Consider the following 42,605-nt stretch of genomic DNA (forward strand, 5'->3'; position numbering starts at 1 on the left):
TAAATAAGTATATAGAAAAGATAGTCGAAGCATTTAATACTAATGATAGGGAGCTGTTAGCAAGCCTGTTTCCCAAACATGCGAGGAGTAAGATAGATCATTTTGATGAAAAGATAGACAGAATTATTAGGGAAAATGAAACATGGCCGTCTTCCATAATAAGGTATAAGCTTAATGAAGATAACAATTATCAATCAAGAGCTGATATGGGTAAAATCTATAGAGAGGTATATGCTAATACCACCATAGAGTTCGCAGACCCTAAGGAGGGAGAAGTACATAGACCAAGCTTAAAGATTGCTATGGTAATAGTACCTGTAGATGATTTTCACGAAAATAATGTTGGAATTTCTATATTTGCTATAGATTATGGGGATTTCAGTACAGACGGTGTAGATAAAGAAAAAGATGGATATGATATCTATGCATTTGGGCACTAATGATTATAATCATTCAATAAGGAAAAGATAGAGTCCTTTTAATACACAAACAATATGGTAAAACTGTAATGAAGTTTAACGGAAAGGAGATGTGGAATGTATTATACAGAATCATTTTACTTAGGAATATTTGTGATAATATGTATGATTGTAGTAAGCAGAATAGCCTTTTTTAAGGATGCGGAGTTTCTTAGAGCTGTAAGAGATACTATGGGGAAAAATCGTATGTCTTTGGCACATAAAAGAGAAAAGCCTGTCAAGGGCATCATTTGGAAAAAGGACTTAAAGAAAATGAATTTTTTGTCAATCAATTTTAAGGACTATCATGTTAAGGATATAAGTGACCTTGAATATTTCAAGAATGTTGAGACAATTATCTTGACATATATGGGTGATAATGAAGAAGATATCGGCATGTATAATGAGGAACATATCCTTGACAATCTAAATAAGGTAAGGGATTTTAATAAGCTGAGAAGAGTACAGCTATATCATCTAAATGCAGATGATAGTGTGAAGAAGGAATGTCCGAAAGCAATGGTATTTATAGATTAGCTTTTACCGGGGAAGGGGATAGATGAATTTAGAGTACAAAAAACGGATATATTGGTTACTGAGATTTATACTGATTGTATGCGTAGTCAATATATTGACCGGTGTGTATGAAATATATACTTCCAATTATAATGCAACTGCAAAACAAATCATATGGAAAGGAAAGAGATATAATAAGGATGAAACAGGTTATCACAGTATAGATGAGCTTAAGTATTTGGTGGATATACCGACAGATTGTGACGTAAAAGATATCTGGGCGGTGGCAAGTTATTATGCAAAGGATGACAGTGAGTGTGATACAAGACTGAAGGAACTTAAGAGTATATATAATGAAGGGGGAGCAAAGGCTATAGTAGATGATATCATGTCCAAAGATGTAGTGGATGATAAAAAGACTATGATGGAGTACCTGATAGTGGACGGTTGCCTAATAGAAAGCCTTGATAACGATATGGAATTGCTTAATAATGTCCTTGAACACTGCTATGACAGAGACTATGGATTCCTTGGATATAAAAGATATATTGACATAGGAAATAAGCTCTATAAAAAGAACTGGAAGCTTGAAAGAATTATTGAAGCATTTGAAACTTTAAGCAAATATACAATTGATCGTGCAATTGTGATGCCCAAAGCAAAAGATGGGGATGAAAGCGCCGTCGAAACAGTATACTATCATCGTATGATACAACTCTTTCAGGCATTCTCAAGTTTATCATATTTTGATGAGGATCTTTTATCGGCAAAATCATATCCGGGGAAAGATAATAAGAAATATATTGTCAGGGCAACTATAAAAGAAAATTATGATATTGTATTATCCTACAAGAAATACAGATCATTTATAGATTTTGGACATATAAGTATATATGGAAGATATAAGAATCTGAATATGATAATAAAGAATGTATCAATTAGAGATTTGGATTATTTTGATACTATAAATTATATATCATTAAAAAGTCCTGCAACTTACATGGGAAAGGATAAGTTAGTTAGTTTAAAAATTATATCTGAAATTTTCAGGCTTTGTGGCACCTATGTGCTTGTATATGATTCAGATATACATACACTTGAGGGGTTAAGCTATGGATTGTATCCTGTACTTCCGGTGTATAGTTACTTTGATATATACAATACGGTTGCATCTCCTGACAGTCACTATATAGATACAATAGAAGCTATAAAAAATTTTAATACAAATTTTTCAAAGGGCGGTTATTTTGAAGAATTTGCAAATGATGTAGGATATGATGAAAATAAGCAACTGACATTGGAAAATTTCGGTGAGAGGATAGATGAACTTTGTAATATGGAAGAAAAAATTTATGAAGTGTTGGAGGTAGGATATTATCTTGGTATAGGTAGTATTGTAAAAGATTTTAGTGGAAGAGAACCGTTGCATAAGAAAGATTAAAGATAAAAAAATAATTAAGAAGGGAGACATTTATGTCAAAATATATTATGGCTTTTGATGCAGGCACTACAAGCAGCAGATGTATCATATTCAATTATGCCGGTGGGATATGTGAGGTGGCACAAAAGGAATTTACACAGCATTATCCAAAGCCCGGTTGGGTAGAACACAATGCTGATGCGATATGGTCTACACAGCTGAGTGTGGCGGTGGAAGCTATGGCAAAGCTTGGTATAAATGCCTCCGATATTGCGGCTATAGGTATTACAAACCAGAGAGAAACTACTATAGTTTGGGACAAGGAAACAGGCAATCCGGTATATAGGGCTATAGTCTGGCAATGCAGGCGAACGGCAGACTATTGTAATGAGCTGAAAAATCAGGGATATACTGATATGATTAGGCAAAAGACAGGCCTTTTATTGGATGCATACTTTTCGGGAACAAAGATAAAGTGGATACTTGACAATGTGGACGGAGCAAGACAAAAGGCTAAAGAGGGTAAACTTCTTTTTGGTACAGTGGATACTTGGCTTATTTGGAAGCTTACAGGTGGAAGAGTACATGTGACTGATTATTCCAATGCTTCAAGAACAATGCTTTTTAATATACATACGCTTACATGGGATGATGATATATTAAAGCTTCTTGATATACCTAAGTCTATGTTGCCGAAGGTCAATGAATCATCATATGTCTGTGGTGAGTCGGATCCTGCATTTTTTGGACAAAGTATCCCTATTGCAGGTGTGGCGGGAGATCAACAGGCGGCACTTTTCGGACAGACATGCTTTGAAAGAGGTGAGGCTAAAAGTACATATGGCACAGGTTGCTTTTTGCTTATGAATACAGGAGAAACACCTGTGAAGTCAGACAACGGACTGGTGACTACTATTGCATGGGGACTTAAAGGAAGGATAAACTATGCACTTGAGGGTTCGGTTTTTGTAGCGGGTGCTTCAATACAGTGGTTAAGAGATGAGATGCGTATGATTGATTCTTCTGCCGACTCCGAATATATGGCTATGAAGGTAAATGACACTCATGGTTGTTATGTGGTACCTGCATTTACAGGACTTGGTGCGCCATACTGGGATCAATATGCCAGAGGTACTATTGTAGGCATCACCAGAGGGGTGAACAAGTATCATATTATCAGGGCGACACTGGAATCAATGGCTTATCAAGTTAGAGATGTACTTGATGTAATGGAGAAGGATTCCAATATTGTACTGAAGGTTTTAAATGTGGATGGAGGTGCCAGTGTAAATAATTTCCTTATGCAGACACAGGCAGATCTTTGCAATGTTCCTGTAGAAAGACCGAAATGTGTGGAAACCACTGCAATCGGAGTGGCTTATCTTGCAGGGCTTGCTGTAGGATTTTGGAACGGTATTGATGATATAAAGAAAAGCAGGAGTATTGACAGAACATTTACACCTAATCTGTCGGATGAGATTAGAGAAGAGAAGATAAGAATGTGGAAAAAAGCGGTAAAGTATGCCTTTGGCTGGGCAAAGGAAGAGTAGAATGAGAGATATCATTATTATAGGGGCAGGTGTATCCGGAACGGCCTGTGCAAGAGAACTTAGCAGATATAAATTGGATATACTTGTTGTTGAAAGCAGGGAGGACGTATGCTGTGGCACTTCTAAAGCAAACAGTGCCATAGTTCATGCAGGGTTTGATGCTAAGACAGATTCTTTGATGGCGAAGCTCAATGTTATTGGTAATGCGATGATGGATAAGCTTTGTAAGGAACTTGATATAAAGTTTCAAAGAAACGGTTCTTTAGTAGCTTGTTATAGTGAAAATGATATTGAAAAATTGGAAGAACTTAAAAATCGCGGAATTGCCAATGGTGTTAACGGTCTTAGGATTGTATACAAAGATGAACTTAATAAAATGGAGCAAAATATCAGTGAGAAGGCAGTGGCTGCACTGTATGCACCAAGTGGAGGTATCATATGTCCTTTTGATTTGAATATAGGGATGGCGGAAAATGCGGCATCTAACGGAGTAGAATTTATCTTTGATTGTGAAGTGAAAAAGATAAATAAAGGTGACAGCTTTTATGAGCTTGAAACTTCTATGGGTATTTTAAAGTCAAAGTTGGTGATAAATGCTGCCGGAGTGTATGCGGATGTTTTCCACAATATGGTAAGTTCTAAAAAGATACATATTACACCAAGAAGAGGTGTTTACTGTCTTTTGGATAAATCAGTGGGAAATCATGTAAAGTCTACATGTTTTTCATTGCCGGATGAGGTCTATGGAAAGGGAGTTTTGGTAACTCCTACTGTAGACGGCAATTTGCTTGTAGGGCCTACCGCTACTGATATAGCAGATAAGGAAGATACGGCTACCACTGCCAAAGAGATTAAAGAACTTATAAAAAAAGCAAATATAAATGTGAAAAATATACCTATAAAGCAGGTAATTACTTCTTTTGCAGGACTTAGGGCACATGAGGATGCCGGTGACTTTATTGTGGAAGAGGTAGAGGATGCTCCCGGATTTATAGACTGTGCAGGAATAGAGTCACCGGGTCTTACAAGCTCACCTGCTATAGGAGTTCGGGTGGCAAATATTGTAAAAGGTATTTTAAAGCCGAAAGAAAATGAAAACTTTATCGGTATCAGAAAGGGTGTTTTAAACCCTGATAATCTTAGTATTGAGGAAAGAAATAAGCTGATAAAGGAATATCCTGCATATGGAAATATAGTATGTCGCTGTGAGACGGTAAGCGAGGGTGAGATAATAGATGCTATAAGACGACCTCTCGGAGCAAAGACTTTGGACGGAATAAAGAGGAGGACAAGGGCGGGAGCAGGCAGATGTCAGGCAGGCTTTTGCACACCGAGAAGCATTGAAATACTTTCAAGAGAGTTAAATTTGCCACAATCTAAGATAAGCAAATGCGGTGGGAAGTCTACATTGATTGTGGAAGCAATTAAGGACAGTTTATAGGAGACAATATGAGGGAATATGATGTGGTAGTAATCGGAGGAGGACCGGCAGGTTTGGCGGCATGCATCTGTGTAAAAGAAAAAGGTATTGACTCTGTACTGATACTTGAGAGAGAAAATCAACTTGGAGGTATTTTGAATCAGTGTATACACAATGGATTCGGCTTGCACACATTCAAAGAGGAATTGACAGGTCCTGAGTATGCAAAGAGATTTATAGACAGAGCGGAAGAACTTAGTATAGAATATAAGTTAAATACTACGGTAACGGATATATCTACAGATAAGATTGTCAGTTATATGAACAGCACTGAAGGTTTTGTGCAGATAAAGGCAGGAGCAATTATCTTGGCTATGGGATGTAGAGAAAGACCGAGAGGAGCCTTAAATATACCGGGATTACGACCGGCAGGTATATATTCGGCAGGAACGGCACAAAGACTTGTGAACATGGACGGCTTTATGCCTGGTAGAGAGGTGGTAATACTTGGCTCAGGAGATATCGGACTGATAATGGCAAGAAGAATGACTCTTGAAGGTGCCAAAGTGAATGTTGTTGCGGAGATTATGCCATATTCAGGGGGACTTAAGAGAAATATAGTGCAGTGTCTTGATGATTTTAACATACCGCTAAAACTTAGTCATACTGTAGTAAAGATAGAGGGCAAGGAAAGAGTTGAGGGTGTTGTACTTGCAAAAGTGGATGAAAATCTGTTGCCCATTGCAGGAAGTGAAGAACATTACAGTTGTGATACTCTTTTGCTCTCGGTAGGCCTTATTCCGGAGAACGAAATCAGTAAGTCAACCGGTATAACTCTAAGTAATATTACAAACGGTCCTGTGGTAAATGATTCATTTGAGACTTCCATTCCCGGTATCTTTGCATGTGGAAATGTTTTACATGTACATGATTTGGTGGACTTTGTATGTGAGGAAGCAAAGGCGGCAGGAAAGCATGCTGTAAAGTATTTAAAGACATCAAAGAATGTCGGTGCATTTGATATCAAAATAAAAACTTCAAATGGAGTGCGCTACACTGTACCACAGTTTATAAATCCGGAGGATATGGATGATAAAGTGGTGATACGCTTTAGAGTTGCGAATATCTATAAAGATATGTATGAAAGTATATATGTTGATGATAGAAGAGTAATACATAAGAAGCGTCAGATTCTGGCTCCCGGAGAGATGGAGACATTGAATATAAAAAAATCCGATGTGGCTGGTGCAAGTTCCGTTTTGGTTACATTGGAGGAAAATTGATATGGAAGTAAAGACATTGACATGCATAAGATGTCCAATGGGTTGTCTGATGAGTGTTCATGTAGAAAATAATAAGGTAGTAAGTGTAAGCGGGAATACTTGCAAAAGAGGGGATACTTATGCAAAAAAGGAAGTGACAGATCCTGTAAGAACTGTGACAAGTACAATTAAAGTAAGCGGTGGAGATATTGCACAGGTGTCTTGTAAAACCTCTACCGATGTGAAAAAGGATAGAGTTATGGATGTGATGAGAGCATTAAAGGGTGTGAAGACAACAGCACCTGTAAGCATTGGAGATGTTTTGATAAAAGATGTAGCCGGTACAGGTGTAGACATCATTGCCACAAAGGATATTAGAAAGATAAATAGAAAATAACGGGACATTTTTTACTTTATAAATTTCAAAAGAAGGGTCATGGCATTTTAAACCTATGACCCTTTAATTCTATAATTATTTTTGTTCCAAGATGAGTTTCTCCTGATATTTTTTGCTGATTTTCATAATGTCTTTTATAAAGTCTATGGCACTGTCGGTATATTCTTTATTTTTTATCGACTCACTTACCTTTGATATTATAGCGTCCTCTCTGCCCTGATTTAATATAGGAAGATTATTTGCTATTTTGTACTTTGCGATATCATGAACTGTAGCCATTCTTTTTTCAAAAACAGCAATCAATTCTTTGTCTATTGCATCAATCCGACATCGAAGATTTTCTAATTCATTCATAAATACTCCTTATTAATAATGATTGTCATCAATGTTATTTTGACTTATTTTAGAATAAAAGTAAATACAATATTTTCATTTGACAAAAGTGGAAAAATAAATATAATTGAACTATGGAATATAAAAAATTAAATTTTAAACAATTAGTAGCGGATGACATACAAAGGTATGCGGGGTTTTATGGACTCAGGCCTAATAAAACCTGTGACAGTGTAGAGCTTGAGAGTTTTATATGGAAAGATTATTATAATGTGCGAGCAGCTATCGCAATTAGAGACGGTAAGGAGGTTGGACTTCTTTGGCTTATGGGAGATGAGGACAGACCGTTTGCAGCTATGCCGCTTTGTAAGGAGGAGGATCTTGAGTACTGTTTCAATTTGATGGTGGAGTATTTTAATAAAGAGCTTGACTTGCCTTTAAAGATACATTTGGCAGACGAGGAAGGAATAAAAGTATTGAATTTACCGGAGGATAAATTCATAGTAAGGCAGGAGGAAAATGCTAAAGACTATCTCTATGAGGGAGACAAGCTGAGGAATCTTTCAGGAAAGAAGCTTCACAAGAAGAAAAATCATTACAATAATTTTCTAAAGACCTATGGTGACAGATATGAGTACAGAGTACTTGGATGCAATCCTACAGATAGAGATGATGTTTTCAAGTTCTTAGATAAGTGGAGAGAAAAAAAGGGGGAAGAGGTGGAAAAGCATCTTGACCCGGAGGTAGAGGGAATACATGATATATTGCTGCACTGCACCAAGTTAAATATCAGAATGGGTGCAATATATATTGACGGTGAGATGGAGGCATTTTCCATAGGAAGTTATAATAAGCTTGAAGATATGGCTATAATACATATTGAGAAAGCAAATCCGGAGATAAACGGTCTGTATCAGGCTATCAACAAGGAGTTTTTAGAGCATGAGTTTCCTAATGTGAGCCTTGTCAATCGTGAGGATGACCTTGGACTTGAGGGACTTCGCCATGCAAAGCAAAGCTATTATCCGGTGGGCTATGCCAGAAAGTATTATGTTGAGCAAAAAAGGTAATATATGATAAGATATTTGGAACAGGAAGAAAAAATACTTACAAAGCCTCTGTATCAGGAGGCTTTTTTTGAAGATTCAGCCGGATTTGTAAAGTATTATTATAGTGAAAAAATAAAGGATAACAGGATTTTAGCTGATATAGAAGAGAGTGTAAGGTCTATGATTATGCTGAATCCTTACACTATATCCGTTTTTAACAAGAAATATTGTTTGGATTATATAGTGGCGGTTGCTACAAAGAAGGAATATAAGAGACAGGGGTATATGAGAAGACTTCTTAATAAGACTCTTATTGATATGAATGAGATTAAGGTTCCGTTTACCTATCTGATACCGGCAAATAAAGATTATTATCTGCCGTTTGATTTTTCATTTGTTGCAAGAAAAAATGAGTACAATGTGGATTTATCCGATTACAAAAAGTCTGTAATAAGCGGTGTGAAATTGGATATCGGAGCGGCCGAAAAGATTTTAGACTTTATAAATACTGAGGTTTCAAAGAGCAATGATGTGTATACTTATAGAGATATTCGATACTTTGAGAGAGAACTAAAGGAGATTGCTTCTGAGAACGGATTTATAAATATCTATCTTGACGGTGATGATATAGTTGCTTATGAGTCTTTTTGGGGAATTGAAAAGGTGGAACTTAAGGAGAGAATAGTTTCATCCGATATTGCAACAAGAGAATATGGCAAAGAGAATATAATGGTAAGAATCACAGATGTTGCCGAGCTTTTGTCAAACTTTAGAGCCGGTAAGAATATAGACATCATTGTAAAGATAAATGATAATATTATTGAGTCACAGAATGCCTTTTTTAGAATAGAAATGGGCAAGGATTTTGCTAAGATCGGTAAAATAGTGAATACAGAAGGCAGTGCTTTTGTTGAGTTTGCTATAGCGGATTTTACAGCTTGGATTTTTGGCTATGCCGGGGATGTAAAATATAATATTGTTAATTTTGCCGATAAAAGCATTGCAAAGGATTCTCTGGATTCCATTAAAAAAATCGGTGGAATATTTATAAATGAACTTGTATAATAGGCGTTAATGCATAAAAGCTTGTAAGAGGAAAATATTGATTTGCTTGTAATATTGAGAAGCTTTATTTTATTATGCAGATAGAAAGAAGGATGTAGAATGAAAAATCCATTACATTATCAAATATCTGAATATGACTGCGGTCCTACATCAATGTTGAATGCACTGAGCTTTCTATTTGAGAGAGAGGATATTCCGCCGGAGGTTATTAGAAATATTATGCTTTATACATTAGACTGTTATAGCAATGAAGGACATCCGGGCATGAGCGGAACTTCTCCGATGGCAATGATGTTTTTAAGTAATTGGCTCAACAGATTCAGACAGATAAAACAACTCAATGTTATAAGTGAATATATTACAGGTGAGCAAGTCTTTATAGGTGAAACCGGCCATATAAATGATGCACTCAAAAGAGGCGGTGCAGTGGTGGTAAGGCTTTTTTATGATGTGCCGCATTATGCGTTGCTGACAGGTGTAGATGAAAAGAATATATATATGTTTGATCCATATTATGAGGATGAGTTCACTGATGAACATTGGTCACAGTTTATCCCTGAGGGTGATATAGAACTGGTACTTGATAAACCTCTAAATTATAACAGAATAGTACCTTTCGGGTATTTTAACAGAGAAGATAATGTATTGTATGCTCTTGGAAGATTTGAGGACAGGGAAGCGGTGATACTATATAATGAGAAAACAGAAAAGACACCTGAAAAGACTATAGAATATTTTATATAAAGATAAATTGAGTAAAAACGGGTAAACAAGTATATAGTGATGTAAAGTATAGTAAACGGCAATTTTCTATGTCGTTTGCTATACTTTATATAAATATATTATTGAAGAAACAGCAGGTTAAAGAGTATGCAATGTTCTATATACCTGATGCTGTTTTAGAAATTTTATCTAAAAATTCTCTTCGCTTTTCATCGGATATCTTTTCAACCGGTGTCAATCCGGTTAATTTAACAGGTGAGATACCACAGGGTTTTAAAATCTGATTTTTCAAAACTTTACCATAATCCTCGGCAAATGGTACTACAAAGGAAGGAGTATTGTGAGTCGTGATAATCCATGCGGATTTTCCAAGCAGATGTCCTTTAAGACCGGTCTTTTTGTAAGAGTATGCAAAGCCTGCTGTAAATACACGGTCTATAAATCCTTTTAATATAGCCGGCATACCGCTCCACCATATAGGAAAGATAAAGATAATGTGATCGGCTTTTGAAATTAAATCACGATATTTTTCCGTTTCAGGATTTTTTGCAAGATCACTTCTTTTATGCTGTTCATCAAATCTTAATATAGGATCAAATCCCTGTTCATATAAGTCTAAAGTTGTAACACTGTGTGCCTTTGAAACAGCATTTTGAACCTGCCTAAGTATTGCGTAATTAAAACTTTCATGGTTGGGATGAGCATAAATAATCAATACATTCATAGTTTTTCTCCTTTAATATATATATCAAGCATATGCCTGATAGTAGTTAATACAGTTTCATTATCAAGATCCGTTCCTATAGGAGAGTTGGATATTATAGCAAGACCTGAGATAAAACTCCAAAAATGAAGCAGGGATTCAGCTTCACTGTTATTGAAGTTTTCTTCCTTACGCAGTTTCAATACAATATACTTAAATGTATTAAATCCGGGTAAGTCTGAGTCAGGTGAGATAGTTTCTTCAGTAACTTCCATATACTTGAAGGGAAATTTAATAAAAAGTGCTTCAAAATAGTAGGGGTAATTTTTAGCAAATTCTATCAGATTAAATCCTATTTGAATCAACTGTTCTGCGGCTGATGTTTCCAACTCAATTCCTTTGTTTATTTCGTCACTAAGAAAAACGGAAAGACGACTTAAAACAACTTTAAGATAGCTTTCTTTACTTTCAAAATGACGATAAGGAGTTCCATGTGTGACTCCACAGGATTTAGCTATAGTTCTAAGTGAGAGCATATCAATCCCATGTTGTCTGATCTCATCAATTCCTGCTTGAATCAGGTTCTCTTTTAACTGTATGGTATTGCGTTTCATTTGATCTCCTAACAAAAGTATACACTGTCTACATACATTAGTATACACCGTCTACTTTTGTTGTCAAGCGTAAATTATCAAAAAACTATAAATTGTAGAAATTGTTATATAGAAAAAAGTTGTTTAAACGATTATAATGAATAAGAGAAAGGGGTAAGGATTATGAAAAAAAATATTGCGAAAGCTGTTTGGGTCATGATAGTAATTATTTCTATTATATTGATTGTATTTGCCGTTTTTATGAATATATTTAAGATGTCCGCTTATTACTCTTATCCGAGGGCAGAGGCAAATGTTCTTGAAGTGCGCAATTATGAACGAAGAAGTGATGGGCAGGATACAAAATATGGAAGCAGCGTTCATGTTGAATATTCGGTTTTAGGAGAGAAGGTAAACAGTTGGATGACATATAACAGATATTCCACTCTTGAACGGGGTGATATCATTACAGTTGCTTATAACCCCGATAATCCAAGTTATTGTCGTGAAATTAATGAAAAAATTGATATTACACAGTTATCTGCACTTGTTGCGACAATTATCTTTATCGCATGGATGTGCAAGAAGACTTTCACATCACATAAAGATAAGGCTTTAAATTAAGTAACTGAAATAAGAAGAATATAAAATGTAGTTTAATATAAAATTTAGTCGGATGTACAGCACTACATCAAATATGAGGATTAAGATATGAATATTGAAATAAAAAAAGGATTAAGTGAAGACAGTTCATACATTTTATGCAGATGGTCAAATGAAAGAGGAAAAGAATTTCAAGAACAGTGGATGGGCAGTCGTATTTCATATCCTTTGGATTATGAAAAATTAAAAGATATGGAAAATGTATTTTCTATCTTTGACGGTGAAATATTCTTAGGTATGATTCAACAAATAAGAATGGAAAAAGACAATGTACATATTGGGAGATTTATAATAGACCCGAGTAAACAGGGGAGAGGATATGGAAAAGAAGCTCTTAAAACTTTTATAAAATTGATTTTTGAGGAAAAAAATATAAACAGTATATCTTTAACAGTGTTTGATTCTAATAAGAATGCAAAGAAGGTCTATATGGGACTTGGATTTAAAATCAATGAAATTATAGAGACTCCAAATCTTAAATATATTATGAAATTGCATAGATAAGTTTTTGTGTTTACATAGGTTGATATTCACAAATAAATACTGCCGGAATCTAGAGAATCCCGGCAGCCAGTAAAATTGTTAATTTAAACAGAAATATAAATTGCACTTAGACTTAATCTATTATGAGACGGTACTCATATAACAGTCTGTTTCTATATTTTTCGTCTCCTACGGCTTTCCTAAACTTTTCCAGATGACCCTCGTTAAGCAATATTTCGTAGAGCCTGTTTATAACAGTATGGGAATATTCCTTTTTATCTTGTATAATGCCGGCATTAAATCTGTATTTTCTATTTCTTTCAAAATCGTCATCTGTCATATATTTGAACATATAGTAGCACTCCTTTATATTACAGTATTTGTAGAACTTTAAAATAATTAGTTTCAGCTATAAGACTTAAAAATATATCTATGAATAACTTTTATTTTTTTGGTAATATTTTTTGTACATCTCTCCTTTCCATATAACAAAAAACTTTCCGGGAATACATGTTCCGGTGAAGTTTAGAATATACTGATAGAAAGTATATGTAATAAAACAACGAACATATAAAGAACTGATATTGTGATTGTAGCAAAATTTTAGAGCATAAGCAATTGTTATTGTACATAAAAATAAATGTAAAAAATGCATATATTATATAATGGCATAATCATAAAGATAAATGCCTTTGCTTTGCAGCTTACAATGCTTTAAAATAGATATTAAAGTAAGAGATAAATAAAAAATATATATGAAACCGGTGAGAATCCGGTGGAGGGAGGTAAAATGAAATCAAAGCATGATGTAATAATAATAAGGCCGGGGCTAGTGTATTTGTTTTTCAGTTTTATGATTATAGGTGTAGGAGTTACATTTTTTTGGGGATTAGGCAAGGCTTTACCGTCAGATAATCCGGAGATGGACAAGATGGCAAGGTGGATATTGCTATTAGTTTTTTTGACTGTCGGATTGGTATCGGGATTATGTGTGTTGCTTACCAAGATAAAAATTGACAATGAAAAAATAGAAATAACAAGGTTTCCTCTAAAGAGAAAGGAGTATTTTTGGTTTGATATAACTACTGCAAAGATTATAAATGAGGCATTGGCTTACCCATGTGTGATATATACAGTAGAAAAAAGAATAGCAAAAGTACCAAGGGCATATATAGGCTATGAAAAGCTATTAAATGAGCTAAGCAAAAGAAAAATTATTGAGGAAGATGATTTGTACCTGGAAGCCAGAGGAATATTGGCATTTGATAAGTTAAAGCTTAGAGATCTTTTTAGAAGGTAGTGGGAATGGGGTTAAAGTATAATAAAAATAGATAGGAGAATAGCATAGAATGAATGATAATAAAAATGGAACTAAAAAAGACTCATTTGAAAGCTATATAAAAGGAAAGGCTAATGGCGAAGTTTTGTATTGTGGTGATGATAAAGTAAGATTTATTTTGGGGCAGTCAGGAGTAAATCCTATTATATGCTTTGGAATAAATCCAAGTACAGCCAATGATAAGAAAGATGATCCGACTATCTTAAAAATAAAAAAGATTGCATCGGAAAATGATTGCGACGGTTGGATAATGCTAAATCTTTACCCGCAAAGGGCGACAAATCCTAATGATATGCATACAAAAGCTGATAATGATTTGAATATAAAAAATTATAAAGCTATAAGAAGTGTTTTTAATATATACCCTAATGCTTTAACCTTGGCTTCTTGGGGGAATGCCATAGAGAAAAGAAAATATTTGAAAGACTGCTTAAAGGAAATTTTAGCTATTGCTCCTGATAGGAAGTGGGTATGCCGCGGCAAGCTTACTGTGAAAGGCAATCCAAGGCATCAATTATATGTACCCGATAATACCAAATTACAAGATTTATATTTTAGCTTAGAGGGAAAAGTTTTATGTAGCAAAGATTGAAAAAATAATGGTGTATAGATGTATACAATTATTGATAAATAATGTATATGAAAATTTGAACTTAGAAAATAGTAGTATATAAAATAGATATTATTAGAGGAGGAGCATAGTGACTGACTATAAAAATATTCTAAATAAACCTGAATATGATTTTATAAATAAAGAGGAGGCGTTAAATAATATCAAAGAATAAAAAACTTGTTATAAGCTTACTTGTAATAGTTGTACTGATGGCAATAGTGCCTTTATTTATGCTTAAGAATGCCGAATTTGGCGGTTCTGATGATGCCGGAAGTGAAGTGGTTTCAGAAATATAGGGCGGAGAATATGAGCCGTAGTTTAATCCGGTTATAGAAACCTTCTTAGGAAAGGAACTTCCGGGAGAAGTTGAAAGTCTGCTTTTTTGTGTACAGGCAGGTATAGGTGTCGGAATAATAGCTTATTATATGGGAAGATTTGTAGAAAGAAAAAAACAGGAAGATAAGAAAAAATGATGAAAGGCTGCTGCTTTGTAAGATGGATTGCAAGGCGGCAGCTTTTAAGTAACGGAATAAGCCGGTATGGATTTTTTCAAATTTTTGTTTTAAATTTTTTATGTTAATGAATGTGAAAGAGGAGAATCGGCATATTTTGAGATTGTGTAAGTATATGTATGCAAGAGAAGATATGCAGTACACATAGAGTTTTAAGAAGATAATTTAAAATTATATTGCAGTTTATTAAAAAATCACTTTGTTCAATAAAGCTGATAATTTTCAGCAAAATCGTGATGAATATTAATAAAAGATTTGATAAAATATAAGTATCAAGGCAGTATTATTAAAATATAATTTACATTATATAGCCTTGTCGGTTGTTGTAATAAAGAGGTCAATGCTATAAAGTATGTTGGCGGATTTATACAATTAAGCTTTAGCTTTGAGCCGGGTGGCCGAATAAAACTGAAAGTATGTGGATTTTACTGCTAAAAAGCGTTTAATGAAGGGGGCGGAAGATGAAAACGAAGGATAGTAAAATAGTGATAAGACCGGGTAAAAAATATCTGATTGCAATATTTTTGTATATATACATTACTTTTATGATGATTTGGGTTTTATGTAAAGTAGGCCCATCAGAAATTCTGGAGACGAAGTGGGCGGGTGTGTTGCCGTTGCTATTATTAAGTTCAAGTCTCGGAATATATTTTTTAGTATTTGTTTTATTTACAAAAATAGAAGTAAGTGATAAAAAGATATTAATAAATCAGTTTCCGTTTAAAAGAAGTGAGTATTTATGGAGTGAGATAAGCAATGCAAAGATTATAGGTGAAGCCTCTGAATATCCATGTGAAATCTATTCAGGAGGAAAGAGAATATTAAAAATACCGAGAAATTATTTTGGATATGAGAGGTTGTTTTATGAATTGGATAAAAGAAATATTCTCCGGAAAGATGATTTTTATGTAGCTGCCAAGGTAGCGTTGGAGATAGATAAAAGAAGACGGCAAGATTAGTACAAGTAAAGCATGTGATTATTGTATAGGGGTATAAGAAAGTAAGAATTAGAGGTGGTGGAATGCGTTCGAAAACGGTTCGATAAGAGAAGAGCTGGGTGTTACTATGCCAATATTGCACGAAAATGGAATGATTACAATAATTATAATATTATGTTAGATAGTTCGACTCCTGTAATTGACGGATGTGCTACGGTACTGAAAGGTTTGCTTTCTTATTAGATGCTCTGTAGAAGGGCACTATGTCTGAAAAAATAGGTGTGTGTAAAATCAATATAGCATTAAGGAAAGTCAGAAATGGGTTATTCATTTTTGACTTTTTTAATTACTTACAATACAAAAAGCTAAAAACATGCATTTTTCAATAAACATGTAGTATGGCATGTAACAAACTGTTGAAGACCCGTAAGCAGTTTTTAACTTCATACCAACAGCAGACAGAATATTTGAGGAATGAACTTCCTATAAATATATATAGTCAAGTAGTCGGAACACAACACAGAAATAATATGAGTGCTTTGAAAAAATGCTTTGAAAAAATTTATTAGTAAATTATGAATCTCTTGCATATGTTATAAAAAGCTAGTATAATGGGATGAAGAATTGCGGTGGACATCTTTGGATTACACCTAGAAGAACCTGATGCGTCGGGTTCTTTTTTTTTAACTGTTAATATGTACAAAGAATTTTAAAGTCAAATAGATAATTTTTAAAGTAGATAAGCTTTCAATGTAAAATCTGATTTTATAATTAAATGATTCTGATGGCTTTTGATAAGGAATAGAGGTATTATGACCGACTACAGAGCAATTTTAAATAAACCCGAATATGATTTTATAAATAAAAATGAGCATCTTGGAAAGCATGTGATTTTGCTTGGGCTTGCAGGAAGCTATGCATATGGGACAAATATAGAAAGCAGCGATATAGATATAAGAGGAATTACACTTAATCAAAAATCGGATCTTATAGGACTTACACAGTTTGAACAGTATGTGGATGATAATACGGATACCGTTATCTATGCATTCAATAAAATGGTGAATTTACTTTTAAGTTGTAATCCGAATACAATAGAGTTGCTTGGACTTGCACCGGATAATTATCTTTATCTTAATGATATCGGTAAGATGCTTCTTGATCATAAAAGATTGTTTTTATCAAAAAGAGCTATTCAGTCATTTGGGGGCTATGCGGATGCGCAACTTAGAAGATTACAGAATGCACTTGCCAGAGACACATTTCCACAAAGTGAAAGGGAACAGCATATTTTTAATTCTGTAAAGAATGCAATGTACAGTTTTAACTCAAGTTATAAGAACTTTGAAAACGGAAGTCTGGAAATTTTTATAGATAAGGCGGTTAATCCGGAGCTTGAAACTGAGATATTTGTCAATGCCAAGTTGAGTCACTATCCGCTAAGAGATTATGTAAGTATGTGGAATACAATGTCAAATGTTGTAAAAGACTATGATAAAATAGGCAAGAGAAATAAAAAGAAAGATGATCTTCATTTAAATAAGCACGCCATGCATCTTATGAGATTATTTATGATGGCCATTGATATACTGGAAAAGGGAGAAATCAATACATACAGAGAAAAAGAACATGAATTGTTGATGGATATCCGCTTTGGAAAATATCAAACAGATGAGGGAACTTTTTCGGACAGCTTCTATGATATGATGAGAGAGTATGAAAAGAAACTGCATTACGCTTCCAAGCATACGCAATTACCGGATGAACCGGATTTTAAAAGTGTGCAGGAATTGGTTATGACAATAAATGAAAGGGTGATTCGTGATGAGATATGATAATTATAAAGAGAATATAGAAGAACTGATTCTTTCTAAAATCAGAGAAATAGAAGAAAAAGAGAATATAAAAGTGCTACACGCTATTGAATCGGGCAGTAGAGCTTGGGGCTTTGCCTCGCCTGACAGCGATTATGATGTGAGATTTATCTATGTTCGTAATAAAAACTTTTATTTATCCCTTTGTGAGAACAAGGACTTTATTGATTGGGAATTAAACGAGGTACTTGATATCAACGGATGGGATTTAAAGAAGGCGTTGAAGCATTTTCATAAGTCCAATGCCACATTATTTGAGTGGAGCAATTCTCCTATTGTGTATTATACAACGGATGAGTGGAAGGAGCTTTACGAGAGAACGGCATGCAAATACTTTGCATGTAAATCGGCACTTTATCATTACCACGGTACAGCAAAAAAGAACTACTGCGATTATCTATGTGATGATATGGTAAATTATAAAAAGTATTTTTACGTGCTGAGACCTATTCTTGCCTGCAAATGGATCGAAGAAAAGAAATGCCCACCGCCGGTACTTTTTGATGAGTTGGTTAATACCGTTCTTGAGGATAATATGAAGGCAGCGGTAGAGGATTTACTTGCAAAGAAGGTGAAAATGTCTGAATCCGAAAAAGGCCCAAGGGTTGAAGCGATAAATAATTATATAGAAAAGAAATTGGAATATTATAAGTCAACCTTGGAAACAATGGAGGATGACAGGAACACCGACTGGGATGCGCTGGAAGAGGAGTTTAGATGGGTGCTGGAAAGTATGCGGAAGTAAATAATATTATTGAGCTTGAAAATATTGAAATAGAAGTGGTAACAGATCCAAAAGAGATTTACACAGAAGCAAACGAATTAGAAAGTATTATCTTTGATCTTGATTCAAAGATAGAAATGCTTTCAAGTAAGGCTGATAAGTGGGACTGTCTTGTCGCACTGGGATCCGGCATTGTATGTGGAATTATTGATATGTTTTGCGTAGGCGAATTTTCACTTGCACATGGAAGAGAAATATCAAGCAAAAATGTAGATGAGCTTGTAAAAAAGATTTCAAAGATGATGGGATGTGAGTCTGATGATCTAAAGAGTTGTGTAAAATTTTTGGAAGATAAATTTCCTATTCCTGCAGATGGCAATACACCTGATTTTGGAGGGGGATTACAACATCATTTAAGAGACTTTGCTCATCATCCTAATATCGTGGGATTAGTGTTTTCATTATTAACACAGTTTACATGTAAATCTTATGGAACCGATGTCTTGGGAAACTTTATTATCGTAGATGTTCCTCAAAGAAGTAGAATATTTATTGGAGAAAATAATTCCTCAAAAATAATTAATGGAACATTGGTATGGTTTTTTCACCTGATTAGTGATATTGCGGGATCAAGCAGTACAGTGGGTTTAAGTGGTGGAACGGGAATTCCGGGACCTATTTTATCTATTGCAAAAGAGATATCGGTACTTCCTTTTTTTAAAAACCTAAAGATGAATGATATGTCAATGTCTGAGCTTTTATCGAAGTTGTTTAACGGAACATTATTGGCAGAACATGATGATAAGGGTAAAATCATAAAGGATAGTGTAGTAAAGCTGGATTTCCGTGGTGAAATGGGTATTGCTGTAGAACTTGGTAAACAGGCTATTACTGTTATTGCCAATGAATGTATAGTTAGAACTTTTTATATGATCAGACAACTGGCACAGCAAATTAAACAGATTAATGTGAGAAGTATTGATGATTTTAAGAAAATAGATATTAAAAATATACTTCCGGTTGACTCGCCGACATTGACAAGAATGCTTACAATAGCAACAGGTGTATTTACAGCATTAGATGTATCGGAAGCTGTCATTACAAATAAGTATTGGGTATCAATTAATTATGTCGGTGTCGGAAGGTTTGCGCTTGCCTTGGAAGGTGAGATGGTTTGGGCATTGAAGCGACGTAATCTCCGAAAAATAAGAGACATGTATGAGAAATTTTATAGAAATGTATTTGCAGATATTGATAAAAGAATTTATGAGAGAATAGGTGAAGGTATGGAATACGATAAATTTGGCCTTAATGAAGAACAAACCGAAATACTGTACAATATGGAATACTATAAGACTATTAACGATATTGAGTGTACGAAAGTACCGGTAGGCGGTGAAAAGATACGAGAACTTAAAAGGGAATGGATTGAAGAGTGGAAAGCGTATATGACTGCAGGTTTTTCGGGCTTTATGAATACCGGAAATGCAGAGCTGAATTGGTATACATTGGAAGAACTTGATGAGAAGATTAAGGATAATGATCCTAAAAAACCTTGGTTTAGACTGGTACTTTTGGAAGCAATGCTTTTTGAACCTTACTTTCCTATGAGTACGGAAACTGATAAAAAAGGAAATGAGGTTCCTACAAAGAAGTATAGTAAGTTGAACTCTCCAATAGCAGGATATAAAAAGGGAGAGGGAGATAAATATTTGGAGGAGAGATTTGCCGCAGTACATCGGTTGTCAGGATATTTGAATAGGCTAAGAAAGTGTTATGACAAAGTTATATTTGAGTTGAATGATGTTCTAAAAACTGCAATTACTTCTATTGTGATTACTTCGGGTATTACAATTCTTGCTGTAGCTACAGCAGGAGCATTTGCCCCTGCAATTGCGGTGACATTGGTTGGAGCGAATTTCACAGGTTTGAGTGGTGCAGCCTTAACAAGTGCATGTTTAGCTTATCTTGGAGGAGGAGCAATCGCTGCAGGTGGTTTTGGGATGGCAGGAGGAACAATTGCAATTGTTGGAGGAGGAGCAGTCCTTGGATTAGGTGTGGGTGCAGGAGTCGGTGGTGCTGCCGGTGCTGTTAGTCTAATGGGAAAGAAGAATACTATCATGCAGTCTGCTAAATTGCTGGTATCTGTAAGAGAGGTATTTCTAAATGATGAAAAGGATCTTGAGTATTCAAATACTGTTTATGAAAAATATGTTCAGACAATTCAAGATATAGAGAAGGGCTTAGTGGAGCTTAGATTGAAAGCCGATACTGCAGACAAAATAGAAAAGAAGGAATTAAAAGAAAAAATAAAGAGTACAGAAGAAACAGCAAGGGCAATGAAAATTGCTATGAAGAGTATGAACAGATATATAAGTTCATACGAAGTTGGAATGGGGATAAAAAAATAAGAAAAATAATGATGTGAAGGGTGCTGTTATGGTCGGTGAGTGGAATCGATATGATTTAAAAAAGAAAAATCCATAGAAAATTGCCGGATTGGAAAATGAATGTCTAGGAATTCTTTTTGCAAAGATGATGAATGAACAAAGAAATTTAGATAAAAAAATTAAAAAATACAATAATTTTAATTGAATTCACTCTAAAATGTAGATATAATAATATCGGAGGTGCAAAATATGTTGATAGAATTTCGATTTAAAAATTATAGATCTTTTAGAGATGAAGCAGTTCTTTCTATGGAAGCAGTAGGATTATCATCTTTGAAAAAATGTTTGATTGAATATAGTAATAAGAAACTGTTACCGGGTGTGGCTATTTATGGCAAAAACGGTGGAGGTAAGAGTAATGTTATAAGGGCTTTCTGGCTGGGGGTTCAATTTATTAGAAATGCTCAAAGGATACAACATGAAAGAGCTACAGTGCCTGTAGTACCATTTGCACTTAATGATTATTCAATGAATGAACCTACAGAGTTTGAATTTGATTATATTGTGGATGGTGTAAAGTACTGGTATTCATTTGCTGCAACAAGAGAAAGAATAGTAAAAGAGTCTTTATTCCATGCACCTAAAGGGCAAAAAGCACAGATATTTGTTAGAGAAGAGCAGAGATTTACTTTTACTGAAGATAAGGCAAAGAGAAAACTGATAAGCGAAATGGTAGCTGAAAATCAGTTGTTCTTTTCTGTAGCCTGTACTATGAATGATACAGTATGTATAAATGCAATGAAGTGGTTTAGAGAAAACATTTTTTTCTCAAGAGATTATACAGATATACCTAGACAACTACTGGAATACTGCAATGACGGTAATATGCTTAAGGCTATTTCAGATTATGCCAAGACAGCCGATTTTGGAATAGAGGATATACAATTTGAGGTGGAAGATAGAGAAGTAGGGAATGATTTTAAGCTTTCCGATGATATACCTGATAAAATAAAAAATGCACTGACATCATTTATTCAAATTTTATCAGAAACATCAAATAATTCTGAGGGTAAGCTGAAGATGAGTCGGGTTAAAGCAAAGGCTAAGCACAAGGGTATCAGTGCAACCGGAGACATTCAATTTTATGATATGGAATTGGAGGATGAATCGGACGGTACAAGAAGGCTTATGTCGATAGCACCGGTGATAGAGTCTGTTCTTAACAGAGGTGGTGTTTTATTGGTTGATGAATTGGAGAGAGAATTACATCCTAGACTTGTTAATTTTATTGTCGCTAAGTTTCAAAGTAAGAAAAGTAATATAAATGGTGCTCAGATTATATTTACCACCCATAATACGGAACTTATGAATTTGGAAATTATGAGAAAAGATCAAATTTATTTTGTTGATAAAAAAAGAACGGACGGATCTTCCGAGCTTTATAGTGTAACTGATTTTAATACAAAGACCGCAGATAATATACGAAAAGGATATTTGGTTGGAAAATATGGAGCTACTCCGGATATTGAGATCGAAGAGGTTGTATAATGGCGAGAAAGAAAACAGGCATTAGGGGTCTCGGAAAGTTTATTATCAAGGTATTTTGTGAAGGTGAAAGTGAGCAGGCATATACAGAATTTCTGAAAAGACAATTTGAAGATGTAGCTGTAATTGATTATCCAAAGGAAACAGGATTGTTTGACAGGGCAAAAAGTAGATTTGACAAAGATCCTTCATATAGGGATTATAAGGAAGTTATTGATGAAGTGTGGTTTTTCTTTGATATAGAGACTAAGGATATTGATAAATGGGAGGGACGTTACAGGGTAATTAAATACTTAAGGAAGTTGCGTAAGGATAAGAAGATCTATGTCAGATTATTAATGACAACCGGTTGTGTTTTTTAGAGATTATCTTAATGAACATGTGGAAATAGACAAAGAATACGAAACATTAAAACTGTCTCTTTGGAAAAAAATAAACATGAGTATAATTTAGTATTTTATGGAATAAAATACTAAAACTTATTGAAATATAATTATTATAGGAATAAAATCCAAAAACTTTACAAGAAGTATATATTCTGCTATCATTTATTTATTGAAAGTAAATAAGGTGATAGCTAGAGAGGAGTATTTGAAAAATAATAATTTAGCGAAATCTATCAGTGATGCATCGTGGTATGAGCTGACAAGACAACTTGAATATAAGTCAAAATGGAACGGTAGAAATTATATTAAGATAGATACATTTTATGCAAGTAGCCGGCTATGTTTTAGTTGTGGATATAAAAATACAAATGTAAAAGATCTAAAAGTAAGAGATTGGATATGTCATTTCTGCAATACAAAACATGATAGAGATATCAATGCGGCAAAAAATATAGTGGCAGAAGGATTAAGACAAGTAGTATAAGAAAAAACAATAGGGCAGGGACTGCCCGAATTAACGCCTGTGGAGATAGTAGGTTGCGAGGTCAGCGAAGCAGGAAGCCCATAGGCTTTAGACTATGGGTAGTTCACGGGATAAAAATAATTAATGCGAGAGATTGGTTATTGGGATTTATGAAAGGATATAAGATACTATGATTAAAGTACTCTTTATCTGCCACGGCAATATTTGCCGTTCACCTATGGCGGAGTTTATAATGAAAGACAAGATAAAAAAGCTTGGGCTTGGGGATATGTTTGAGATAGCCTCGGCAGCTACAAGTGCAGAAGAGATATGGAACGGTGTGGGCAATCCTGTGTACCCGTCTGCAAAGGATGAGCTAAAGAAACACGGAATAGCCTGCTCCGGTGAGAAGGCAAGGCAGATGGTAAAGTCTGACTATGAGGAATATGACTATCTTATCGGCATGGATGATGCCAATATCAGAAATATGAAAAATCTGTTCGGTGAGAGTGATAAGATATTTAAGCTTTTAAGCTTTGCAGGAAGTGATGAGTCGGTATCGGATCCGTGGTATACCGACAGGTTTGATACTGCGTATAATGATATAAACAGAGGTATTGACGGTTTTTTAAAGTTTTTGGAGGATAAAAATGTCATCAATTAAAAATGTAGTGATAATAAAGGTGATATTGGCAGTTGTATGTATTGCGGCAGGAGTGGTTTCATTTTTTGTGTTGGCAGGTATTTTCAGCAGTGTGGATTTTTATGCAGATACTATAAGTGCATTAGATAAGAGTAGAAGTAAGGTAATGGAACTTGCGGCTGCGGCGGTAGCATCATCCTCCGCCATAACACTTTTGCCGGGAGATATCGGTACTCCTGTTGCACAGGAACTTGCAGAGATGAGTAAGTATTTTTTGATTGTACTTTGTGCTATTTATCTTGAAAAGTTTTTACTTACAGTCACCGGCATGGTTGCATTCAAATATATTATTCCCATAGCATGCCTGCTGTGTATTATATTTATCGCGTCAAATGAGAAGATATTTGCAAAGATTGCGACAAAACTGTTTTTATTCAGTCTGGTTATATCATTTACAATACCGATAAGTGTAAATATTGCAAATATGATAGAAAGCAATTATGCCTCGTCAATAGACACTACACTAAATAATGCCAAACAAAATACTCAGACTGTGACAGATAATGCAAAAGAAGAAAACGGTAATGCTATAGATAAGTTTGTAAACAATATCACAGGAAATGCAAATGAAATTCTAAAGAAGTTTGAAAATACAGTAAGTTCATTTATAGAGGCAATAGCAGTTATGATAGTAACTTCCTGTCTTATACCTATAGGTGTACTGTTCTTCTTCTTATGGATGGTAAAGCTGATATTTTCGATAAATGTGACCGGGTTCAGCTTTATACAAAGGGAAAACAGATAGTTATGGCTATAAAATTTTGAGTTGTGATACCGTTAAAAAGATAACGTTAAAATGTTGACAATGTAACGGATGAGATGTATTATATAAGTATGAAATAACTGTGACAGTTTGGCTGTTTGTTCGGCTGTGTATTTTGTAAGAGGTTGAATTTATTGGCAAAGAGTACTTTTATTTTGGACTTTTTGCTTATTATAATAAAAATTAATATGGAGGCTGTATATGAGATTTACATTACCAAGAGACATTTATCATGGAAAAGATTCACTTGAGGCTCTAAAGAACTTCACCGGTAAGAAGGCTTTTGTCTGTGTAGGTGGAGGCTCTATGAAGAGATTCGGCTTTCTGGATAAGGTAGTCGGCTACCTTAAGGAAGCGGGTATGGAGGTAAAGCTCTTTGAGGGAATAGAGTCGGATCCTTCCGTAGATACTGTAATGCGTGGTGCAAAGGAAATGCTTGATTTCGGTCCGGACTGGATAGTGGCTATCGGTGGAGGCTCACCTATTGATGCTGCAAAGGCTATGTGGATCAAATATGAATATCCGGACTGCACATTTGAAGATATGTGTAAAGTGTTCGGTATTCCTACCCTTAGAAAGAAAGCTAAGTTCTGTGCAATTTCTTCCACATCAGGAACAGCTACAGAGGTGACGGCATTTTCGATTATCACCGACTATGATAAGGGTATCAAATATCCTATAGCAGATTTTGAGATTACTCCGGATGTGGCTATAGTAGATCCGGCACTTGCACAGACCATGCCAAAGAAGCTGGTAGCACATACAGGTATGGATGCTTTGACACATGCAATAGAAGCATATGTTTCTACTGCAAACTGTGATTTTACAGATCCGCTTGCACTGCATGCAATAGAGATGATTCAAAAATATCTTATAAAATCATACAATGAGGACAAGGGAGCCAGAGATGAAATGCATAATGCACAATGTCTTGCAGGTATGGCGTTCTCAAATGCTTTGCTCGGGATAGTACATTCTATGGCACATAAGACAGGTGCGGTATTTGGCGACTATGGCGCTCATATTATACATGGTGCCGCAAATGCAATGTATCTTCCAAAGGTAATAGCTTTTAATGCCAAGGACAAAGAGGCGGCTAAGAGATATGCAAAGATAGCTGATGTATTGGGCCTTTCCGGAAATACTGATGAAGATAAGATAAAAGAGCTTATCAAATATATTAGAGGAATGAATGATGAACTCAATATTCCACATTGCATAAAGCATTACGGTGCAGATTCATATCCTACCGAGAACGGATTTGTGCCTGAAAATGTATTCCTTGAGAGACTGCATGATATAGCTGTAAATGCTATTGCAGATGCATGTACAGGTTCAAACCCAAGACAGCCAAGCGTTGAGGAAATGGAAAAACTTTTGAAATGTTGTTATTATGATACGGAAGTGGACTTTTAACAGACAGAGATTGGAAAACATAATATAGTATCGCAGCATAGATAAACACATCAATGACTTTGCAGTTATTGATGTGTTTTTATTAATATAAAACTCAGTATCAAATCTGCTTGAAAAATCAAAAAAAAAGTTGTAATATGATAACGAGTTTCAGATTATACTATCTGTTTCAGATAGTAATGTTGGAGGTGTGATTTGACGAAAGCTCAGTATAAAACCAGACAATTGTTGGAAATAGAAGATTTCCTGAAAGAAAATGTGAATAAGCATGTCACTGTGAATGATATTATTCTATTTTTCAAAGAGCAGGGAAAGAACATCGGGAAGGCTACTATTTACAGACATTTGGAGAGAATGGTAAGTGACGGACTGTTACATAAATATATGCTTGAAACCGGAGACAGTGCCTGTTTTGAGTATATTGAAGATGAAGATTTGAATCCGGTTTGCTTTCACTGTAAATGTGAGAAATGCGGTAAGCTAATTCACTTGGAGTGTACTGAATTGTCCTTGATTGGAGAACATCTGAAAGAGGAACATGGCTTTGAGATAGATCATGCCAGAACAGTTTTTTATGGAACTTGCAATGAATGTAGAAAAGAGGGAAAACTATGAAGAAGTTTATTGGAATAGGACTTGGTATCCTTATGGTAATGATGATGGTACTTGGCTGTGCAAAAAAAGAAAACAGTAGTGCAAACGGAAGTACGGAAGGTAAGAAATTAAGTATTGTTACTACTATTTTTCCGGCATATGACTGGGTAAAGCAGGTAGTCGGAGATAATAAGAATGTAGATATTACATTCCTTATAGATAAGGGTGTGGATCTGCATAGTTATCAGGCATCTGCAGCAGATATTGCAAAAATCACAGACAGCGACCTGTTCGTATTTGTAGGTGGAGAGTCTGACGGATGGGCTGAGGACATCGTAAAGGAAAATCCTAATCTAAAGTACATAAGTATGGTAGACAGTATCGGGAAAGCTGCATTAGGAGAGGAACTTGTAGAAGGTATGCAAAAGGAAGAAGGAGAGGAGGAAGAAGAGTGTGCTATTGATGAGCATGTATGGCTTTCATTAGAAAATGCCAAGACTATAGTTGGGGCTATAGAAGCTAAATTGGAAGAGATAGATCCTGATAATAAGGGCAACTATGAAAAGAATGCAAATGATTATATTGCAAAACTTGATGCACTTGACAAAGAGTATAAGGATACTCTTTCAAATATTCAGGATAAGACAATCTTAGTGGGAGACAGATTCCCGTTCAGATATCTGGTAAATGAGTATGGAATAAAGTATTATGCCGCATTTAAGGGCTGTGATGCAGGCAGTGAGGCATCATTTGAAACAGTAAAGTTCTTAGCAAATAAGATGGATGAGCTGAAACTGTCAAAGATATTTATAATAGACGGTTCAAAGGGTGACCTTGCAAAGACAATAGTGGATAACACAAAAGATAAGAATGCAAAGATTTTAGTACTTGACTCTATGCAGTCCACAAAGAGTAGTGATAATGCAAACTACATTGATGTAATGAAGAAGAACCTGGAAGTACTTAAAGAAGCATTATAGACTGGAGTTTTATGATAAAATGTGAAAATTTATCACTGGGATATGACGGAAAAGCTATCGTAGAGAATCTGAACTTTGAGATAAAAGACGGAGATTATCTATGTATTATAGGGGAAAACGGTGTGGGAAAGTCTACACTGATAAAGACGCTTTTAAAACTTATAAAGCCTATATCCGGAGAGGTTATATATAATGAGAACCTGTTGCCGACTGAAATAGGATATCTCTCACAACAGCAACAGCTTATGAAAGATTTCCCGGCATCTGTTTTTGAAATTGTAATCTCGGGTTGTCAGTCAAAGGTGGGGATTAGACCATTTTATAATAAAAAGGAAAAGTTGGCCGCAAGGGAAAAGATAGAAGAGCTGGGGCTTCTTAATCTTATGAAAAGAAGCTTTAGTGAACTGTCCGGAGGTCAACAGCAAAGAGTTCTTTTAGCCAGAGCATTGATGGCAGGTCAGAGGCTCATGATACTTGATGAGCCTGTGACAGGTCTTGACCCTCAGGCGAGTCAAAATATGTATGATATTATCAATGGGTTAAATAAAGTCGGCATGACCATAGTCATGATTTCGCATGATTTGGATGAGGCATTGGGGTATGCAACAAATGTACTATACATCGGAAAAAAGATATTCTTTGGAGCTACAGAAGAGTATAAAAGGAGCGTTGGAATAGAATGAAAGAATTTAGTTTATATTTGAGTTATCCTTTTGTACGATATGCTGTAATAGTGGGAATACTTATAGCACTTTGCTCTTCACTGCTTGGAGTTATCCTGGTTTTGAAGAGGTTTTCATTTATAGGAGACGGGCTTTCTCATGTGGCATTCGGTGCGGTATCCGTAGCCACGGTATTTAATCTTACCGACAACATGGTACTTGTATTGCCTGTAACCGTTATCGCTGCAATCTTTCTTTTAAAGGGCGGCACCGGCGGTAAGATAAAAGGTGATGCTTCTATAGCTATGATGTCGGTAGGAGCGTTAGCACTTGGATATCTGGCAATGAATGTATTCTCAAGTGGAGCCAATCTGGCAGGAGATGTTTGCACAACACTTTTCGGTTCCACCTCCATACTTACATTGACTAAGGAAAAGGTAATACTGTGTATTATACTTTCAATCATTGTAATAGCAACTTTTATACTGTTTTATAATAAGATATTTGCAGTAACATTTGATGAAAACTTTGCTGTTGCTACAGGTATCAACACTAAAAAATACAATCTTTTGATAGCGGTAATTATTGCTGTGATTGTGGTATTGGCAATGAATCTTGTAGGTTCGCTCCTTATATCTGCACTCGTAGTATTCCCTGCACTTGCCTCTATGTGTGTATTTAAAAGTTTTCTATCTGTGACAATATCATCGGCAGTCTTTTCAGTAGTATGTACCGGAATCGGACTTTTTATTTCGGTACTTGTAGGCTCACCTGTAGGAGCCACTATTGTATGTATTGATATATTGGCATTCTCTATATTCTATCTAATCGGCAGAATGAAGAGATAGTTAGTACAGCCTATCCAGTATTTATGCGTAGGAGGTAAAAATCTTTGTTATCTTTTTATCTTGATAATACTTTTAAATTAATGTAAAATTTAAGGCGAGTTTAAAAATAAGAAACAACCGCAGTTATTGCTGGGTTGCTTGATATAGCATTTATTTCAAATGGATGCCGTTTGATAGAAAAAGAGGTATATATGGATAAGAGACCGGTGGTACTATGTATAATGGATGGTTTGGGAATAAGAAAGGGACATGATCACAATGCTGTATTTGAGGCAAATACTCCTAACCTTGATAGGCTTGAGAAAGAATATCCTTTTGTAGAAGGTCAGGCAAGCGGACTTTATGTAGGTCTGCCTGACGGACAGATGGGCAATTCGGAGGTAGGTCATATGAATATGGGTGCCGGAAGAATTATCTATCAGGAGCTGACAAGAATATCCAAGGCGATAGAAGATGGTGATTTCTATAAGAATAAAGGACTTTTAGCGGCTGTAGAGAATGTAAAGAAAAATAACAGCGTGCTTCATCTTATGGGGCTTGTTTCAAGTGGAGGCGTTCACAGCTACAACACTCATATCTATGGACTTTTGGAACTGGCAAAGAGAAACGGCGTTAAGGAGGTTTATGTGCATGCATTCCTTGACGGTAGAGATACACCGCCTACATCAGGTAAGGAGTTTGTAGCGGAGCTTGAAGAGCAGATGGCAAAGATAGGTGTAGGTAAGGTCGCATCTGTGATGGGTCGTTTCTATGCAATGGATAGAGACAATCGTTGGGACAGAGTGGAGGCTGCCTATAACACTATGACTAAGGGCGGTAATGTGAAGGTAAGTGCTACAGAAGGTATACAGGAGTCATATGATGATGATAAGAATGATGAGTTTGTAGTACCGTTTGCAGTAGAAGGCACAAAGAGGATTCAGAACAATGATTCTGTCATATTCTTTAACTTCAGACCTGACAGAGCCAGAGAGATGACCAGAGTGTTCTGTGTAGATGATTTCAACGGTTTTAATAGAGGTAAAAGACTTCATACTACATTTGTTTGTTTCACGGACTATGATGACACTATTACAAACAAGATAGTTGCTTTTGAGAAAGAAGATATAAAGGATACATTCGGTGAGTTTTTGGCGGCAAATCACCTAAAGCAGCTTAGACTTGCGGAGACTGAGAAGTACGCACATGTTACTTTCTTCTTCAACGGCGGCAAGGAGGAGCCGAATGAGGGAGAGGACAGAATCCTTGTTAACTCTCCAAAGGATGTACCTACTTATGACCTTAAGCCGCAGATGAGTGCTTATGAGGTTTGTGATAATCTTGTTAAAGCTATAAAGGGCGGTAAGTATGATGTTATAATTATCAATTTTGCAAATCCTGATATGGTCGGTCATACAGCGGTAGAGTCGGCAGCTGTTAAGGCTGTAGAGGTTGTAGATGAGTGTGTCGGTAAGGCGGTGGAAGCAATCAAGGAAGTGAACGGTATTATGTTCATCTGTGCAGACCATGGAAACTGTGAGACATTGGTTGATGAAAAGACCGGTGAGCCGTATACAGCACATACAACAAATCCTGTACCTTTTATCCTTGTGAATGCAGATCCTAAGTATAAGCTTGCAGAAGGCGGCAGACTTTGTGATATAGTTCCTACACTTATAGAACTTATGGGAATGAAAAAGCCGGAGGCAATGACAGGAAAGAGCTTATTGGTTGAGAAATAAAATAATATTTTAGTATATAGGCACGTAGATTCAATACATTTGTTTCTGCGTGCTTTTATTTTAAACAAACCTTAAGTAATATACACCAATTATTCACATGACTGCACTTGACATTATGGAGAATTGGTGTATTATATGTATTGGTACAGTTAATATAATTCAGCTGTTAACAAAGAGTGAAATAAATTATAAATATTTTGTGATTATGCTTGTTTAGAGATGAATTTGCGATATAATATCAAATACTTTACTATACATAACGGAGGTTATATGAGAGGTAATATAATAAAAATAGGGGCTTTGGGAATGGCTTCCATATTAGCTTTTGAGAGCGTAGGGGCAAGTCATGCATTTGCACAGAGCTCAAACTTTGACTTAAGAAAAAAAGTAATAGGTCTTACAGGAATCACCTTTGTAAGTGGAAATATAGATAGATTTGTAACCAGAGGTGAGTTTGCAAAGATGCTCGTACAGGCTTCACAATATCGCTCTGTACTTACAAAAAGCAGCAATACATCAGTATTTAATGATGTTCCGAAAGACAATGAGAATGCCGCTGCAATAAAGATGGCGGTAGAACAGGGTTATATGACAGGTTATCTTGGCGGAAACTTTAAACCTAATGATAACGTTACACTGAATGATGCTGTAAGAGGAGTACTTACATTACTTGGATATCAGGCAAGCGACTTTGCAGGGGATGCCAATAATAAGAGAATGTCAAAGTACGGCTTTCTTGAACTGAATGAAAACCTTACATCACTTACTGCCAATTCAAATCTTACGGTGAGAGATTGTATAAACCTTTTCTACAATATGCTTAAGACCAATATGAAAGATGGGGGTGCATATGTAGTGACAGTTTTTAACGGTGAGATAAACAAAGATAAAGAAGTAAATCCGTTAAAGCTTGCCGACAATTCGTTAAAGGGACCAAAGGTTGTAAAGTCGGTAAATCAGTTGGCTAAGGCACTGCCGTTTGATTACAAGGATGCAAATTTATTTGTAGACGGAAGAAGTGTCGGTGCGGATTACTTTAAGAGCCTTATGGTATCATCCGAGGTTGGACTTGTAATATACTACTCGGCGGCGGCAAAGACTGTTTGGGCATATGATGAGAATACAGATGCCACCAACGGCAAGAAGGCTGTACATGGTACTGTAGAGAGTATTTATTATGAGTCAACATCTACACTCACACCTACATCAGTTACAGTAAACGGGGAGACATATCAAATTACAAACAGTGATATGCAGTTTGCATTCTCCATATATGGAAGCATCAAAGTAAATGATGATGTTACACTGGTTGTAGATATCAACAATGCCGAGGACGGCACTGCAACATATACTGTGGTTGATTATATAGCAGATTAGTGGGGGAAAGATGAAGAAAAGATTTATAGTTATACCTGCACTTGTGCTGGCCGGAGTAGGTGTATTTTTCTTTATGAAATCAAGGAATGCTTCAAAGGTGGATATGAGTACATTTGTACCTACGGCTGTGGCTACAAAGCAGGATATATCTTCCGAGATTTCATCATCAGGAACCATTACTCCAAAGGATACTTACAATATCACGGCACTTGTATCGGGAGAGATTGTTTCAGCCGATTTTAATATCGGAGATATGGTAAGTAAGGATCAGGTGTTGTATCAGATAGATAAGTCAAGCATTGTATCTGATATAAATTCTTCAAATAATTCTTTAAATAAGGCTAATTCGGGTTATGCCTCGGCAAGTAAGGAGTATGCAAAGGCAAAGGCAGAATTTGCGGGGAATCTATATCGCTCCACCAGAAAGGGATATATAAAAGAACTTAGTATTCAAACCGGAGATAAGATAAGCGGAGGCACAAAGCTGGCCACTATATATAATGATAATGTCATGAATATTCGTATTCCCTTCCTAAGTTCGGATGCCGTCAATATAACACCGGGAATGTCAGGTACATTGACTATCTCCGATACCGGAGAGCAGGTAGAAGGTAAAGTTGTATCTGTATCAAGTATGGATCAAACTTTGGACGGAGGCAGGCTTGTCCGCAATGTCACATTTGAAGTAAACAATCCGGGCGGACTGACAGATAAGACTACAGCCAATGCTACAGTCGGAGATATCACTTCTACAGGTGACGGTACTTTTGAAGCCTCTACAAATGTAGATATGAGTGCCGATTTGGCTGCGGGTGTGGATATAGAAAGTGTACTGGTAAATGTAGGTGACTATGTGGATGTGGGAACTCCTATATTCAAGATGACATCGGAAAGTACCGATAAACTTTTAAAGACTTACAAGGATGCTCTTGATACTGCACAGGGTGATGTAGATACAGCCAAAAAGGGTGTAGATACAGCTAAAAAAAATTCGGACGAATATACTATCAAGTCACCTATAGCAGGAAAGGTAATCAGTAAAAATTATAAGGTAGGAGATAAGGTCGGTTCAGGCAGTGACAATAAGGCGGTTACTATGGCGGTTATCTATGATATGAGTTCATATACCTTTAAAATGAGTGTGGATGAGAAAGATATCTCAAAGGTTCAAAACGGTCAGAAAGTAAGGATAAAGTCGGATGCTTTTCCTGATAAGGAGTACTCAGGTACAGTGACTAATGTGAGTCTTGAGAGTACAAGTCAAAACGGTGTGTCTACTTATCCGGTTACTGTAAAACTTGATGAAACATATGACTTACTCCCCGGAATGAATGTAGACGGATATATTACATTGGAGTCTGCAAAGGATGCACTCACTATACCGTCCAATGCGTTGATGAGAGGAAATAAAGTATATGTAAAGGACAATTCCGCTACAGAGACAAAGACGGCTGATGCAAAAGCAAATAAAGATTCAACAAATGCAAATTCAAGCGGAGACGGACTGGTTCCTGCAGGCTTTAAGGAAGTTACTGTAACTACAGGTGTTATCAATTCCGACTATGTGCAGATCACTTCAGGATTGAATGAAGGAGATGAGGTCTATATAGATGAGACTGCAAATATGAGTGTAGGTGAAACCGGTGCGGACGGAATGCCGGCAGATAACGGCGGCGGAATGGATGCAGGCGGAGAAGGAGCCGGCGAAGGCGGAGCAGGTGCAGGCGGAGCTGATGCAGGTGGTGCTGATGCAGGCGGAGCCGGAGGTCAGTAATGGAAAAACTTATCCAAATGATTGATATTCGAAAAGAATACAAGATGGGTGATGAGACAGTCTATGCAAATGACGGTATTACATTGGATATTGATAAGGGAGAGTTTGTGGCCATTGTCGGAAAGTCGGGTTCAGGAAAGTCTACACTTATGAATATCATTGGAGCTCTTGATGTACCGACTTCCGGAACTTATCTTCTGGGTGGCAAAAATGTAGGCAAACTGAGTGACAATCAGCTTGCAGATATTCGTAATAAGATGATTGGATTTGTTTTCCAGCAGTACAATCTTCTGCCCAGAATGAGTATAATGGAAAATGTGGAGTTACCTCTGCTATATGCACATGTATCTGCACGTGAGAGAGAAAGAAGAGCAATGGAAGCACTTGAAAAGGTGGGTCTGAGCGAGAAGGCAAAGCAGATGCCGAAACAGCTTTCCGGAGGTCAGCAGCAAAGGGTGAGTATTGCAAGGGCACTTGCCGCCAATCCTTCTCTTATACTTGCAGATGAGCCTACAGGAGCCCTTGATTCAAAGACAAGCCGTCAGGTACTTGACTTTTTTAAGAAGATTCATGAAGATGGAAATACAGTTATTATGATTACACATGATAATTCAATCGCTGTTGAGGCAAAGAGAGTCATTCGAATAGCAGACGGCAAAATAAATTTTGATGGAAGTAGTGAAGATTATGCTGCAATCATTTAAACTTGCAATAAAAAGTATTATTGCTAATAAGATGAGATCATTCCTTACCATGCTTGGTCTTATTATCGGTGTATCCGCAGTTGTTATACTGGTAAGTGTAATGATGGGATATCTGAACAATATGGTAAAATCTTTTATGGAAATGGGTGCCAATACTATAACTGTCAGTTTGGTAAATATGCCTGCAAGACATGCAAGTGTTGACCAGATGTATGATTTTTTTAATGAGAATAGAGATGTTTTTTCTGAGATGACACCGCAGGTAAACGTAAGCGGTACCGTAAAGGTGGGCACTACAAAGTCTACAACTACCACAGTAAGTGGTGTAAGCGAGTATTATGGTAAGTTAAAAAATTATAAGCTTGAAAAGGGTAGATTTTTATCATATTCAGATATGATATCCAGACAAAAGGTGGTTGTTATAGGTTACTATGTAGCCTTAAAGCTCTTCGGCTCGCCAAAGGAAGCTATGGGGCAGATTATAAAGATAAACGGCTCCGCCTTTACTGTTGTGGGTGTGGTAGAGAGACAGGATAAAAAACAGTTATCTGCAAGAGGAAATGATGATTTTGCATTTATGCCGTACTCTACAGCGGGTCAGTTAAACGGTACTTCAGTACCTGATAATTATATATTTGCTACAGTAAATACCAAGATAAGCGATAAGGCCGTAAAGCTTTTGAATGAGTTTTTAAAGACTATTTATACTCAGAAAGATACTTTTTTTGTGCAGTCTATGAGTCAGATGCTTAGTGAGATAAATGTACAGATGGCACTTATGAGTACTATAATAGGAGCAATAGCAGGTATATCACTGCTTGTTGCAGGTGTAGGCGTTATGAATATTATGCTGGTATCGGTAACTGAGAGAACCAGAGAAATCGGTATAAGAAAGGCACTTGGTGCAAGAAGGGGTGTTATACTTCAGCAATTTGTTATAGAGGCATTGGTTACAAGTACCATTGGCGGTTCAATCGGAATCGTATTGGGCTGCATTGTCAGTCCTACTATCGGCAATATTATGGGGATGAGTTCACCTGCAAACTTTAATGCTGTAATTATTTCTTTCAGTGTATCTGTAGCTATAGGTCTTATATTCGGCTATATGCCGGCTATGAGAGCGGCAAGCTTAAATCCTATAGATGCACTCAGAAGTGAATAAAGTAACAGTCGGGACGGTTACCGCCGTTCCGGCTTTTTTGTGAGTTGAAAAGCTGTTGTCAAATTAATTTTAATACAAATTTTATTGGTTTATTAGACTAGATAGGTTATAATAGTAAAATGAAGAAATTTTTTTATACATTATGGATATCTTTATATCCGATACTTATTTATACATTTATACAGGTTGTATTGGCAATGGTAATGGCGGTTTTTGTCGTCGCCGCCGGAGTAAGTCAAAGAAGCATGACTGAAATCTTTACGAAAAATGCATTGCCGATTACAGCTGTAAGTGCGGTTTTGGCATCTATATTTATGATCTTATTTTTTAATTTGGATTATAATAAGGGCAGGATTGAAAGACGGGAAAATATTAAAGCATTGGATTTTGTAATGGCTGTTTTAGGAGGAGCGGGAATTGCGGTTGTGCTTAATATTATTGTCAGTATTACAAATGTTTCCGGCCTTGATAACAGTTTTACAGAAGTCAGTAAGATTTTTAATGCAGGTCCTGCTTTTGTCACAATACTTTGTGCAGGTGTAATAATACCGATAGCTGAGGAGCTTATATTCAGGGGACTTGTCTTTAACAGGATAAAGTTTCAATATAATTTCATATCCGCGCTTTTGATATCGTCTATAGTATTCGGAATCTTTCATGGAAATTTAGTTCAGGGTATTTATGCAACTCTATTGGGATTTTGCTTATCTTATACCTATAATAAAACTAAGAGTATTTTAATACCTATTTCCATACATTTCAGTGCAAATACATTTGTAATTATATTAGGTAAGCTGACAGAAAACAGTGAAAGTCATGTTATATTAGCAATAATCATAATTGTCAGTTTGATATTTGCAGCTGTGGGAATTATATATTTTGTAAAAAGAAAGGTATAGTGATGAAGATTTTGAGTATAGCGGTGCCATGCTTTAATTCTGCGGCATATATGAGAAAATGTATCGATTCCCTGCTTGTGGGTAAGGAAGATGTTGAGATATTGATAGTAAATGACGGTTCTAATAAGGATAATACGGCAGAGATAGCGGATGAATATGAGAAAAAATATCCTACTATATGTAAGGCTATACATAAGGAGAACGGCGGTCATGGTGACGCTGTAATGTTTGGATTAAGAGCCGCTACAGGTGAGTTTTTCAAGGTGGTGGATTCTGATGACTATCTGGATGAAAAGTCATTTTTAGAGGTTTTAAACAAATTAAAAGAGTTTATCAGAAATAAGGAAAATATTGATATGCTTCTTTGCAATTTTGTTTATGACAAAGTTGGGGTAAAGAAGAAAAAAGTAATGACATATAAGAGAAATCTTCCTGTAAATAAAAAGTTTGAATGGGAGGATATAAAGCCTTTCCATACAGGTCAGTATATACTGATGCATTCTGTAATATACAGAAGGCAGCTGCTGATAGAAAACGGACTGGATTTGCCAAAGCATACATTCTATGTTGATAATATCTTTGTATATCAGCCGCTAAAGGCTGTAAGGGATATTTATTATATGGATGTAAACCTTTACAGATATTATATCGGCAGAGAGGATCAGTCGGTAAACGAGCAGATAATGATTGGAAGAATCGACCAGCAGATAAGGGTGACCAAGATTATGCTTAATTCTTTTGATCCTTATGATGTGGCAAATAAAAAGCTGAGAAAATATCTGATAAGCTATCTTGAGATAATGATGGTTATTTCTTCCATACTTGCAATACGCTCAAAGAGTGAAGAAAATATGCAAAAGAAAAAGGAATTATGGGATTATCTAAAGGACCGTCATCCAAGACTTTATAGGAGAATACGATATGGTGTTCTAGGTCAGACTATGAATCTGCCGGGCAAAGTGGGCAGAGGAATTGCTGTAGCGGGATATAAGCTTGCAAATAAGCTGTATGGGTTTAATTAGGGAGTAAATATGGAAGAAATCCTATATCTTCAAGACAAACTAAAAATGATATAGTAAAGTCTATAAGAATGTATTTTCATCAAATGGACAGAGCAAGTGCGTTCGGATTAAATGATTAATATATTAGATTTAGTATGCATTAAGCATAAAAGATTATGTAGCGAAATAATTAGTTTAAAAGCCCTGAAATAAGGGGCTTTTTTTGTTCATACAATATTTAAATTAACAGTCCTTTTAGTCAAAGCTGTCAAAGTAAGGTTGATTCATTCTTGAGATATAAAATTTATTATAAAAGAGTTAGTTGACGCTAACTAAAAATAGAGTTACAATAAATACGAATAGTTTTGGAAACTTTTGTGCATTGAGTATATTTGTGAGGAGTTTGATGGTGCAAAGAAAGGTGACTGTGAATATATATAAAATAGATTTCTAATCAAGAGTTAGCATACACTAACCGGAAGGGATAAATTAATGAAACAAAAAAGATATGATGATGAAGTGCATGATTCTGTCTTAGACAGCAAGAAGATTAAGCAAAATGAAGATTTAATAAAAGAGGTGGAGAGTCTAAGCCTTGATGTTCCCGATGAAATAATGCAGCGTATTGAAAGCGATGTTGAGAAAAGTGAAAAACAACCTAAAATCAGCATGGGAGGTCTAAACAAGGCACTTATGGGAATAGCTCTCGAGTATAAGGGGAGGATGCGGCTCTCTGTTATTTTTGCCTGTATTGGAGAGCTCTTTAGTTTTTCCACTTATTTTTTCAGTGCTTATGCCGCAGGATGGCTTATAAAAAATGCCGGCGGCAAAGCGGTCGGCTTTGATGCATTAATGAAATATGCTTTTTTGGCAATAGGTTCATTGTTTCTTTACTTTATTTTCACAGGATTCAGCACAACCATTTCACATAAAACATCATTTTATATACTGACAAAACTCAGACAGACTTTATTTGAGAAGTTAAAGGTAATTCCTATGGGATATCTGGTGGATAATCCGGTAGGTAAAATCAAGGTCATTATAATGGATAGGGTATCGGATATGGAAGACTGGGTAGCACATCTTATGCCGGAGTTGCCAAGCAGAATGTTGCATCCGATACTTTGTGTGATTATTTTGTTTTTTCTGGATTGGCGCATAGGTTTATCGATATTTGTGCCGGTGACTCTTGCTTTTATCGGAATGATTACAATGATGTACAAATATCGCAGCAGGATGGCTGTGTGGTTATCAAGCTATGCAAATGTTGCCGACAGAAGTGCTGAATATGTGCATGGAATTCCGGTAATTAAAGCTTTTGCACAGGATAAGGCATCCTATGGTAAATTTGCAGATGCGGTAAAATTTTATCATTTCTCAACTATGAAGTGGTGGAAGCAAAGCTGGTTTGGAAAAGCATTGATGACTGCGGCAATGATGACTCCTCAGATGGTGAGTATGCCCTTAGCTTTTTATCTTTACGGCAGGAATCAGATAAGTATTGAAACTTTGCTTTTGGCGCTTATTTTGCCGATTGCCATTCTTCCACAGGCTTTTGGAATCATAATGAGTTTTGAACTGTTCCAAATGGCTTCAAATACATGGGTATCCATACAGGAATTGCTGGATATGCCTGTACAAAAACGACCTGATGCAAAAAACAAAGCTGCTATAGACAATAGTAAGGGAATAGAATTTGATAATATAAGTTTTTCTTATCATGACGGAACAGAGGTATTACATAATATTTCTTTTAAAACAAAACCGGGAGAGGTGACTGCAATTGTCGGACCTTCAGGTGGCGGCAAATCCACAATAGCAAAACTTTTAGCGGGATTTTGGGATCAGTCATCAGGTAGAATTTCTATAGGCGGCGTGGATACAAAGAATATTTCTTTTAAACAGCTTGCTGAGGAGATTTCTTTCGTTTCACAAGATAATTTCTTATTTGATGTGAGTATCAGGGATAATATTCGTATCGGAAAACCGGATGCTACCGAAGATGAAATTATTGCGGCGGCAAAAGCTGCACATTGCCATGAGTTTATAAGTAAGCTGCCGGATGGGTATAATACTAAAGCGGGGGAAGCAGGAGGTGCAATGTCGGGAGGTGAAAGGCAGAGGATAACTCTTGCCAGAGCGATTCTAAAACCGGCATCAACAATTATTTTGGATGAGGCAACTGCCTACGCAGATCCGGAAAATGAAGCGCTTATTCAAGAAGCAATATCAAATCTCGTAAAGGGTAAAAACCTTGTGATAGTTGCTCATAGATTAAATACAATTAAACAGGCAAATCAAATTATCCTAATTGATAAGGGTAAAATTAAAGCTAAGGGCAAACATGATGAGCTGATGAAAGAACCGCTATATGCAAGTCTTTGGAAACAATATTTGGGAGAGGAGTAGATATGGAGTTTATAAAATTATCATTTAAACTGGCAGGAAAATATAAAGACCGTCTAAAAGCTGGAATAGTACTTATTTTTCTGCAAAATGCCTCAATGTTATTCAGCTTTTTTGCACTCTTTCTTGCATTCGGTTGGATGAATGAAACTGGTAGTGGGCATATTTTTGCAATCTTTGGAGTGCTTTTTGCTTCTTTTATTTTTAATTTCCTTGCGGGTTGGGCCAAAAGCGGGCTTAGTGACGGAGTTTTCTTCGGTATTTTCAAGGATTATAGGCTTGCAGTAGGTGAAAAATTAAAAAAGGCTCCCATGGGATATTTTGCGGAACAAAGTCTGTCGAGGATTATGGCGGCATTTACCAATGTTATGAAGAGCCTTGAAAACTACTCTGCAATGAGTATAGACTTTTTTGTTTCAGGTGTTTCAATATCCTTTTTCCTATTAATCGGAATGTTTGGTGTAAATACTAAAATCGGAATTTTAACCTTGGTTTGCTTAATTATTATTTGGATTTTTGTATTTCTGATGGTAATACAAGCAAAAAAAGAGATTGCGCGTGAGCATGCCGCTATTACCAAATTGGGAGATGCCCTTGTTGACAGTATCAGTGGAGTTTCAGTACTTAGAAGCTTCCCGCTTGCAGATGAGGGAGTTGTGGAAGAAATTCATTCTAAATTAAAAAATTCTTCGGAGGAGCTTAGACTTGCTCAAGTGCATTTTGAGATTGTTTTTGTTGTTTACGCAAGGATTTTTTCTACTGTTATAAATCTTTCAAGCCTGCTTGTTACATTGTATTCCTGTTATCTTTATACTAAGGGTGAGGTTTTATTACCACAGGCGCTCACTGTTTCAGCAGCCGGTTTTATGATTTTTGGAGGATTAAAACAACTTGAAAACGCGTCAATTTTGATGGTTAAAAATCCTGCAAATATGCAGTATTTGGATGAGGTTTTAGATATTCCCAAAATAAGCGACGGTACTTTAAAAGTTATGGAAAATCAGGATATTGTCTTTGATAAAGTAAGCTTTAGTTATGATAAAAGAAATCCTGTATTAAAGGATCTTTCATTTACTATTGCACAAGGCTCAAAGACAGCTATTGTAGGGCCCTCAGGCTCCGGAAAAACTACAATTATCAATTTGATATCTCGCTTTTATGATGTTGAAAGCGGTAAAATAAAACTGGGAAATAATGATATACGGGATTATAAAGTTGAAACTTTACTTAAAAATCTTTCGCTTGTTTTCCAGCAGGTATATCTTTTCCAAGATACTATAGAAAATAATATCCGATTTGCAAAACCGCAGGCAAGTCATGAGGAAGTAGTGGAAGCTGCTAAAAGAGCCCACTGCCATGATTTTATTATGGAACTTCCCAAAGGGTACAATACAATGGTAGGTGAAGGAGGCAGTTCACTCTCCGGCGGAGAAAAGCAAAGAATTTCCATCGCCAGAGCATTACTTAAAAATGCACCTGTTATTCTTTTAGATGAAGCGACCAGCTCCGTTGATCCAGAAAATGAATATGAGATCCTGGCGGCTATTGAGGAATTATCCAAAGGACATACCGTGATTTCAATAGCACATAGACTTTCCACCGTAAGAAAAGCGGATCAGATTTTGGTAATTGATGACGGTAGACTGGTTCAAGAAGGAAAGCATGAGGATTTGATAAATCAGGAAGGAATTTATTCTGCATTTATAAAGGCAAGGGAGCGTGCGGCAAACTGGAAATTATAGAGTTTAAGAAAGACCGGTATTTATACAATCCGGTCTTTTACAGTATTTGGATTAATGCTACCTTGGTACATCGGCTTTAGACGGTGGAGCAAGGTAGTAAAAAATTGAGATTTCATTATTCTTTAAAAATTGTCCTTTATAGAAATGACCTGCACAGACTCTTATACGGCTTACAAATTTTCTTGAAAAGTTTTAAATAATGCTTGACAATGAAGATATTATTTTATATACTTACATAGCGTTGAACGCAACGGGATCTTAGCTCAGCTGGGAGAGCATCTGCCTTACAAGCAGAGGGTCACAGGTTCGAGCCCTGTAGGTCCCATTTTTCATGCAAAGCATGAGCATATATGGCGATGTAGCTCAGTTGGCTAGAGCATACGGTTCATACCCGTAGTGTCGAGAGTTCGAATCTCCCCATCGCTATTTTTAAA

Annotated in this window: 42 protein-coding genes, 2 tRNA genes and 1 pseudogene; 41 read left to right on the plus strand and 4 right to left on the minus strand. The window is 36.0% G+C overall.

What is annotated here, in order from left to right:
• The 7 genes from HMPREF0381_RS04050 to HMPREF0381_RS04080 all read left to right on the plus strand — a co-directional run.
• A partial coding sequence (locus tag HMPREF0381_RS04050; RefSeq protein ID WP_008750613.1) for a DUF5104 domain-containing protein occupies nt 1–440 on the plus strand: 440 nt, incomplete at its 5' end.
• A gap of 96 nt (nt 441–536) precedes the next feature.
• Nucleotides 537–995 (plus strand): hypothetical protein, encoded by a 459-nt coding sequence (locus HMPREF0381_RS04055; RefSeq protein ID WP_040461127.1) that lies wholly within the window; start codon nt 537–539, stop codon nt 993–995.
• Nucleotides 996–1,017: 22 nt separating this feature from the next.
• Nucleotides 1,018–2,415, plus strand: coding sequence for a hypothetical protein (locus HMPREF0381_RS04060; RefSeq protein ID WP_008750615.1), 1,398 nt, complete (start codon nt 1,018–1,020; stop codon nt 2,413–2,415).
• Between the two features lie 32 nt (nt 2,416–2,447).
• A complete protein-coding gene (glpK, locus tag HMPREF0381_RS04065) occupies nt 2,448–3,944 on the plus strand; it encodes a glycerol kinase GlpK (RefSeq protein WP_008750616.1) in 1,497 nt (498 codons plus the stop codon).
• Between the two features lies 1 nt (nt 3,945).
• Complete coding sequence (locus HMPREF0381_RS04070) at nt 3,946–5,385, plus strand: NAD(P)/FAD-dependent oxidoreductase (protein WP_008750617.1); 1,440 nt, start codon at nt 3,946–3,948, stop codon at nt 5,383–5,385.
• 8 nt (nt 5,386–5,393) lie between these two features.
• Entirely contained in the window at nt 5,394–6,647 is a 1,254-nt protein-coding gene (locus tag HMPREF0381_RS04075; RefSeq protein WP_008750618.1) for an NAD(P)/FAD-dependent oxidoreductase, read from the plus strand.
• Between the two features lies 1 nt (nt 6,648).
• Nucleotides 6,649–7,023, plus strand: a complete 375-nt coding sequence (locus HMPREF0381_RS04080; protein WP_008750619.1) for a DUF1667 domain-containing protein — start codon at nt 6,649–6,651, stop codon at nt 7,021–7,023.
• Nucleotides 7,024–7,098: 75 nt separating this feature from the next.
• Here the strand turns inward: HMPREF0381_RS04080 and HMPREF0381_RS04085 are convergent, their stop codons facing one another.
• Nucleotides 7,099–7,377: a chorismate mutase gene (locus HMPREF0381_RS04085; RefSeq protein ID WP_008750620.1), complete on the minus strand. Its 279-nt coding sequence runs from the start codon at nt 7,375–7,377 to the stop codon at nt 7,099–7,101.
• A gap of 113 nt (nt 7,378–7,490) precedes the next feature.
• Between HMPREF0381_RS04085 and HMPREF0381_RS04090 the strand changes: the two genes are divergently transcribed.
• From HMPREF0381_RS04090 to HMPREF0381_RS04100, 3 genes are all read left to right on the plus strand, one after another.
• On the plus strand, nt 7,491–8,426 hold the full coding sequence (locus HMPREF0381_RS04090) for a DUF2156 domain-containing protein (protein WP_008750621.1): 936 nt from the start codon (nt 7,491–7,493) through the stop codon (nt 8,424–8,426).
• A 3-nt stretch (nt 8,427–8,429) separates the two neighbouring features.
• Nucleotides 8,430–9,470, plus strand: coding sequence for a GNAT family N-acetyltransferase (locus HMPREF0381_RS04095; protein ID WP_008750622.1), 1,041 nt, complete (start codon nt 8,430–8,432; stop codon nt 9,468–9,470).
• 99 nt (nt 9,471–9,569) lie between these two features.
• Nucleotides 9,570–10,214, plus strand: a complete 645-nt coding sequence (locus tag HMPREF0381_RS04100; RefSeq protein ID WP_008750623.1) for a cysteine peptidase family C39 domain-containing protein — start codon at nt 9,570–9,572, stop codon at nt 10,212–10,214.
• A gap of 136 nt (nt 10,215–10,350) precedes the next feature.
• Here HMPREF0381_RS04100 and HMPREF0381_RS04105 read toward each other — a convergent pair whose 3' ends face one another.
• Both HMPREF0381_RS04105 and HMPREF0381_RS04110 read right to left on the minus strand, forming a co-directional pair.
• On the minus strand, nt 10,351–10,917 hold the full coding sequence (locus HMPREF0381_RS04105; protein ID WP_008750624.1) for an NAD(P)H-dependent oxidoreductase: 567 nt from the start codon (nt 10,915–10,917) through the stop codon (nt 10,351–10,353).
• Entirely contained in the window at nt 10,914–11,510 is a 597-nt protein-coding gene (locus HMPREF0381_RS04110) for a TetR/AcrR family transcriptional regulator (RefSeq protein WP_008750625.1), read from the minus strand. The genes HMPREF0381_RS04105 and HMPREF0381_RS04110 overlap by 4 nt, the downstream gene beginning before the upstream one ends.
• 162 nt (nt 11,511–11,672) lie before the next feature.
• On the opposite strand from HMPREF0381_RS04110, the gene HMPREF0381_RS04115 reads away from it, so the two are divergent.
• Together HMPREF0381_RS04115 and HMPREF0381_RS04120 are read left to right on the plus strand one after the other, a co-directional pair.
• Entirely contained in the window at nt 11,673–12,113 is a 441-nt protein-coding gene (locus HMPREF0381_RS04115) for a DUF3592 domain-containing protein (RefSeq protein ID WP_008750626.1), read from the plus strand.
• A gap of 87 nt (nt 12,114–12,200) precedes the next feature.
• A complete protein-coding gene (locus HMPREF0381_RS04120; protein WP_008750627.1) occupies nt 12,201–12,656 on the plus strand; it encodes a GNAT family N-acetyltransferase in 456 nt (151 codons plus the stop codon).
• 112 nt (nt 12,657–12,768) lie between these two features.
• Here HMPREF0381_RS04120 and HMPREF0381_RS04125 read toward each other — a convergent pair whose 3' ends face one another.
• On the minus strand, nt 12,769–12,987 hold the full coding sequence (locus HMPREF0381_RS04125) for a hypothetical protein (RefSeq protein ID WP_008750628.1): 219 nt from the start codon (nt 12,985–12,987) through the stop codon (nt 12,769–12,771).
• A 438-nt stretch (nt 12,988–13,425) separates the two neighbouring features.
• Here HMPREF0381_RS04125 and HMPREF0381_RS04130 point away from each other — a divergent pair, with 438 nt between their 5' ends.
• The 29 genes and pseudogenes from HMPREF0381_RS04130 (at nt 13,426) to HMPREF0381_RS04265 (ending at nt 42,597) form a co-directional block, all read left to right on the plus strand.
• Nucleotides 13,426–13,935 carry a hypothetical protein gene (locus HMPREF0381_RS04130; protein ID WP_040461132.1) on the plus strand — a complete coding sequence of 170 codons (510 nt, stop codon included), beginning with the start codon at nt 13,426–13,428 and terminating at the stop codon, nt 13,933–13,935.
• A gap of 49 nt (nt 13,936–13,984) precedes the next feature.
• The gene (locus HMPREF0381_RS04135; protein WP_008750631.1) at nt 13,985–14,566 is read left to right on the plus strand and encodes a DUF1643 domain-containing protein; all 582 of its coding nucleotides are present in this window, start codon (nt 13,985–13,987) and stop codon (nt 14,564–14,566) included.
• Nucleotides 14,567–14,745: 179 nt separating this feature from the next.
• A pseudogene (locus HMPREF0381_RS15830) lies at nt 14,746–15,060 on the plus strand (energy-coupling factor ABC transporter substrate-binding protein).
• 500 nt (nt 15,061–15,560) lie between these two features.
• Nucleotides 15,561–16,058 carry a hypothetical protein gene (locus HMPREF0381_RS04145; protein WP_008750632.1) on the plus strand — a complete coding sequence of 166 codons (498 nt, stop codon included), beginning with the start codon at nt 15,561–15,563 and terminating at the stop codon, nt 16,056–16,058.
• A gap of 791 nt (nt 16,059–16,849) precedes the next feature.
• Nucleotides 16,850–17,872: a nucleotidyltransferase domain-containing protein gene (locus HMPREF0381_RS04150; RefSeq protein ID WP_008750633.1), complete on the plus strand. Its 1,023-nt coding sequence runs from the start codon at nt 16,850–16,852 to the stop codon at nt 17,870–17,872.
• On the plus strand, nt 17,862–18,656 hold the full coding sequence (locus HMPREF0381_RS04155; RefSeq protein ID WP_008750634.1) for a nucleotidyltransferase domain-containing protein: 795 nt from the start codon (nt 17,862–17,864) through the stop codon (nt 18,654–18,656). Before HMPREF0381_RS04150 ends, HMPREF0381_RS04155 begins: the two co-directional genes overlap by 11 nt.
• The gene (locus HMPREF0381_RS04160) at nt 18,629–21,046 is read left to right on the plus strand and encodes a hypothetical protein (RefSeq protein WP_008750635.1); all 2,418 of its coding nucleotides are present in this window, start codon (nt 18,629–18,631) and stop codon (nt 21,044–21,046) included. The genes HMPREF0381_RS04155 and HMPREF0381_RS04160 overlap by 28 nt, the downstream gene beginning before the upstream one ends.
• Nucleotides 21,047–21,274: 228 nt before the next feature.
• Entirely contained in the window at nt 21,275–22,573 is a 1,299-nt protein-coding gene (locus HMPREF0381_RS04165; protein WP_008750636.1) for an AAA family ATPase, read from the plus strand.
• Complete coding sequence (locus HMPREF0381_RS04170) at nt 22,573–22,932, plus strand: hypothetical protein (RefSeq protein ID WP_008750637.1); 360 nt, start codon at nt 22,573–22,575, stop codon at nt 22,930–22,932. Before HMPREF0381_RS04165 ends, HMPREF0381_RS04170 begins: the two co-directional genes overlap by 1 nt.
• Nucleotides 22,933–22,951: 19 nt before the next feature.
• Entirely contained in the window at nt 22,952–23,023 is a 72-nt protein-coding gene (locus tag HMPREF0381_RS15835) for a hypothetical protein (RefSeq protein WP_334290620.1), read from the plus strand.
• Between the two features lie 138 nt (nt 23,024–23,161).
• Complete coding sequence (locus HMPREF0381_RS04175) at nt 23,162–23,440, plus strand: zinc ribbon domain-containing protein (RefSeq protein ID WP_040461135.1); 279 nt, start codon at nt 23,162–23,164, stop codon at nt 23,438–23,440.
• Nucleotides 23,441–23,609: 169 nt separating this feature from the next.
• Nucleotides 23,610–24,083, plus strand: a complete 474-nt coding sequence (locus tag HMPREF0381_RS04180) for a low molecular weight protein-tyrosine-phosphatase (protein ID WP_008750639.1) — start codon at nt 23,610–23,612, stop codon at nt 24,081–24,083.
• Nucleotides 24,070–24,867: a hypothetical protein gene (locus HMPREF0381_RS04185; protein ID WP_008750640.1), complete on the plus strand. Its 798-nt coding sequence runs from the start codon at nt 24,070–24,072 to the stop codon at nt 24,865–24,867. Before HMPREF0381_RS04180 ends, HMPREF0381_RS04185 begins: the two co-directional genes overlap by 14 nt.
• 219 nt (nt 24,868–25,086) lie before the next feature.
• The gene (locus HMPREF0381_RS04190; protein ID WP_008750641.1) at nt 25,087–26,301 is read left to right on the plus strand and encodes an iron-containing alcohol dehydrogenase; all 1,215 of its coding nucleotides are present in this window, start codon (nt 25,087–25,089) and stop codon (nt 26,299–26,301) included.
• Between the two features lie 195 nt (nt 26,302–26,496).
• Nucleotides 26,497–26,916: a Fur family transcriptional regulator gene (locus HMPREF0381_RS04195; RefSeq protein ID WP_008750642.1), complete on the plus strand. Its 420-nt coding sequence runs from the start codon at nt 26,497–26,499 to the stop codon at nt 26,914–26,916.
• A complete protein-coding gene (locus tag HMPREF0381_RS04200; protein ID WP_008750643.1) occupies nt 26,913–27,875 on the plus strand; it encodes a metal ABC transporter substrate-binding protein in 963 nt (320 codons plus the stop codon). Before HMPREF0381_RS04195 ends, HMPREF0381_RS04200 begins: the two co-directional genes overlap by 4 nt.
• An 11-nt stretch (nt 27,876–27,886) precedes the next feature.
• Nucleotides 27,887–28,558: a metal ABC transporter ATP-binding protein gene (locus HMPREF0381_RS04205; protein WP_008750644.1), complete on the plus strand. Its 672-nt coding sequence runs from the start codon at nt 27,887–27,889 to the stop codon at nt 28,556–28,558.
• Nucleotides 28,555–29,385 (plus strand): metal ABC transporter permease, encoded by an 831-nt coding sequence (locus tag HMPREF0381_RS04210; RefSeq protein ID WP_008750645.1) that lies wholly within the window; start codon nt 28,555–28,557, stop codon nt 29,383–29,385. Before HMPREF0381_RS04205 ends, HMPREF0381_RS04210 begins: the two co-directional genes overlap by 4 nt.
• Before the next feature lie 191 nt (nt 29,386–29,576).
• The gene (gpmI, locus tag HMPREF0381_RS04215; protein ID WP_040461136.1) at nt 29,577–31,106 is read left to right on the plus strand and encodes a 2,3-bisphosphoglycerate-independent phosphoglycerate mutase; all 1,530 of its coding nucleotides are present in this window, start codon (nt 29,577–29,579) and stop codon (nt 31,104–31,106) included.
• 270 nt (nt 31,107–31,376) lie between these two features.
• Entirely contained in the window at nt 31,377–32,483 is a 1,107-nt protein-coding gene (locus HMPREF0381_RS04220) for an S-layer homology domain-containing protein (RefSeq protein WP_008750648.1), read from the plus strand.
• Nucleotides 32,484–32,493: 10 nt separating this feature from the next.
• Nucleotides 32,494–34,257 carry an efflux RND transporter periplasmic adaptor subunit gene (locus HMPREF0381_RS04225; protein ID WP_008750649.1) on the plus strand — a complete coding sequence of 588 codons (1,764 nt, stop codon included), beginning with the start codon at nt 32,494–32,496 and terminating at the stop codon, nt 34,255–34,257.
• Entirely contained in the window at nt 34,257–34,961 is a 705-nt protein-coding gene (locus tag HMPREF0381_RS04230) for an ABC transporter ATP-binding protein (RefSeq protein WP_008750650.1), read from the plus strand. The genes HMPREF0381_RS04225 and HMPREF0381_RS04230 overlap by 1 nt, the downstream gene beginning before the upstream one ends.
• Nucleotides 34,945–36,123: an ABC transporter permease gene (locus HMPREF0381_RS04235; protein ID WP_040461673.1), complete on the plus strand. Its 1,179-nt coding sequence runs from the start codon at nt 34,945–34,947 to the stop codon at nt 36,121–36,123. Before HMPREF0381_RS04230 ends, HMPREF0381_RS04235 begins: the two co-directional genes overlap by 17 nt.
• A 119-nt stretch (nt 36,124–36,242) precedes the next feature.
• Nucleotides 36,243–37,022, plus strand: coding sequence for a CPBP family intramembrane glutamic endopeptidase (locus HMPREF0381_RS04240; protein WP_008750652.1), 780 nt, complete (start codon nt 36,243–36,245; stop codon nt 37,020–37,022).
• Between the two features lie 2 nt (nt 37,023–37,024).
• Complete coding sequence (locus tag HMPREF0381_RS04245; protein WP_008750653.1) at nt 37,025–38,044, plus strand: glycosyltransferase family 2 protein; 1,020 nt, start codon at nt 37,025–37,027, stop codon at nt 38,042–38,044.
• 471 nt (nt 38,045–38,515) lie between these two features.
• Nucleotides 38,516–40,432, plus strand: coding sequence for an ABC transporter ATP-binding protein (locus HMPREF0381_RS04250; protein ID WP_008750654.1), 1,917 nt, complete (start codon nt 38,516–38,518; stop codon nt 40,430–40,432).
• A gap of 2 nt (nt 40,433–40,434) precedes the next feature.
• Nucleotides 40,435–42,171, plus strand: a complete 1,737-nt coding sequence (locus HMPREF0381_RS04255) for an ABC transporter ATP-binding protein (RefSeq protein ID WP_008750655.1) — start codon at nt 40,435–40,437, stop codon at nt 42,169–42,171.
• A 252-nt stretch (nt 42,172–42,423) separates the two neighbouring features.
• A tRNA-Val gene (locus HMPREF0381_RS04260) sits at nt 42,424–42,496 on the plus strand.
• 27 nt (nt 42,497–42,523) lie between these two features.
• Nucleotides 42,524–42,597, plus strand: a tRNA-Met gene (locus HMPREF0381_RS04265).
• The last annotated feature ends 8 nt before the right edge of the window (nt 42,598–42,605 follow it).

The organism is Lachnoanaerobaculum saburreum DSM 3986 (assembly GCF_000185385.1).
Classification (GTDB): domain Bacteria; phylum Bacillota; class Clostridia; order Lachnospirales; family Lachnospiraceae; genus Lachnoanaerobaculum; species Lachnoanaerobaculum saburreum.

Excerpts from the sequence above, each read along its gene's own strand:
- HMPREF0381_RS04240 (WP_008750652.1), top strand. The coding sequence starts at position 36,243 with ATGAAGAAATTTTTTTATACATTATGGATATCTTTATATCCGATACTT.
- HMPREF0381_RS04205 (WP_008750644.1), top strand. The coding sequence starts at position 27,887 with ATGATAAAATGTGAAAATTTATCACTGGGATATGACGGAAAAGCTATC.
- HMPREF0381_RS04185 (WP_008750640.1), top strand. The coding sequence starts at position 24,070 with ATGTCATCAATTAAAAATGTAGTGATAATAAAGGTGATATTGGCAGTT.
- HMPREF0381_RS04230 (WP_008750650.1), top strand. The coding sequence starts at position 34,257 with ATGGAAAAACTTATCCAAATGATTGATATTCGAAAAGAATACAAGATG.
- HMPREF0381_RS04210 (WP_008750645.1), top strand. The coding sequence starts at position 28,555 with ATGAAAGAATTTAGTTTATATTTGAGTTATCCTTTTGTACGATATGCT.
- HMPREF0381_RS04135 (WP_008750631.1), top strand. The coding sequence starts at position 13,985 with ATGAATGATAATAAAAATGGAACTAAAAAAGACTCATTTGAAAGCTAT.
- HMPREF0381_RS04150 (WP_008750633.1), top strand. The coding sequence starts at position 16,850 with ATGACCGACTACAGAGCAATTTTAAATAAACCCGAATATGATTTTATA.
- glpK (WP_008750616.1), top strand. The coding sequence starts at position 2,448 with ATGTCAAAATATATTATGGCTTTTGATGCAGGCACTACAAGCAGCAGA.
- HMPREF0381_RS04225 (WP_008750649.1), top strand. The coding sequence starts at position 32,494 with ATGAAGAAAAGATTTATAGTTATACCTGCACTTGTGCTGGCCGGAGTA.
- HMPREF0381_RS04165 (WP_008750636.1), top strand. The coding sequence starts at position 21,275 with ATGTTGATAGAATTTCGATTTAAAAATTATAGATCTTTTAGAGATGAA.
- gpmI (WP_040461136.1), top strand. The coding sequence starts at position 29,577 with ATGGATAAGAGACCGGTGGTACTATGTATAATGGATGGTTTGGGAATA.
- HMPREF0381_RS04125 (WP_008750628.1), bottom strand. The coding sequence starts at position 12,987 with ATGTTCAAATATATGACAGATGACGATTTTGAAAGAAATAGAAAATAC.
- HMPREF0381_RS04160 (WP_008750635.1), top strand. The coding sequence starts at position 18,629 with ATGGGTGCTGGAAAGTATGCGGAAGTAAATAATATTATTGAGCTTGAA.
- HMPREF0381_RS04095 (WP_008750622.1), top strand. The coding sequence starts at position 8,430 with ATGATAAGATATTTGGAACAGGAAGAAAAAATACTTACAAAGCCTCTG.
- HMPREF0381_RS04245 (WP_008750653.1), top strand. The coding sequence starts at position 37,025 with ATGAAGATTTTGAGTATAGCGGTGCCATGCTTTAATTCTGCGGCATAT.
- HMPREF0381_RS04055 (WP_040461127.1), top strand. The coding sequence starts at position 537 with ATGTATTATACAGAATCATTTTACTTAGGAATATTTGTGATAATATGT.
- HMPREF0381_RS04085 (WP_008750620.1), bottom strand. The coding sequence starts at position 7,377 with ATGAATGAATTAGAAAATCTTCGATGTCGGATTGATGCAATAGACAAA.
- HMPREF0381_RS04170 (WP_008750637.1), top strand. The coding sequence starts at position 22,573 with ATGGCGAGAAAGAAAACAGGCATTAGGGGTCTCGGAAAGTTTATTATC.
- HMPREF0381_RS04130 (WP_040461132.1), top strand. The coding sequence starts at position 13,426 with ATGAAATCAAAGCATGATGTAATAATAATAAGGCCGGGGCTAGTGTAT.
- HMPREF0381_RS04070 (WP_008750617.1), top strand. The coding sequence starts at position 3,946 with ATGAGAGATATCATTATTATAGGGGCAGGTGTATCCGGAACGGCCTGT.
- HMPREF0381_RS04105 (WP_008750624.1), bottom strand. The coding sequence starts at position 10,917 with ATGAATGTATTGATTATTTATGCTCATCCCAACCATGAAAGTTTTAAT.
- HMPREF0381_RS04200 (WP_008750643.1), top strand. The coding sequence starts at position 26,913 with ATGAAGAAGTTTATTGGAATAGGACTTGGTATCCTTATGGTAATGATG.
- HMPREF0381_RS04145 (WP_008750632.1), top strand. The coding sequence starts at position 15,561 with ATGAAAACGAAGGATAGTAAAATAGTGATAAGACCGGGTAAAAAATAT.
- HMPREF0381_RS04090 (WP_008750621.1), top strand. The coding sequence starts at position 7,491 with ATGGAATATAAAAAATTAAATTTTAAACAATTAGTAGCGGATGACATA.
- HMPREF0381_RS04120 (WP_008750627.1), top strand. The coding sequence starts at position 12,201 with ATGAATATTGAAATAAAAAAAGGATTAAGTGAAGACAGTTCATACATT.
- HMPREF0381_RS04190 (WP_008750641.1), top strand. The coding sequence starts at position 25,087 with ATGAGATTTACATTACCAAGAGACATTTATCATGGAAAAGATTCACTT.
- HMPREF0381_RS04060 (WP_008750615.1), top strand. The coding sequence starts at position 1,018 with ATGAATTTAGAGTACAAAAAACGGATATATTGGTTACTGAGATTTATA.
- HMPREF0381_RS04220 (WP_008750648.1), top strand. The coding sequence starts at position 31,377 with ATGAGAGGTAATATAATAAAAATAGGGGCTTTGGGAATGGCTTCCATA.
- HMPREF0381_RS04115 (WP_008750626.1), top strand. The coding sequence starts at position 11,673 with ATGAAAAAAAATATTGCGAAAGCTGTTTGGGTCATGATAGTAATTATT.
- HMPREF0381_RS04080 (WP_008750619.1), top strand. The coding sequence starts at position 6,649 with ATGGAAGTAAAGACATTGACATGCATAAGATGTCCAATGGGTTGTCTG.
- HMPREF0381_RS04075 (WP_008750618.1), top strand. The coding sequence starts at position 5,394 with ATGAGGGAATATGATGTGGTAGTAATCGGAGGAGGACCGGCAGGTTTG.
- HMPREF0381_RS04100 (WP_008750623.1), top strand. The coding sequence starts at position 9,570 with ATGAAAAATCCATTACATTATCAAATATCTGAATATGACTGCGGTCCT.
- HMPREF0381_RS04250 (WP_008750654.1), top strand. The coding sequence starts at position 38,516 with ATGAAACAAAAAAGATATGATGATGAAGTGCATGATTCTGTCTTAGAC.
- HMPREF0381_RS04180 (WP_008750639.1), top strand. The coding sequence starts at position 23,610 with ATGATTAAAGTACTCTTTATCTGCCACGGCAATATTTGCCGTTCACCT.
- HMPREF0381_RS04255 (WP_008750655.1), top strand. The coding sequence starts at position 40,435 with ATGGAGTTTATAAAATTATCATTTAAACTGGCAGGAAAATATAAAGAC.
- HMPREF0381_RS04110 (WP_008750625.1), bottom strand. The coding sequence starts at position 11,510 with ATGAAACGCAATACCATACAGTTAAAAGAGAACCTGATTCAAGCAGGA.
- HMPREF0381_RS04235 (WP_040461673.1), top strand. The coding sequence starts at position 34,945 with ATGCTGCAATCATTTAAACTTGCAATAAAAAGTATTATTGCTAATAAG.
- HMPREF0381_RS04155 (WP_008750634.1), top strand. The coding sequence starts at position 17,862 with ATGAGATATGATAATTATAAAGAGAATATAGAAGAACTGATTCTTTCT.